General features: G+C 35.8%; 58 protein-coding genes and 4 pseudogenes. 36 read left to right on the top strand and 26 right to left on the bottom strand.

All coding sequences use genetic code 11. The features are described from left to right. Window positions 1-205: 205 nt before the first annotated feature. Window positions 206-784, top strand: coding sequence for a M48 family metalloprotease (locus tag B5X53_RS12740; RefSeq protein WP_079713694.1), 579 nt, complete (start codon window positions 206-208; stop codon window positions 782-784). Here B5X53_RS12740 and B5X53_RS12735 read toward each other — a convergent pair. Both B5X53_RS12735 and B5X53_RS12730 read right to left on the bottom strand, forming a co-directional pair. Continuing rightward, window positions 781-2,307 (bottom strand): GH3 family acyl-acid amido synthetase, encoded by a 1,527-nt coding sequence (locus tag B5X53_RS12735; RefSeq protein WP_079713604.1) that lies wholly within the window; start codon window positions 2,305-2,307, stop codon window positions 781-783. The genes B5X53_RS12740 and B5X53_RS12735 overlap by 4 nt on opposite strands. Window positions 2,308-2,414: 107 nt before the next feature. After that, window positions 2,415-3,974: an NAD(P)/FAD-dependent oxidoreductase gene (locus B5X53_RS12730; protein ID WP_079713603.1), complete on the bottom strand. Its 1,560-nt coding sequence runs from the start codon at window positions 3,972-3,974 to the stop codon at window positions 2,415-2,417. Between the two features lie 170 nt (window positions 3,975-4,144). Here B5X53_RS12730 and B5X53_RS12725 point away from each other — a divergent pair, with 170 nt between their 5' ends. The 6 genes from B5X53_RS12725 (at window position 4,145) to yidC (ending at window position 9,967) form a co-directional block, all read left to right on the top strand. Beyond that, window positions 4,145-4,717 carry a carboxymuconolactone decarboxylase family protein gene (locus B5X53_RS12725; protein WP_079713602.1) on the top strand — a complete coding sequence of 191 codons (573 nt, stop codon included), beginning with the start codon at window positions 4,145-4,147 and terminating at the stop codon, window positions 4,715-4,717. Window positions 4,718-4,729: 12 nt separating this feature from the next. Further along, window positions 4,730-5,596, top strand: a complete 867-nt coding sequence (locus B5X53_RS12720) for a histidine kinase (protein ID WP_079713601.1) — start codon at window positions 4,730-4,732, stop codon at window positions 5,594-5,596. Next, the gene (locus B5X53_RS12715; protein ID WP_079713600.1) at window positions 5,593-5,961 is read left to right on the top strand and encodes a response regulator; all 369 of its coding nucleotides are present in this window, start codon (window positions 5,593-5,595) and stop codon (window positions 5,959-5,961) included. The genes B5X53_RS12720 and B5X53_RS12715 overlap by 4 nt, the downstream gene beginning before the upstream one ends. A 94-nt stretch (window positions 5,962-6,055) precedes the next feature. Beyond that, window positions 6,056-6,292, top strand: a complete 237-nt coding sequence (locus B5X53_RS12710) for a DUF3820 family protein (RefSeq protein WP_079713599.1) — start codon at window positions 6,056-6,058, stop codon at window positions 6,290-6,292. A gap of 122 nt (window positions 6,293-6,414) precedes the next feature. Beyond that, window positions 6,415-8,055, top strand: coding sequence for a CTP synthase (locus B5X53_RS12705; RefSeq protein ID WP_079713598.1), 1,641 nt, complete (start codon window positions 6,415-6,417; stop codon window positions 8,053-8,055). Window positions 8,056-8,101: 46 nt separating this feature from the next. Next, window positions 8,102-9,967 (top strand): membrane protein insertase YidC, encoded by a 1,866-nt coding sequence (gene yidC / locus B5X53_RS12700; protein WP_079713597.1) that lies wholly within the window; start codon window positions 8,102-8,104, stop codon window positions 9,965-9,967. Window positions 9,968-10,093: 126 nt separating this feature from the next. On the opposite strand, the gene B5X53_RS12695 is transcribed toward yidC, so the two are convergent. Then, window positions 10,094-10,735 (bottom strand): protein-L-isoaspartate(D-aspartate) O-methyltransferase, encoded by a 642-nt coding sequence (locus B5X53_RS12695; protein WP_079713693.1) that lies wholly within the window; start codon window positions 10,733-10,735, stop codon window positions 10,094-10,096. Between the two features lie 135 nt (window positions 10,736-10,870). Between B5X53_RS12695 and B5X53_RS12690 the strand changes: the two genes are divergently transcribed. The 7 genes from B5X53_RS12690 (at window position 10,871) to miaA (ending at window position 17,913) form a co-directional block, all read left to right on the top strand. Further along, a complete protein-coding gene (locus B5X53_RS12690) occupies window positions 10,871-11,836 on the top strand; it encodes a Gfo/Idh/MocA family protein (RefSeq protein WP_079713692.1) in 966 nt (321 codons plus the stop codon). Window positions 11,837-11,901: 65 nt separating this feature from the next. Further along, window positions 11,902-12,789, top strand: a complete 888-nt coding sequence (locus B5X53_RS12685; protein ID WP_079713596.1) for a 3-hydroxyacyl-CoA dehydrogenase family protein — start codon at window positions 11,902-11,904, stop codon at window positions 12,787-12,789. A gap of 18 nt (window positions 12,790-12,807) precedes the next feature. Beyond that, a complete protein-coding gene (locus B5X53_RS12680; RefSeq protein WP_079713595.1) occupies window positions 12,808-14,052 on the top strand; it encodes a DUF1015 domain-containing protein in 1,245 nt (414 codons plus the stop codon). Between the two features lie 11 nt (window positions 14,053-14,063). Then, the gene (locus tag B5X53_RS12675; RefSeq protein ID WP_079713594.1) at window positions 14,064-14,720 is read left to right on the top strand and encodes a YggS family pyridoxal phosphate-dependent enzyme; all 657 of its coding nucleotides are present in this window, start codon (window positions 14,064-14,066) and stop codon (window positions 14,718-14,720) included. 19 nt (window positions 14,721-14,739) lie between these two features. Next, on the top strand, window positions 14,740-16,110 hold the full coding sequence (locus B5X53_RS12670; protein WP_079713593.1) for an exonuclease domain-containing protein: 1,371 nt from the start codon (window positions 14,740-14,742) through the stop codon (window positions 16,108-16,110). 68 nt (window positions 16,111-16,178) lie between these two features. Next, window positions 16,179-17,012, top strand: coding sequence for an ion transporter (locus B5X53_RS12665; protein WP_079713592.1), 834 nt, complete (start codon window positions 16,179-16,181; stop codon window positions 17,010-17,012). Next, complete coding sequence (miaA, locus tag B5X53_RS12660) at window positions 17,002-17,913, top strand: tRNA (adenosine(37)-N6)-dimethylallyltransferase MiaA (RefSeq protein WP_079713591.1); 912 nt, start codon at window positions 17,002-17,004, stop codon at window positions 17,911-17,913. Before B5X53_RS12665 ends, miaA begins: the two co-directional genes overlap by 11 nt. Before the next feature lie 185 nt (window positions 17,914-18,098). Here the strand turns inward: miaA and B5X53_RS12655 are convergent, their stop codons facing one another. Beyond that, window positions 18,099-18,674 carry a DJ-1/PfpI family protein gene (locus B5X53_RS12655; protein ID WP_232764044.1) on the bottom strand — a complete coding sequence of 192 codons (576 nt, stop codon included), beginning with the start codon at window positions 18,672-18,674 and terminating at the stop codon, window positions 18,099-18,101. 147 nt (window positions 18,675-18,821) lie between these two features. On the opposite strand from B5X53_RS12655, the gene B5X53_RS12650 reads away from it, so the two are divergent. Together B5X53_RS12650 and B5X53_RS12645 are read left to right on the top strand one after the other, a co-directional pair. After that, on the top strand, window positions 18,822-19,904 hold the full coding sequence (locus tag B5X53_RS12650) for a Gfo/Idh/MocA family protein (protein WP_079713690.1): 1,083 nt from the start codon (window positions 18,822-18,824) through the stop codon (window positions 19,902-19,904). Between the two features lie 152 nt (window positions 19,905-20,056). Beyond that, window positions 20,057-21,262, top strand: coding sequence for a GAF domain-containing sensor histidine kinase (locus B5X53_RS12645; RefSeq protein ID WP_394341605.1), 1,206 nt, complete (start codon window positions 20,057-20,059; stop codon window positions 21,260-21,262). 612 nt (window positions 21,263-21,874) lie between these two features. Here the strand turns inward: B5X53_RS12645 and B5X53_RS12640 are convergent. Both B5X53_RS12640 and B5X53_RS12635 read right to left on the bottom strand, forming a co-directional pair. After that, on the bottom strand, window positions 21,875-22,078 hold the full coding sequence (locus B5X53_RS12640) for a dodecin family protein (RefSeq protein WP_079713589.1): 204 nt from the start codon (window positions 22,076-22,078) through the stop codon (window positions 21,875-21,877). A gap of 284 nt (window positions 22,079-22,362) precedes the next feature. Continuing rightward, window positions 22,363-22,803 carry a universal stress protein gene (locus B5X53_RS12635; protein ID WP_079713588.1) on the bottom strand — a complete coding sequence of 147 codons (441 nt, stop codon included), beginning with the start codon at window positions 22,801-22,803 and terminating at the stop codon, window positions 22,363-22,365. Between the two features lie 513 nt (window positions 22,804-23,316). Between B5X53_RS12635 and B5X53_RS12625 the strand changes: the two genes are divergently transcribed. Beyond that, window positions 23,317-25,380 (top strand): amino acid carrier protein, encoded by a 2,064-nt coding sequence (locus tag B5X53_RS12625; protein ID WP_079713586.1) that lies wholly within the window; start codon window positions 23,317-23,319, stop codon window positions 25,378-25,380. 109 nt (window positions 25,381-25,489) lie between these two features. Here B5X53_RS12625 and B5X53_RS19535 read toward each other — a convergent pair. From B5X53_RS19535 to B5X53_RS12600, 5 genes and pseudogenes are all read right to left on the bottom strand, one after another. Next, a pseudogene (locus B5X53_RS19535) lies at window positions 25,490-27,168 on the bottom strand (formate--tetrahydrofolate ligase). A 195-nt stretch (window positions 27,169-27,363) separates the two neighbouring features. After that, window positions 27,364-28,197 (bottom strand): 4,5-DOPA-extradiol-dioxygenase, encoded by an 834-nt coding sequence (gene ygiD / locus B5X53_RS12615; protein WP_079713585.1) that lies wholly within the window; start codon window positions 28,195-28,197, stop codon window positions 27,364-27,366. 66 nt (window positions 28,198-28,263) lie between these two features. Beyond that, window positions 28,264-28,836, bottom strand: a complete 573-nt coding sequence (locus tag B5X53_RS12610) for a YceI family protein (RefSeq protein WP_079713584.1) — start codon at window positions 28,834-28,836, stop codon at window positions 28,264-28,266. Between the two features lie 150 nt (window positions 28,837-28,986). Next, the gene (locus B5X53_RS12605; RefSeq protein ID WP_079713583.1) at window positions 28,987-29,688 is read right to left on the bottom strand and encodes a DsbA family oxidoreductase; all 702 of its coding nucleotides are present in this window, start codon (window positions 29,686-29,688) and stop codon (window positions 28,987-28,989) included. A gap of 142 nt (window positions 29,689-29,830) precedes the next feature. Continuing rightward, window positions 29,831-30,409, bottom strand: coding sequence for a Crp/Fnr family transcriptional regulator (locus B5X53_RS12600; RefSeq protein ID WP_079713582.1), 579 nt, complete (start codon window positions 30,407-30,409; stop codon window positions 29,831-29,833). Window positions 30,410-30,872: 463 nt separating this feature from the next. Here B5X53_RS12600 and B5X53_RS19470 point away from each other — a divergent pair, with 463 nt between their 5' ends. Further along, entirely contained in the window at window positions 30,873-30,995 is a 123-nt protein-coding gene (locus B5X53_RS19470) for a hypothetical protein (RefSeq protein WP_262507290.1), read from the top strand. A gap of 126 nt (window positions 30,996-31,121) precedes the next feature. Continuing rightward, window positions 31,122-31,610: a PAS domain-containing protein gene (locus B5X53_RS12595; RefSeq protein ID WP_157822072.1), complete on the top strand. Its 489-nt coding sequence runs from the start codon at window positions 31,122-31,124 to the stop codon at window positions 31,608-31,610. 20 nt (window positions 31,611-31,630) lie between these two features. Here B5X53_RS12595 and B5X53_RS12590 read toward each other — a convergent pair whose 3' ends face one another. The 3 genes from B5X53_RS12590 to B5X53_RS12580 all read right to left on the bottom strand — a co-directional run bounded on the left by B5X53_RS12590 (window position 31,631) and on the right by B5X53_RS12580 (window position 33,242). Beyond that, window positions 31,631-32,254, bottom strand: a complete 624-nt coding sequence (locus B5X53_RS12590) for a universal stress protein (RefSeq protein ID WP_079713580.1) — start codon at window positions 32,252-32,254, stop codon at window positions 31,631-31,633. Beyond that, window positions 32,223-32,435, bottom strand: coding sequence for a hypothetical protein (locus B5X53_RS12585; RefSeq protein WP_079713579.1), 213 nt, complete (start codon window positions 32,433-32,435; stop codon window positions 32,223-32,225). Before B5X53_RS12585 ends, B5X53_RS12590 begins: the two co-directional genes overlap by 32 nt. A gap of 201 nt (window positions 32,436-32,636) precedes the next feature. After that, window positions 32,637-33,242, bottom strand: a complete 606-nt coding sequence (locus B5X53_RS12580; protein WP_079713578.1) for a phosphatase PAP2 family protein — start codon at window positions 33,240-33,242, stop codon at window positions 32,637-32,639. Between the two features lie 700 nt (window positions 33,243-33,942). Here B5X53_RS12580 and B5X53_RS12575 point away from each other — a divergent pair. Next, window positions 33,943-35,397, top strand: a complete 1,455-nt coding sequence (locus B5X53_RS12575; protein WP_157822071.1) for a peroxidase family protein — start codon at window positions 33,943-33,945, stop codon at window positions 35,395-35,397. A gap of 238 nt (window positions 35,398-35,635) precedes the next feature. Here B5X53_RS12575 and B5X53_RS12570 read toward each other — a convergent pair whose 3' ends face one another. Then, window positions 35,636-37,726, bottom strand: a complete 2,091-nt coding sequence (locus B5X53_RS12570; protein ID WP_079713576.1) for a tetratricopeptide repeat protein — start codon at window positions 37,724-37,726, stop codon at window positions 35,636-35,638. 14 nt (window positions 37,727-37,740) lie between these two features. Further along, window positions 37,741-38,505, bottom strand: a complete 765-nt coding sequence (locus B5X53_RS12565) for a LytR/AlgR family response regulator transcription factor (protein ID WP_079713575.1) — start codon at window positions 38,503-38,505, stop codon at window positions 37,741-37,743. Between the two features lie 324 nt (window positions 38,506-38,829). On the opposite strand from B5X53_RS12565, the gene B5X53_RS12560 reads away from it, so the two are divergent. From B5X53_RS12560 to B5X53_RS12550, 3 genes are read left to right on the top strand one after another with little or no spacing between them, the layout of a single operon-like run. Then, a complete protein-coding gene (locus tag B5X53_RS12560; protein WP_079713574.1) occupies window positions 38,830-39,330 on the top strand; it encodes an outer membrane protein in 501 nt (166 codons plus the stop codon). Window positions 39,331-39,352: 22 nt separating this feature from the next. Next, window positions 39,353-39,703, top strand: a complete 351-nt coding sequence (locus tag B5X53_RS12555; protein ID WP_079713573.1) for a DUF4870 domain-containing protein — start codon at window positions 39,353-39,355, stop codon at window positions 39,701-39,703. A 31-nt stretch (window positions 39,704-39,734) separates the two neighbouring features. After that, window positions 39,735-40,064 (top strand): hypothetical protein, encoded by a 330-nt coding sequence (locus tag B5X53_RS12550; RefSeq protein WP_079713572.1) that lies wholly within the window; start codon window positions 39,735-39,737, stop codon window positions 40,062-40,064. Window positions 40,065-40,610: 546 nt separating this feature from the next. Here B5X53_RS12550 and B5X53_RS19650 read toward each other — a convergent pair. After that, window positions 40,611-40,852 (bottom strand): annotated as a pseudogene (locus tag B5X53_RS19650) (type II toxin-antitoxin system PemK/MazF family toxin). A 523-nt stretch (window positions 40,853-41,375) separates the two neighbouring features. Between B5X53_RS19650 and B5X53_RS12540 the strand changes: the two are divergent. Then, window positions 41,376-41,936, top strand: coding sequence for a TetR/AcrR family transcriptional regulator (locus B5X53_RS12540; protein ID WP_079713571.1), 561 nt, complete (start codon window positions 41,376-41,378; stop codon window positions 41,934-41,936). Between the two features lie 75 nt (window positions 41,937-42,011). Continuing rightward, complete coding sequence (locus B5X53_RS19530) at window positions 42,012-43,760, top strand: oxidoreductase (protein ID WP_079713570.1); 1,749 nt, start codon at window positions 42,012-42,014, stop codon at window positions 43,758-43,760. Between the two features lie 323 nt (window positions 43,761-44,083). Here B5X53_RS19530 and B5X53_RS12530 read toward each other — a convergent pair. After that, a pseudogene (locus B5X53_RS12530) lies at window positions 44,084-44,469 on the bottom strand (transposase); the annotation flags it as partial. A 67-nt stretch (window positions 44,470-44,536) separates the two neighbouring features. Next, window positions 44,537-44,824, bottom strand: a complete 288-nt coding sequence (locus B5X53_RS12525; RefSeq protein WP_101023019.1) for a hypothetical protein — start codon at window positions 44,822-44,824, stop codon at window positions 44,537-44,539. Between the two features lie 220 nt (window positions 44,825-45,044). On the opposite strand from B5X53_RS12525, the gene B5X53_RS19050 reads away from it, so the two are divergent. From B5X53_RS19050 to B5X53_RS12485, 9 genes are all read left to right on the top strand, one after another. Beyond that, on the top strand, window positions 45,045-45,197 hold the full coding sequence (locus tag B5X53_RS19050; RefSeq protein WP_157822070.1) for a hypothetical protein: 153 nt from the start codon (window positions 45,045-45,047) through the stop codon (window positions 45,195-45,197). 15 nt (window positions 45,198-45,212) lie between these two features. Beyond that, a complete protein-coding gene (locus B5X53_RS12520; protein WP_079713568.1) occupies window positions 45,213-46,082 on the top strand; it encodes an NmrA family NAD(P)-binding protein in 870 nt (289 codons plus the stop codon). Window positions 46,083-46,498: 416 nt separating this feature from the next. Next, window positions 46,499-46,822, top strand: a complete 324-nt coding sequence (locus B5X53_RS12515) for an ArsR/SmtB family transcription factor (RefSeq protein ID WP_079713567.1) — start codon at window positions 46,499-46,501, stop codon at window positions 46,820-46,822. 6 nt (window positions 46,823-46,828) lie between these two features. Then, the gene (locus tag B5X53_RS12510; RefSeq protein WP_079713566.1) at window positions 46,829-47,296 is read left to right on the top strand and encodes an SRPBCC domain-containing protein; all 468 of its coding nucleotides are present in this window, start codon (window positions 46,829-46,831) and stop codon (window positions 47,294-47,296) included. A 2-nt stretch (window positions 47,297-47,298) separates the two neighbouring features. Next, a complete protein-coding gene (locus B5X53_RS12505; protein WP_079713565.1) occupies window positions 47,299-47,688 on the top strand; it encodes a DoxX family protein in 390 nt (129 codons plus the stop codon). Next, on the top strand, window positions 47,685-48,041 hold the full coding sequence (locus tag B5X53_RS12500) for an iron chaperone (RefSeq protein ID WP_079713564.1): 357 nt from the start codon (window positions 47,685-47,687) through the stop codon (window positions 48,039-48,041). The genes B5X53_RS12505 and B5X53_RS12500 overlap by 4 nt, the downstream gene beginning before the upstream one ends. Before the next feature lie 46 nt (window positions 48,042-48,087). Next, complete coding sequence (locus tag B5X53_RS12495; RefSeq protein WP_079713563.1) at window positions 48,088-48,444, top strand: DUF4180 domain-containing protein; 357 nt, start codon at window positions 48,088-48,090, stop codon at window positions 48,442-48,444. Window positions 48,445-48,517: 73 nt separating this feature from the next. Next, window positions 48,518-48,946: an SRPBCC family protein gene (locus tag B5X53_RS12490; RefSeq protein WP_079713562.1), complete on the top strand. Its 429-nt coding sequence runs from the start codon at window positions 48,518-48,520 to the stop codon at window positions 48,944-48,946. Between the two features lie 62 nt (window positions 48,947-49,008). Beyond that, window positions 49,009-49,362 (top strand): VOC family protein, encoded by a 354-nt coding sequence (locus tag B5X53_RS12485; RefSeq protein WP_079713561.1) that lies wholly within the window; start codon window positions 49,009-49,011, stop codon window positions 49,360-49,362. Between the two features lie 94 nt (window positions 49,363-49,456). On the opposite strand, the gene B5X53_RS12480 is transcribed toward B5X53_RS12485, so the two are convergent. The 4 genes from B5X53_RS12480 to B5X53_RS12465 all read right to left on the bottom strand — a co-directional run bounded on the left by B5X53_RS12480 (window position 49,457) and on the right by B5X53_RS12465 (window position 51,591). Then, window positions 49,457-49,918, bottom strand: coding sequence for an SRPBCC domain-containing protein (locus B5X53_RS12480; RefSeq protein ID WP_079713560.1), 462 nt, complete (start codon window positions 49,916-49,918; stop codon window positions 49,457-49,459). A gap of 251 nt (window positions 49,919-50,169) precedes the next feature. Further along, the gene (locus B5X53_RS12475) at window positions 50,170-50,382 is read right to left on the bottom strand and encodes a hypothetical protein (RefSeq protein ID WP_079713559.1); all 213 of its coding nucleotides are present in this window, start codon (window positions 50,380-50,382) and stop codon (window positions 50,170-50,172) included. 70 nt (window positions 50,383-50,452) lie between these two features. After that, window positions 50,453-50,986: an SDR family NAD(P)-dependent oxidoreductase gene (locus B5X53_RS12470; RefSeq protein ID WP_079713558.1), complete on the bottom strand. Its 534-nt coding sequence runs from the start codon at window positions 50,984-50,986 to the stop codon at window positions 50,453-50,455. Window positions 50,987-51,240: 254 nt separating this feature from the next. Then, window positions 51,241-51,591 (bottom strand): winged helix-turn-helix transcriptional regulator, encoded by a 351-nt coding sequence (locus B5X53_RS12465; RefSeq protein WP_079713557.1) that lies wholly within the window; start codon window positions 51,589-51,591, stop codon window positions 51,241-51,243. Window positions 51,592-51,680: 89 nt separating this feature from the next. On the opposite strand from B5X53_RS12465, the gene B5X53_RS12460 reads away from it, so the two are divergent. Continuing rightward, complete coding sequence (locus B5X53_RS12460) at window positions 51,681-52,052, top strand: DoxX family protein (protein ID WP_079713556.1); 372 nt, start codon at window positions 51,681-51,683, stop codon at window positions 52,050-52,052. A gap of 1,100 nt (window positions 52,053-53,152) precedes the next feature. Here B5X53_RS12460 and B5X53_RS12455 read toward each other — a convergent pair. After that, window positions 53,153-54,376 (bottom strand): site-specific integrase, encoded by a 1,224-nt coding sequence (locus B5X53_RS12455; protein ID WP_079713555.1) that lies wholly within the window; start codon window positions 54,374-54,376, stop codon window positions 53,153-53,155. A 239-nt stretch (window positions 54,377-54,615) separates the two neighbouring features. Here B5X53_RS12455 and B5X53_RS19645 point away from each other — a divergent pair, with 239 nt between their 5' ends. Continuing rightward, entirely contained in the window at window positions 54,616-54,774 is a 159-nt protein-coding gene (locus tag B5X53_RS19645) for a hypothetical protein (RefSeq protein WP_394341602.1), read from the top strand. 55 nt (window positions 54,775-54,829) lie between these two features. Here the strand turns inward: B5X53_RS19645 and B5X53_RS12445 are convergent, their stop codons facing one another. Continuing rightward, entirely contained in the window at window positions 54,830-55,288 is a 459-nt protein-coding gene (locus B5X53_RS12445; RefSeq protein WP_143533265.1) for a hypothetical protein, read from the bottom strand. Beyond that, window positions 55,275-57,054: pseudogene (locus B5X53_RS19045) on the bottom strand (hypothetical protein); the annotation flags it as partial. The pseudogene B5X53_RS19045 and the gene B5X53_RS12445, both read right to left, overlap by 14 nt.

The following is a 57,054-nucleotide window of genomic DNA, read 5'->3' as shown; positions in this document are numbered from 1 at the left end:
TAATAAAAAAGGCCACCCCTATAGGTGGCCTTTTTTTATGTTTATTTTATAACTACTTTCTTGGCGAAACCAGCAGGTTTACTATATTTTTAGCTCTATACAGAAACAGTCCAAATTGAAATCTATACTTAAAACATATTTTTTATTAATTACAGCAATTCTATTTTGCCAATGGAATTGGAGTGCGCTTTATGCCCAGGAAAAAATGAAACAAAAAGATACTTTAAAATTTGAAAATAAAATTGTGCCCGATGAAATTTGGAGGGAAACCTATGTAGCCCTTTCCCATTACCCGGAGTTAAAAGACACTCCTATTGAATTCAAATTTAAAAAGAAGATTCAGAAATCTTTTATGCAGGCACAGCCAAAAGTTTCAGGATTGCTAAAGAATAAAAAAAATCGTTCATATTTTGTGATGATAAGTGAGCATATTAAAATTGAAGATGAAGTCTTTGATGTGAAAAATGTTCCTTCAGATGTGCTTATTGGCTGGATTGGGCACGAACTAGGCCACATTATGGATTATCGCGAACGCAGTGCAATAAATATGGTATGGTTTGGGGCTAAATATCTTACTTCCAAAAGATATATCCAGGAAGCGGAAAGAGCCGCAGATACATACGCAGTAAACCATGGACTTGGAAAATATATTATTGCTACTAAAGATTTTATTTTAAACCACACTCACCTCGCTGATGCCTATAAAGCCCGAATTAAAAAACTCTACCTGTCACAAGAGGAGATTATGGCTTTAATTGATGAAATTGACGAAGACGACGATTAGGCTTTTTGTTCTTTTACAAACTTTTCCCATTTCGCAAATTTCTCCTCATCCATCACTTTTTCCATTTTTACCTGTCCTCCTTTTTTCTTATTAGCGGCGTTCCATTCAGGGAACATCTCTGGATGCACTTTCGTTACTTTTACGCCTTTTAAAGCTTTAGAACGAGCTACCTTATAATTTTTATTCGCATTTTTTAAAGATTCATCTAAAGCTGTAGTTAATTCTTCTTCAGAAGTAGAACCCTTGGTTCCTAAATACCAGTGATGATGAAACTCTCCATCAATTCTTACCGCAGCCAGCGTAAATTCAGGAATTTTAATATCGAATTTTTCTTCGAGCTCCTGCACTGCATCATTCATTTTATTAACTGAAAGTTGAGAACCAACCACGTTTAAAAAGAATTTTGTTCTTCCGGTGATGCGAATTTCCTTTCGTTCAACATCAGTAAATTTAATGGTATCTCCTATTAAATATCTCCACGCGCCAGAAACGGTACTAATCAGCAGCACATAATCTTTTTCTTCTTCAACTTCACCTAAAGAAATAACCGGTGCATCTTCAACAATAGAACCATCCTGATTAATGTATTCAGCTTTAAAAGGAACAAATTCAAAATAAATTCCGTTATCCAGAATCAACTTCATGGCATTAGTATCAGGTCGCGCCTGGACTGCCAAAAATCCTTCTGAAGCCAGGTAAGTATCAATAACTGTAATTGGGTGGCCCAATAAATCATTAAAACTCTTTTCGTAAGGTTCAAATGCAACTCCGCCTGAAGCGTAAACTCTGAGGTTTGGCCAGATATCGTGAATATTATCAAGATTATTATGTTCAATAACCTTTTTCATCATAAGTTCAAGCCAGGACGGGATTCCGCTTAGGGCTCCAATATCCCAGTTTTTAGCATTTTCGGCAATACGTTGAACGCGCTCATCCCATTTTTCAATTTTTGAAATTTCTTCCCCGGGTTTATAATACCCGCGAAACCAAAAAGGAATATTACTTGCACTAATCCCGCTAATTTCACCTTCTTCGTGGTCGCCTTCTTTCTCAAGATCGGTAGAGCTTCCTAGCATCATAATTTCCTTTTCAAAGAAATCTGGCGGAAGATCAAAATTGCTTAATGCACTCACCTGTTTAATACCTGCCTTTCTAATAGATTCCAGCATTTCATCGGTAACTGGGATACGTTTACTGCTTGTTCCGGTAGTTCCAGAACTTACGGCAAAATAAGGAGGCCTTCCCGGCCAGGTAACGTCTTTTTCACCATCGTGTAATTTATACCACCATTCATTATTAAGCTTATTGTAATCAAAATAAGGCACCTTATCAGCAAATGTCTTTTGAACATCACCTGACTTTAAAATAGATTCAAAATCGTAATGTTTTCCAAATTGGGTGTCTTGTGCCTTTTTAAGCAATTTAGTAAGTACCTCTTTTTGGGCTTCTTCTGCTTCCGGTTCAGAAACAATGGTATCGCGAAGATCTATAAGACTTTTAATTAAGGAACCTACTATGGGCATAATCTTGATTTTTATTGGTGGTTATATTCAAAATTGAAGATAAAAAAAACCAAAATCAACATTATTAATGTCTTGACAATTATCAATAATTTAACCTTTATAAACGGCTAAGATTGCTGGAGACTTTCCACACATTTTTCGGCACACCTTTCCCCGTCTATTGCTGCAGAAATAATTCCGCCGGCATAACCTGCACCTTCCCCGCAGGGATAAAGCCCTTTTATTTGCACGTGTTCAAAAGTGTAAGGATCTCGCGGGATTCTTACCGGGGAGGAAGTCCTGGATTCCGGGGCGTGAACCACAGCTTCGTTGGTTAAAAAACCACGCATACTTTTGTTAAACTCTTTAAACCCGCCTTGTAAAGTCTTATGAATAAAATCGGGAAAAACTTCACCCAAATCAGTTGAAGTTACACCGGGTTTATAAGACGTAACCGGCAAATTAGCAGAAACTTTTCCCCGGATAAAATCCACTAAACGTTGCGCAGGAACTTTCTGGGTGCTTCCGCCTTCCAACCAGGCTTTTTGTTCTATTTGCTTCTGAAATTCCATTGCAGCCAACGGATTCCCTTCAGCATTTTTGAAATCTGAAAGCCTTAACTCTACCACAATTCCCGAATTCGCGGTTGGTTGATCGCGTTTACTGGGAGACCAGCCGTTGGTAACTACTTCACCCGGAGCGGTAGCGCAGGGAGCGATAATTCCGCCGGGGCACATACAAAAAGAGTACATACCCCTACCCCCTATTTGCTTCACAATACTATAAGGCGAAGGTGGAAGAAATTCTCCCCTGGAATCACATTTATACTGAATTTGATCTATAAGTTCTTGTGGGTGCTCTACCCTAACCCCTAGCGCAAAAGCTTTGGCTTCAATTTTTACATTTTTCCTATGTAAAAGTTCAAAAATATCCCTGGCCGAGTGTCCCGTAGCCAGGATAATTTTTTTCGAATTAATTGTTTCGCCTTTTAGGGTTTTAATTCCGGTAACTTCATTATTTAAAACAAGGATATCGGTCATCCGGGTGTCAAAAAGAACTTCTCCACCACAATTTAAAATGAGCTCTCTGATATCCGCAATAATCGCCGGGAGTTTGTTTGTACCAATATGCGGGTGCGACTCTACCATAATTTCTGAAGTAGCCCCAAAACCAACTAATAATTTCAGAATTCTATCTACATCCCCGCGTTTCTTAGAGCGGGTGTAGAGTTTTCCATCACTGTAAGTTCCGGCGCCACCTTCTCCAAAACAGTAATTGGAATCCTCATTTACAATATGTTCAATATTGAGTGCTTTCAGGTCTCGCCGCCGGGTTCTGACGTCCTTTCCCCTTTCAATAATAATGGGTTTAAATCCTAATTCAATACAACGTAGTGCAGCAAAAAGACCGGCAGGGCCGGCTCCAATAATTATAATTTCTTCTTTATTTTCTATATTCTGGTAATCTGGGAGATAAATTTTTTCTTCAGTAAATGCTTCTTTTACGTATACATCAACCTTTAAATTGATTTTTATATCCTTTTGCCTGGCATCAATAGATCGTTTTAAAACATTTACATAAGTAATATCCTTTTTAGCTATACCCCCGTGCCGGGAAACTGCCTGCTTAAGTTTATGCTGATTTGCAGCCTCTTCCGGGCTTACTCGAATTTGATATTGATACTTCATTTTATAAAATCTGTCACAAAAATATACTTTTCAAATTTGTCTGTTAAAACTAATAGAATTAGACAATTGTTAAAAGGCTAATGCCACTAAATTAATTTAGGAGGTTTTAAAATATTGACTTATTTTGGACAAGCTTTAAAAACCCAAATCTATTTTATACAACTACCCGAATGAATTCTACAGCCCGCTACCCTATGGTTTCTTATGAAGAGGCCTCTCCCGAAGTTCAGGAAATTTATGATGATACCAAAAAAACCCTCCAACTTCCATTTGTTTTAAATTGGTTTAAATGCCAGGGCACCAACGCTACTTTATTAAAAGGAAACTGGAGTAAATTGAAGAATACCTTGATGGAAGGAGAAGTACCTAATGTGCTTAAACAACTTATAATATACAATGTGTCTAAGGAACGTGGCTGTAATTATTGTTCTCACGCTCACGGGATTTTTGCCGATAGTATGAGTGCTATGATTTCTGAAGATGAAGGTTTTAAAGCTACAGAAAACATCAATTCCCCTTCAATGCCGGCTAGTTTTAGAACTGCGGTAAAAATTGTCACCCATGCCGCGTTAAACCATAGCGAAGTTTCAGATGAAGATTTTGAGGAACTGGAAAAAGCAGGTTTTTCTCAACGAGAAGTTCAGGAATTAATGGCCCAGGCCGATTTAGTGAATATGCTGAATACCATAGCCGATGTTTCAGGAATTAAAATAGACAACGAATTACTGGAAACTCCGGAATAAGTTCATTTTTATATGGAATCCTTACAGGACAGAACCTCCCGGGTTTATAGAATTACTTATGAAACTTTTTCTAAATTCAGCAATAATCTAAATCGTTGCAAAAATTTAGAAGAAGTTTCTCAGGTTTCTGTGCGTTTTTTAAAATATCTGCTTAATTTTCATCTTTTTAGAATTTGTATAAACCAGGCCGGCTCATATTTAGTCTATTGCCAGTGCAATTCCAGTGGTGAATTTGATCTTATTTCAAAAGAAAATTTACTTGCTCATGAATTGCGGATTTTAGAGAATAATATTCCGGTTAAGACGGAAGAAATTCCGTTTCAATTAAGTGAGAAAATTGTTTCTACCACCTTAGAATCCCCATCTTTATGGTGCTGGACTTTTAAAAAAATGGATGTAGATTTTACTGTTTCCCTAATCTCAGATAAAAATAAAGCTTTTGATGTTGGAGATATTGAAATGCTAAAATTAATAAGCGATAGTTTCCAGGCGAAGTTTCAGGAAATTTATTTAAAAGAAGAGCTTTACCATAAAAATCAATCCTTGCTACAAGCATTAGACGTAATTAAAAATCAGAATAAAAAAATCAATCAAATCGTAGAAAACCAAAAGCAAACCATCGCTGACCGTACTAAAGAAGTGGTAGAAAAGAATGAGAAATTATTACATATTTCAGCTTTAAATGCCCATAATGTTAGAGAACCTTTATCCCGAATTCAGGGTATAGTTCAGCTTTTTGAAGTTTTTGACGATAAAACCTGCAGGGAAGAATTAGTACCAAAACTTAAACAATCATCAGAAGAAATGGATAAGGTATTAAGGGAAGTTATTGAAATGGCTTCTTTAGAATTAACCCAGCTAAAAGCAAAAGAATTATGAGGACCATTATCCTTGTAGACGACCAGCCCATAGCCAATTTTATTACCCGAAAACTTTTGGAAATAGAAGGTTATGATAAAGATGTAGTAGACTTCACTAATCCAGAAGAAGCCCTGGCCTATTTGGAAGAGCGGCAAAACACGCTTATATTTTTAGATCTAAATATGCCTGAAATGAATGGTTGGGAATTTCTTGATTGCCTGAAAGCTAAAGGGCATCAGCATAGGATAATTATCCTTACCTCCAGTACCAGTGCCGTAGACCGTAATAAAGCAAAAGAATATCCTTCGGTAATAGAATTTATAGAAAAGCCTTTGAACAAGAATAAATTCGCCCAGCTCCAACCGCTTTTGCAACAATCGTAACCTACATCGAGGAAAACTTCCAAGCCGTTCATAAAAAAAATATTTCAAACTTAGAGATTAATCTCCTAACATTTTAATCTCGATTATCGAGTAAATGAGCTTAAAACCAAATCATAGAGCACTTTTAGAACTTGCCCACGCTAAAATGCATTTTGGAAAATATAAAGGCTATTATTTAAGCGACATTCCGGAATATTATTTGGTTTGGTATCGCCAAAAAGGATTCCCAGAAGGTAAACTTGGCCAACAAATGAGCGAGGTGTTTGAACTTAAACTCAACGGGATGGAACAATTGCTTAGAGATATAAGAAGAAAGTTTCCAAAACCCTGAGTATTCTTCAGTCTAAAACGCGGTTTTAACTTTAAAAATATTAGGTTTAAAATTAACGGCTTTTCTATTCTTCTTTGTAATTTAGCGCCCTGAATCAAACAACGCAACAAACACTTCTTAAGATGGCCGAAACCAAGTATATTTTTGTCACCGGCGGCGTTTCCTCTTCCCTTGGAAAAGGAATTATAGCAGCTTCTCTGGCAAAATTACTACAAGCGCGTGGATTTAGAACCACTATTCAGAAACTCGACCCCTACATTAACGTAGATCCCGGCACCCTAAATCCTTACGAACACGGCGAATGCTATGTTACCGAAGATGGCGCTGAAACCGATCTTGACCTTGGCCATTACGAACGTTTTTTGAACGTAAATACTTCTCAGGCAAACAATGTAACTACAGGCCGTATTTACCAAAGTGTTATTGAAAAAGAACGCCGAGGGGAATTTCTTGGAAAGACCGTTCAGGTTGTTCCGCATATTACTAACGAAATTAAAGATCGTATCCAGATCCTTGGCCAAAACGGTGATTACGATATTGTAATTACCGAAATTGGCGGAACTGTAGGCGATATTGAATCTTTACCATATATTGAAGCGGTTAGACAGTTGAAGTGGGAATTAGGCGATGAAAACGCTCTAATTATTCATCTTACACTTGTGCCCTATCTTGCCGCTGCCGGTGAATTAAAAACCAAACCAACCCAGCACAGCGTAAAAACTTTGATGGAAAGCGGACTGAAAGCCGATATCCTGGTTTGTAGAACCGAGCACGAACTTTCAGATGATATTCGGCGTAAATTGGCGATTTTCTGTAACGTGAGACAGGAAGCGGTTATCCAGAGCATTGATGCTGCTACTATTTACGATGTCCCAAATTTAATGCTGAAAGAAGGCCTGGACACAGTAACCTTAAAGAAATTACACCTACCTGACGAAACCACGCCAAATTTAGATAGATGGAACCAGTTTTTAGATCGGCATAAAAATCCTAAAGCTGAAATTACTATTGGCTTAATTGGGAAGTATGTGGAGCTGCAGGATTCCTATAAGTCTATCCTGGAAGCTTTTATTCACGCGGGTGCAGAAAATGAAGTTAAGGTAAATGTAGAAAGTATTCATTCTGAATTTATTAATGAAAATACCATTGACCATAAATTCGCCAATTTAGACGGAATTTTAGTTGCACCTGGATTTGGAGAACGTGGAGTTGAAGGAAAAATTGATGCGGTTAAATATGCACGCCAACATAATTTGCCGTTTTTGGGCATTTGTTTAGGAATGCAAATGGCAGTTATTGAATTTGCCAGGAACGTATTAAAGTTAAAAACTGCCAATTCTACCGAAATGGATCCTAAAACCAAACACCCGGTTATAGATCTAATGGAAGAACAAAAAGAGGTTACTCATAAGGGCGGAACTATGCGACTGGGTGCCTGGGATTGTGAACTTACAGAAGGTTCAAAAATTCACGAAGCATACGGTAAAACCGAAATTAAAGAGAGACATCGTCACCGTTACGAATACAACAACAAATACAAGGAAGAACTGGAAAAATCAGGAATGCTAAGTACGGGTATAAATCCCGAAACCGGCCTGGTAGAAGTTATAGAGTTAAAAGAACACCCCTGGTTTGTGGGAGTTCAATATCACCCGGAATATAAAAGTACAGTTGCGACTCCGCACCCGGTTTTTATCGCCTTTATTAAGGCTGCCTACGATTTCTCCAAAAAAAGAAAAAATGCCAGTCTGGCACAAAAATAAAAGTGGCCGACTTATTGACCAAAAGCAAGTTATAGTTTAGAAAAGCATGGAAGAAAAAAAATTTGATGTTCAGTCCTTAATTGGATTCATACTTATTGGTGGAATTTTACTTTGGATGTTGTACACCAACAGCCCTTCGGAAGCAGAAGTAGAACCACAACAGGAAACCGAACAGGTTGAAGTTCCCGGAAATACAGATTCCAATCAACCCCCACAGCAACAGGAAACACAAACTCCGGGCGCAGATTCTACTGCCCTTTCCCAGGCTCGTGAGCGTTTGGGTGCCTTTGGGTATTCAGCCAGTCTTCCATCGGCTACAGAAAATACTACTACAATTTCTAATGATGTTTTAGAACTTAAAATTGATAATAAGGGTGGGTATATTTCAGAAGCAAGATTAACGAATTTTAAAACCTTTGATTCTATTCCGGTTTATTTAATTAAAGACGGAAATGCTTCTTTCAACATTAATTTTACCACTACAGACGGTAGAACATTAGATACTGAAAACCTTTATTTCGAACCTGAAGTTACTCAAAGCGGAGATAACCAGATTATCTCTATGAAACTGAAGGTTGCAGAAAACGAATTCCTTGAATATCGCTATGTATTGAAACCGGGAGAATATATGCTGGATTTCAGCATTAGATCTCAGGGTCTAAGTAACGTATTTAGCAGTTCCAGGGATATTAATATGGATTGGCAGTTAAAAGGTTACCGTCACGCCAAAAGTATTTCATACGAAAATCAATATACTGAACTCATTTATGAATATGATGATGGTGACGATGACTATCTAGGTGGCGGTGACTCTGAAGAGCAGGAAGATGAGAATGTTACATACGTAGCCTTTAAACAACATTTCTTTACCTCTATTTTACTAACTGACACTCCATTTACTCGTGGAAAATTCAATTCGCAAAACCTGGTACAGGATGAGGAAGTAGATACGGTTTATACCAAAAATTTTGCTGCTCAAATGCCACTAGAGTTAAATGGCGGAGAGCTTAATTATAATATGAACTGGTATTACGGCCCAACAGATTATACAATCCTTAATAATTATGATCGTAATCTGGATGAAATTGTACCATTAGGTTGGGGAATCTTTGGATGGATCAACAAATATGTTTTCATACCGTTTTTCTCATTTCTTAGCGGAGTTCTACCTAGTTACGGTATTGCCATTATTGTAATGACCATTGTGGTGAGAATTGTGCTTTCTCCTGTTACCTATAAATCTTATCTCTCTCAAGCTAAAATGAAGGTTTTAAGACCTGAAATTAACGAGCTTAACGAGAAGTACAAAGATAACGCGATGAAGAAGCAGCAGGAAACCATGAAGCTTTACAGCAAAGCGGGAGCCAGCCCAATGAGTGGTTGTTTACCGGCTCTGATGCAAATTCCGGTTTTCTATGCACTTTTCCAGTTTTTCCCAAGTGCATTCCAGCTAAGACAAAAAGGATTTTTATGGGCAGATGATTTATCGAGTTATGATACCATCGCCGAATTACCGTTTCATATCCCCTTTTATGGAGATCACGTAAGTTTATTCCCAATTTTAGCATCTATAGCTATCTTTGTTTATATGATGATGACCACCGGCCAAAGTATGCAGCAGGCCCAACAACCGGGAATGCCAAATATGAAATTTATTATGTACCTGTCGCCGTTATTTATGCTTGTGTTCTTTAACAACTTTGCCAGTGGACTTTCACTTTACTATTTCACCTCTAACCTTATTACTATCGGAATTATGTTGGTGATTAAATATGTGATTATTGATGAAGATAAAATTCACGCAAAAATCCAGGAGAACAAGAAGAAGCCTAAAAAGCAAAACAAGTTCACCAGGAAAATGCAGGAAATGATGGAGCAGGCAGAGCAACAACAAAAGCAGAAAAAGAAATAAGTTGATTCCTTAAATAGTAAAGCCGGTTTAAAAATGTTTTAAACCGGCTTTACTATTTAATAACAAGTTAGATCCTGAAATAAATTCAGGATGACGAAAGGATTGAAACTATTTAAACAGTCTTTTTTAATTCTTATCCCCCAGCAAAGGTACAAACCGGAATTGTCCAAACTCGGTTTTATCAAATTCCTTCGGCGATTTTCTTATAAAAAGGGTCATTATTTGTATATCGTCGCCCACAGGAATTACCATTTTACCGCCAACCTTTAATTGTCCTAAAAGATCATTTGGCACGAAAGGCGCACCGGCAGTCACAATTATTTTATCAAAAGGAGCATAATCTGGCATTCCTTTGTAACCATCACCGAAACTTAGATGTTTAGGGCGGTAGCCTATTTTATTTAAAAAGGCTTTTGTTTTCTTATAAAGTTCCCGTTGGCGTTCAATACTATAGACTTTTGCGCCAAGTTCGCAAAGAACGGCAGTTTGGTACCCGCTTCCGGTTCCTATTTCCAAAACTTTATCACCTTTTTCAATTTCCAGTTTTTCGGTTTGAAAAGCAACCGTATATGGTTGGGAAATCGTTTGGTCTGCCGCTATAGGGAAAGCCTTATCCTGGTAGGAGTGATCTTCAAAACTACTATCCATAAATAAATGCCTAGGAATTTTCCCAATTGCATCTAAAACTGCTTTATCGGTAATTCCCTTTTTCTTTACGGTTTTTACCAATTGCTGTCTTTTTCCCTTATGTCTATAGTTATCTTCAATCACTTTCTTCCCGTTTAAAATGCAAAAATACTCATTAGAAGTCAAAGATGCCAAGCGAAAACGGGGGAGATTCTCCTCTATATTGCTAAACTATTTGCAATCAAAATGCTATTTTTGTGAAAAATGCTAATTAATATGTTGAAAGCTGGCGTGCTTGGTGCAGGACACTTAGGAAAGATTCATCTCAAATTACTTAATCAGTCTGAAAAATATGAACTTGTCGGTTTTTACGATGCCGATTCAGAAAATGCCGAAAAGGTTTCTAAAGAATTCGGTTATAAAAAATTTGATTCCATAGGTGAGCTTATCGCCGCCGTAGATGTGGTCGACGTGGTAACTCCTACCCTTTCTCACTTTGAAGTCGCCAAAAAAACTATTACTGAGGGAAAACATCTTTTTATAGAAAAACCCATAACTAACACTTTTGCTGAAGCCGAAGAACTTATCGGTTTAGCGAAAAAACACGGTGTAAAAGGCCAGGTAGGCCACGTAGAGCGTTTTAACCCCGCATTTAGGGCTGTGGCTTCCAGGATTGAAAATCCTATGTTTATAGAAGCGCATCGCCTTGCAGAGTTCAATCCGCGCGGAACTGATGTTCCTGTGGTCCTGGATCTAATGATTCACGATATTGATGCGGTACTAAGTGTAGTAAAATCTAAGGTGAAAAATATTAACGCCAGCGGAGTTTCAGTAATTAGTGATACTCCCGATATTGCCAACGCCCGGATTGAATTTGAAAACGGATGCGTAGCCAATTTAACCGCCAGCCGAATTTCAATGAAAAATATGCGTAAATCAAGGTTTTTTCAGCGGGACGCGTATATCTCGGTAGACTTCCTGGAGAAAAAATGCGAGGTCGTAAAAATGAAAGACGCTCCGGAAACTCCGGATGATTACGCGATGGTTTTACAAAATGCGGAAGGCGTTAAAAAGCAAATCTATTTTGATAACCCTGATGTTTCTCCAAACAACGCCATTTTAGATGAGTTAGAAACATTTGCCGATGCCATAAATAATAATACCACGCCAATTGTAACGCTGGAACAGGGCGCTGAAGCCTTGCGCGTCGCAAATAGAGTTATTGCAAATTTTAGTAAATAAAAAATATTAATTACAATCAAGTTTCAGAATTATTTTGAACTTGATTCTATATAAAACCACATAAAATGAAGAATGTAGCAGTTATAGGAGCAGGAACCATGGGCAACGGAATCGCCCATACTTTTGCCCAGTTTGGATACCAGGTTAAATTAATAGATATTTCAGAAGAAAGCCTCGATAAAGGGATGAAAACTATTTCGGGAAATTTAGACCGAATGGTTTCTAAAGAAAAAATTAGCGAAGCAGATAAAGAAGCGACCTTAAACAACATTACAACCTTTACCGATATTCCTACCGGAATAAAAGAAGTAGACCTGGTAGTTGAAGCCGCTACAGAAAATGAAGGTTTAAAACTAAAAATCTTCAAGCAACTGGACGAGAATTGTTCAGCTTCAACGATTTTAGCGAGTAATACTTCTTCTATTTCTATTACAAAAATCGCTTCGGTAGTTTCTAATCCCGAACGTGTAATTGGAATGCATTTTATGAATCCGGTGCCAATTATGAAACTGGTAGAGATTATTCGCGGTTACAGCACAAGTGATAAAGTTACCTCAAGCATTATGGAACTTTCAGAAAAACTAAATAAAGTTCCGGTTGAAGCTAATGATTACCCCGGTTTCGTAGCCAACCGAATCTTAATGCCAATGATTAACGAAGCGATTGAAACTTATTATAACGGCGTGGCCGGTGTAAAAGAAATCGATACTGTTATGAAACTCGGGATGGCGCATCCAATGGGCCCACTTCAACTGGCCGATTTTATAGGTCTTGATGTTTGCCATTCTATTCTAGAAGTGATGTATGATGGTTTTAAAAATCCGAAATACGCACCTTGCCCATTATTGAGGAATATGGTGATGGCCGGGAAACTGGGAATAAAATCTGGAGAAGGTTTTTACGACTATTCTGAAAGTAAAAAAGCCGAAAAGGTTTCAGCACAATTCAGCTAAATAAATGTATAATTAGATTTGACAAAAATACTTCCATTTAGAGCTGTAAGGCCGCAACGGGCCAAAGCCGGACTTGTAGCTACAAAATCTTTTGAAGATTATACTGAAGCTGAAATAAGATCAATTTTACAATATAACCCTTATTCATTTTTACATATTTTGAATCCGGGTTATAAATTCCAGCATGAAATAACCGGCGGGCAACGCTTCCAGATGGTAAAAAATCGCTACCTGGAATTCAGGGAAGAAAATTCATTTATAAAAGATGAAAAACCGGCCTATTATCTGTATAAAATAGTAAGCAGGGAAACTACCTGTTGCGGTATTATTGCTGCTGCCAGTGCCGAAGATTATGAGAATAATCTTATAAAAAAGCACGAAGATACTATTGCGCGCCGTGAAACTTTGTTTAAGGATTATCTTAAAGTTGTAGGTTTTAATACCGAACCTGTACTTCTAACCTACCCCGATAATTCCAAAATAAATGAAGTTATTGACCAGGTAATGCAAACCCGTGCCGAATATGAATTTGCCACTGTAAACCGGGAAATTCATTATCTCTGGAAAATAGATCAGGTTGATTTATTAAAGCAAATTCAGGAAGAATTCGAGCAAATGCCGCATTTGTATATCGCAGACGGTCACCATCGAAGTGCTTCCTCCTATTTGTTGGCGCAGGAATCCAGGAAGGCTAACCCAAATCATACCGGGAAAGAACCTTATAACTTTTTTATGAGTTACCTTATTTCAGAAAGTAACCTTAATATTCACGAATACAGCAGACTCATTACCGATTTAAACGGGAATACCAAAGAAGAATTTCTTATCCAGCTGGATGAATATTTCAGAATTGAAAACCACGGGATGGAAGTTTATAAACCCCAGCAAAAGCATCATTTTAATATGTATTTAGACGGGGAATTTTATTCGCTTTATTTGCGAAAAACAAACTATGAATTTGGAGATTCTTTGACTAAATTAGATCCCTATATTCTGTATAAAAAAGTGCTTCAACCAATTTTGGGAATTGAAGACCTTAGAAATGATAAGCGTATTTCTTATATTCACGGTAAAAATGATTTAATTGAGCTCAAAACTCGTATAGATAAAGGTGAATTTGCAGTCGGTTTTGGAATGCTTCCCTTAAGTATTGATGAAATAAAAGAAACTGCCGACGAAGGATTAACGATGCCTCCCAAAAGTACCTATATTGAACCCAAACTTTTAAACGGCCTCACTATCTACGAGTTTGAAACCAACTAAAAATTGATTGCATGAGTATTGCTGAAAATATAAAAAAATATAGAACTGAACTTCCTGAAGATGTCACTTTAGTGGCTATTTCAAAAACCAAACCTACAGAAGATCTTTTAGAAGCTTATGAAGCCGGCCAGAGACATTTTGGAGAGAATAAAATTCAGGAAATGACTGAGAAATGGGAAGAACTTCCCAAAGATATTAAATGGCATATGGTTGGGCACGTGCAGCGAAACAAGGTGAAATACATGGCGCCTTACGTTTCTCTGATTCACGCGGTAGATAGTTTAAAATTATTGAAAGAAATTAATAAAGAAGCCGACAAAAATGAACGTTCTATAGATTGTCTTCTGCAAATTAAGATTGCTGAAGAAGAGAGTAAATATGGAATTTCGACTGAAGAAGCCAGGGAAATATTAGATTCAGACAAGTTTAAAAGCTTAAATCACATCAAGGTAAAAGGACTCATGGGAATGGCTACTTTTACAGATGATGAATCTCAGGTAAAAAAAGAATTTGAACACCTTAAATCGGTTTTTGACGATTTTAAAGAGACATATTCAGATATGAATATCCTTTCTATGGGAATGAGCGGAGATTACAAAATCGCTTTAGATAGCGGTAGTAATATGGTACGCATAGGAAGTGATATTTTTGGTGAAAGGAATTATTAAGAGATAGAGAAAATATTTTTTGTACGCAGTAGTAGACATAGAAACCACCGGTGGTAAATATAACGAAGAAGGAATTACGGAAATTGCAATTTATAAATTTGATGGTTTAAAAGTAGTAGACCAGTTTATAAGTCTTGTAAACCCCGAAAAACCAATTCAGCCCTTTGTGGTTAACCTCACGGGAATTAATAACGAAATGCTTCGTAATGCACCAAAATTTTACGAAGTAGCTAAACGCATTGTAGAAATTACTGAAGATTGTGTTCTGGTAGCCCACAATGCGAAATTTGATTATAGAATTCTTCGCACCGAATTTAAAAGGCTTGGTTTCGATTTTGAAAGGAGATCTCTTTGTACGGTAGAACTTTCCAAAAAACTTATTCCCGGGCAGGACTCATATAGTTTGGGAAAACTGGTTAGAGCGCTGGGAATTCCGTTAAGCGACAGGCACCGTGCCAGTGGCGATGCGCAGGCGACGGTAAAGCTTTTTAAAATGTTACTCGCAAAAGATATTGAAAAGAATATTCTAAAAGATGCGGTAAAATTAGAACCAAAACGCCAGATAGATACCCGTCTTGTTTATATCCTTGAAGATTTACCGGTAATTACGGGTGTATATTATTTTCATAACGAAGAAGGCGAAATTATCTACATAGGAAAAAGCCAGAATATTAAAAAACGGGTAACCCAGCATTTCACAAATGAACAGCGAAAAGCCCGGGAAATGCAGAAAGAAGTTAGCTCGGTTAGTTTTGAAGCCACAGGAAACGAACTGGCAGCCCTTTTAAAAGAAAATCAGGAGATAAAACATAACAAACCTAAATTCAATAAGGTTTTAAAAAAGAATATATTCAGCCACGCCCTTTACTACTCTACCGATGAAGACGGCTATATTAATTTAAAAATTGGTCGTGCCGGCAGAAAAAATAGTATTACCACTTTTTCTTCTTTAAAACGAGCTCAAAACGTTTTAGAGATGTGGACAAAAACCTATGAGCTCTGCTCCAGGTTATGTAATCTGGAAAAAGGTGATGGAAATTGCTTTAATTATACCATAGAAAAATGTAATGGGGCCTGCATAAAATCAGAATCGGCTGAAGTTTACAACGAAAGGGTGAGAGCCTTAATCAATCAGCATTCTTATAAAAACCAACATATGCTGGTTATAGATCGTGGCCGTGATATAGACGAAAAAAGCGCATTGCTCGTTGAGGATGGCGAATTTAAAGGTATTGGGTATTTTAACTTAAATCACCAGATCAACAATATAGATATTATCAGGTCTATAATTACTCCTATGAAAAACGACCGGGACGCCCAGCACATAATACAAAGCTATTTACGCCGAAATTCCCGCTTAAAAATTGTACCATTAGCCCCGGCAGACTAAATAAGTTTTAAATTACTCAGAACATAGAGGAATTTATTTAAATTTGAATAATTCCAAAAAATTCATTTTTGAACAGAACGCAACCTAAACCAGGCTGGAAATCCAAAATCCACGAAATAATTTATGAGGCCGATACCCCGGCAGGTAAATTTTTTGATGTTGCCTTACTTATTGTTATTGCTATAAGTATTATTCTGGTAATGCTGGAAAGTGTTAGCACACTTAATCTCAAATTTTATTGGCATTTTTATATTGCCGAATGGATTATTACCATAATTTTTACCATAGAATATATCTTAAGGGTAATAGCAATTAAAAGACCTAAAAATTATATTTTTAGTTTTTATGGGATTGTAGATCTACTTTCCACCCTCCCAACCTATCTCTCCCTTATTCTTGGGGGCCATAATTTACTCTTTGCGGTAAGGGCGTTAAGGTTACTCAGAGTATTTAGAATTTTAAAGATTACGCGCTATATCGGGGAATCTAACCGACTTTTATTAGCATTACGTAATAGTAGGCCTAAAATTATTGTTTTTCTCTTTGCCGTGCTTATTATTTGTGTGATTATGGGAACGGTGATGCATTTGGTAGAAGGAGAAAAAGGAGGTTTTGATAATATTCCCCTTAGTATTTATTGGGCTATTGTAACCCTTACTACAGTTGGTTTTGGTGATATACATCCGGTCACTCCCCTTGGTAGGTTTATCGCATCTTTTATTATGATTGTAGGTTATGGAATTATTGCGGTCCCAACCGGAATCGTTACTTCTGAAATTACCCGGGCTCAAAAAAAACCAATTCCTACCAATACCCAGGTTTGCCCTCATTGTAACGAAGCCAAACATATGGATGATGCTGAATTTTGCCATAACTGCGGAAAAAAGCTCAATGAAGAATAATTATCTACTTAATGTAGTTGGCCCTACCGCTATCGGTAAAACTTCCCTGGCCATCAATCTCGCTAAAAAATTTAATACTGAAATACTTTCAGCTGATTCGCGGCAGTTTTATAAAGAAATGCGCATCGGCACCGCCGTTCCTTCAACTGAAGAACTACGGGTTGCTAAACACCATTTTATTCAACATATTTCTATTGAAGATAATTATAATGTTGGCGATTTTGAATCTGAAGCCATTCAGAAATTAAAAGAGATTTTTCAAGATCACGATTTGGCAATAATGGTTGGCGGCAGTGGTTTGTACACGAAAAGTGTTCTGCAAGGCCTGGATTATTTTCCTGACGTTCCTTCGGAAATCAGGCATAATCTGAATTTAAAATTTGAAGAAGAAGGTTTGTTACCACTTCAACAAGAATTACAAAAACACGACCCCGAATATTATAAAATAGCCGATGTTGAAAATCCGCAGCGTGTTATAAGATCCCTAGAAGTTTGCATAGCATCAGGAAAACCATATTCTTCTTATTTAAATCAGCCTAATAAACAGCGCAATTTTATCCCGATAAGTATTGGACTTACCGCCGATCGGGAAATAATCTATAACCGTATTAACCGACGTGTAGATTTAATGATGAAAGAAGGCTTACTAGAGGAAGCCGAAAAGCTTTTCCCTCAAAGGGATCTCAATGCTTTAAATACGGTAGGCTATAAAGAGCTTTTTAGTTTTTTGGAAGGAGAAATTTCCCTTGAAACCGCAATAGCTGAAATCAAAAAAAATACCCGCAGATTCGCAAAAAGACAACTTACCTGGTTTAGAAAAGATCAAGATATTCACTGGTTCGATTTTAAAACTCCACCGGAAGAAATTCAAGAATTTATTGAGGTAAAAATCGCTGAATAAATCCAATTCTTAAACAAATCTCAACAGTAACCCCTCCGGCCTTCGGTCACCTCCCCATGAAAATAAGGGGAGGAGCTTGAATAATTCTACTTACATGAATTAAGAAACCATAAACAGCTCCCCTCCTTTTCTAGGAGGGGAATAAATTCAGCGCAGCTATAGAAAGGGGTGGTTAAACCCCGCTCTTAAATCTCAATCTTTGCGCCAAGTAATTTTACAAATTCCCTTATAAAAGCTGCGTGGCCAGGCCAGGCTGGTGAGGTTACCAGGTTACCGTCTACCACCGCTTCAGTAGGTTCAACTTCTTTATAGGTCCCACCAACCAGTTCTATTTCAGGACCTATGGTTGGATAAGCGGTGAGCGTTCTTCCTTTTAAAACTCTTGCTACAGTAAGAATTTGAATAGCATGACAAATTGAAGCCACCGGCTTATCTTTTTCAAAGAAATGTTTCGTAATTTCTATTACTTTTTGGTTCAATCTAAGATATTCCGGGGCGCGGCCACCAGCCATTACAAATCCGTCATAATCGTCTGCAAAAACCTCATCAAAAGAATAGTTGAGCTCAAACAAATGACCGGATTTTTCAGTGTAGGTCTGGTCTCCATCAAAATCGTGAATTGCAGTCTTTATCTTGTCGCCTTTTTTCTTTCCCGGACAAACCGTATGCACAGTATACCCCAGCATTTCTAACATCTGGAAGGGAACCATAGTTTCATAATCTTCAGCAAAATCTCCGGTTAAAAAAAGTATTTTTTTCATAATAATATTGGTTTTAGTCAATTTTTAAGTTAAGAAAATTAAGTCTAAGCACTGGTAATCAGTTTTTAAAAAATAGTTAAATATAATTTTTGATTGCCATTTTAAAAAAAGCTTGAGTAACTTTTGGGTTCAGCCAAAAACATAATTATGCAAGATCGCAGAACATTTATCAAGAAGTCGGGGCTATTTGTCGCCGCCACTACGCTTCCAATTCCTAATTTTTTACTTCAGAAGAATAAAGAAAAACTAGGAGTAGCCCTGGTAGGCCTTGGAAATTACAGCACCGGACAACTTGCTCCTGCACTTCAGGAAACCGATTATTGCGAATTAAGAGGAATAGTAACGGGAAGCCCTGAGAAAATCCCTGTATGGCAAAAGAAATATGGGATTAAAGATCAAAACGTGTATAATTATGATAACATGGATGAGATTGCCAATAATGATGACATAGATGTAATCTATATAGTGTTACCCACGGGACTCCACGCCGAGTTCGCTATTAAAGCGGCCAACGCAGGTAAACACGTTTGGTGCGAAAAGCCTATGGCTAAAACTTCAGAAGAATGTCGACAAATAATTGAAGCCTGTAATGATAACGGGGTGAAACTTTCTATTGGTTATAGAATGCAACACGAGAAAAATACGCAAACCTTAATGAAATGGGCTGAAACCAAACCTTTTGGTAAAATGAAAAACGTAAAAGCCGAAGCCGGTTATTATGGTGATCCTATGAATCCCTGGAAACTAGAAAAAGAAATGGGTGGCGGTGCTATGTACGATATGGGCGTTTACCCGCTAAATGCAGCGCGCTATACCACCGGCTTAGAACCAATTTCGGTTAGCGCAAAACATATTATAAATAGACCTGAAATTTTTGATGAAGTTGATGAAACCACGGTTTTTGATCTTGAATTTCCTAACGGAATTGTTGCTAATTGCAAAACCAGTTTTGGGGAAAGTATGAATAACCTGGAAATAGATTGTGAAGATGGCTGGTACTATTTACGACCTTTCCAATCTTACTCTGGAGTTAAAGGAAAAGCCAGCGACGGTACCGTATTACCTCCTTTTGGGAAAAATCAACAGGCAGTGCAAATGGATGATGATGCCCTGGCCATTATCAATGATAAAAAAGTGATGGTTCCCGGGGAAGATGGATTAAAGGATATTGTAATTCTTGAAAAAATCTATGAATCTGCAGCTAATGGTGGGGAAAGATTAAAATTATAATCTTTGGTTATTCTGTTATTTCTGAAAAATGAGCTTAATAAATTTCCGAATTATATGTTCAATAGCCATTTTAAACTAACATCCTTAAAAATTTGCGGGTAATATATTTACTCATAAATTTTAATTAATTTTACCAACTTTTATTTTAAAAAATTATTTCTATTAAGAATCCAACTCACCATCCGAATTTCAAAGCAGATATTGCGAATATTAATAAAATTCCAATTGTCACCCAGTTACTGGATATTATTTGTCTTACAACAGGAATGGGGTTTACGGCTATTGCCAAGGTCACAGAAGATAGATGGATTACCTGCGCTGTAAACGATAAAATTAAATTCGGATTAAGACCGGGAGACGAGCTTAAAGTAGAGACCACTATTTGTAACGAGGTACGCCAGCATGAACAGGCGGTTTTTATAGATAATGTAGCTACCAGTGAAACCTATGCCAAGCATCCAACTCCTGCTATGTATGGTTTTTCAAGTTATATTTCGGTTCCTCTTTATAAAAAAGATGGGAGTTTTTTTGGTACTATTTGCGCTATAGATAAAGAAAAAGCCAAAATAGATACCGAAGAAATTAGGGGGATGTTTGAGCTTTATGCCGAGTTAATAAGTTTTCACCTGGAAGCTATTGAGGAAAAAGAAAATGCCGTAGCCGAACTTAACGAAGAGCAGCATATAGCTGAACTTCGGGAACAATTTATTGCAATTTTAGGTCACGACTTAAAAAACCCGATTGCCACTACCCGAATGAGTGCTGAAATTTTAATGAAATTTAGTAAAGAAGAGATTGTAAAACGCAATGCTTCCCTTATTAAATCTACCAGCATCAGGATGGAAGGTTTAATTGATAATTTGTTAGATTTTGCCCGTGGACGCTTGGGAGAAGGGATAAAACTTAATAAGACTACCGAGTCTAAAAAGTTGAAAGAGGTATTAAAACAGGTAATAAACGAATTAAAAATCACTTCTCCTGAACAGAAAATTTCTTCTAAAATTCAAATAAAAAATCCGGTGAATTGTGATCCAGATAGAATTGCACAATTATGCTCTAACCTTCTTGGAAATGCAGTAACCCACGGTGCAGCAGATAAATCTATAGAACTTGAAGCGGTATGCTTAAATGGAGAATTTAAATTAGAAATAACTAATAAAGGCGTGAAAATTCCTAAGGAAACAAGGGAAAAATTATTTGAACCATTTTATCGTATTGAAGGAAAAGAACCCAAAAAAGGTTTAGGCCTGGGTCTTTATATTGCTTCAGAAATCGCTTCAGCTCATAACGGACAAATAAACGTAAGTTCTTCAGACAAAGAAACTGTTTTCAGTTTTGTAATGCCGGCGCAAAGCTAACCAGGGACAGCCAGAAAACTATCTTATCACCTTATATAAAACACAAGCCTAAAATATAAGGTTAAGAGTTCCCCATACCGCGAAAATAGCCGCAATAAATATCCAGGCCAAAATTAATAAAATAAAGAGTTTGGCCAAAAAGTGAAAACCGGAAGTGGCTGTTTTGTAATTTTCGAGAAAAATATAAAAAGGATTCATAGCACAAATATTAAGGTTAGACATAGAACCTTAATAGAAATTCGCTATAAAAAAGTAGTGGCATAAACTTTTTATACTGAAAAGATAACTTTGAAGTTTTACACTTTCAAGATAAACTGATCAGAATTTTTAAAGGTAATTTCCCACCATATTCTTATGTTATTGTCCAAAAAAGTTCACCTTTAATTTAAGACTATAAGTACATTTTTGGAAAGGGGGAAATCCCTTATTAATTAACTTCAAGAATTAAATAGAAAATATTTTCGTGAAAATCCTTATCATTTTCCCCTAATAAGTAATGGCAAGAAGTAAGGAAATTTGAGGCTATTCAGGGTTTTTATGAAGAAAATTCAAATAAAAATGGGAAGTATTTAAATAATAAATTACTTCCCCAAAAAATCAAAAGAACCAAATTTAGCTCTCTTTTTTAAATGATATTTTTGCGTTCACTGCGTACGACGCAATTTTATTATTAATTACATTCGCGTGCATTTCTTTCACGTAAACCGATTCTATATTCTTTACACTTTTAGAAGCCTCTGCAAGGGCATTTCTGGTTGCATCATCAAAACTCTCTGTTGAAGTTGCAATTACTTCAATAACTTTTACAATACTCATAATTTTTTTCGTTTTTATGGTTATATCTTAAAGTTAATGAATGAGTTAGCCTATATAAAAGGTTTAACAAACTATAACACGCACTTAAATCTTTATTCCTAAAAAAATTAAAAAACTGTTTTTAAGAAAAAATGTGCAGGAAAAACATAGCTTGTTTAAGACAGAGAAAATGCCGTGCAAAAGCCTACTTTGGTGATTTAATACAACCCAGTTTGACACTTAACTTAAATTTAAGAGCTAAATATTTAAATTAAGACAATCGCCTTGTTTTACCGTTTATAGATTTACCCCAATGGTACTGCCAGTAAAGGAATTTGGAGTTCGTCTATAAGATCTTTTTTCTTGTTAGATGTAAAAAGTCCGTACACCAGATTTCTTTTCTTATGCCCGGCAACTACCAAATCAATATTACACTCCTCTACCAACTTTTTGATAGATTTTATTACAGAGCCTTCAATTAGACGTCCTTCCACATCTACATTATGTTCTTTCGTAAGATTTTCAGCCCATTTTTCTATGATAGCCTTTTCTTCTTTTCGCTCCTCGGCCCTTTTCTCATATACATATTGGGGCCCGGCTTCCCTTGCAAGAAAATCATCGGGATCGGCTTCGGTAACGTGAATTATCCAAATTTTGGCGCTTGTTAATTTAGAAATATTAACCGCGTGTGAAATAAGCGTTTCGGCATCTTTTTTATGGTCTACGGCTACTAAGATATTCTTCATGTTATGGCAGGTTTAAGAAACTAAAAATAGGAAAAAATTATACGCTTCTAAAATATTTAGGAAGTAAACTACCCCGAAGCACGCTCACAAGGTATCCATTGAGAACCATTGTTTAATTTTCAATCTTAGGTTCGGAGCATTTAAACCTAGATTATCGAGTAAGCCTCATTATTTTGAGTTTAAATGTTTGTTTTTCAATTTTTCTAACTAATGATTATACTTTATCTTTACAGCTAATTTTTCAAATTCATATAAGAATAAAACAGGAGTAAAAACCGTTTTATTTTTCTTCTCGGTGGTCACGGGAGCTTATGCTTTTCTTATTTTCTATTTTATCTACCTGATGAAAACACGGTGACCTAAGATTTTTTTCTAATTTGAATAATTTTCCCTTTTTTATCGCTTCATTTTCAAGAGAGATTAAATTGAAATACATAAAAGCTAACCCGATGATTTCTAAGGGAAAAAACACTGTTTTTGCCGGTGTGGAATTTCAAATTTAGAAATTAAACTATGAAAAAATATTTTCTTTTAATCCTTTTACTTCCGCTCTCAATTTTAAATGCCCAGGAACTTAAGGTAGATGTTAAAGCCGGAAATATATCAAATTTAATCAATGACGGATTTATTGATTTAGAGGTCTCGGGTGGTGAACCTCCTTATACTTATAAATGGTCTGATCAAAATACCGGTTTAGAATCAAAATCGGCTTACGGACTTACAGAAGGAATTTCTTATAAAGTAAAGATTACCGATAGTGAAGGTACCAGTCTTACCAGTGAGTTTAAAATAAAGCCCAAAGCAATTACCGAACATTTTAATGGTGCCGCTGTTCCCCTGGTAGAAAGCCTTGGGAGTTTCCTGTTTTGGGATCCGTTTACCGCATTTGGGATTTATGATCCAGTAGTTTATGCCGAAGTTGCTAAAGTACCTATCCCAAATTGGAGCCCTTCTATAGAAGATCGTTATTTACTTAAGGAATGGAAAGTTAATGAGGGTGAAAAGGTAAATGAAGGAGATCTTATAGCGATAGTAAATTCAAAAAACCAGGGTGATTTAAATATTTATGCGAATACCAACGGGAGCCTGAAACACCTAACCAAGACCGGAGATGTAATTTACGATTCCAACAACAGCGATGACCTTATTAAAGCCGGCGCTCATAATTTAGCCGAAATTAAATACCCCACTCCCCTGCCGGTTGCTCATCCTAATGGAGATCCTCAAACCCATAATATACCTCTGATAGTGATTTGGTTGATATTTGGTGCTGCTTTTTTTACGGTAAAAATGGGTTTTATAAATTTTAAAGGGGTAAGACATTCTATAGACCTGGCGCGGGGAAAATATGATGATCCTACTGCACCCGGAAAAATTACTCATTTTCAAACCATGGCTACCGCAGTTTCTGCTACGGTGGGGCTGGGAAATATTGCCGGTGTAGCCATTGCTATATCTTTGGGAGGAGCTGGAGCAACCTTTTGGATGATTATTGCCGGACTTTTAGGTATGGCTTCAAAATTTGTTGAATGTACTTTGGGGATTAAATATAGGGTTATTAATAAGGAAGGAAAGATCTTTGGTGGCCCTATGAATTATTTACAACACGGGCTTGAACGAAGAAACATGAAAGGCTTCGGAAAGGTTCTGGCGGTTCTTTTTGCTGTTCTTTGTATTGGAGCAACCCTGGGTGGCGGGAATATGTTTCAGGCAAACCAGTCTTTCGAGATTCTTGCAAGTCAGTTTAAATTTATGGAAGGAAATGGTTTTTATTTTGGTTTGGCCCTTGCAGGATTGGTTGGCCTGGTAATCCTTGGAGGTATTGAGAGTATAGGTAAAGTTACCGGAAGAATTGTACCTTTAATGGCCTTAATTTATGTCGTATCTGCACTTGTAGTTATTGGCGTAAATTTCGAAAATATTGGTTCAGCATTTTCTGCAATTTATAATGGAGCATTTAATGCTACAGCCTTGAAAGGCGGAGTAATAGGCGTTCTTATTGTTGGTTTTCAAAGAGCTGCATTCTCCAGCGAATCTGGAGTGGGTTCGGCGGCCATTGCCCACAGTGCGGGAAAAACAAGACATCCTGCTTCTGAAGGTTATGTGGCTTTAATTGAACCTTTTATTGATACTGTAATCATCTGTACTTTGACCGCCCTTGTTCTAATTTTTACAGGGATGCACGAGGTAGAAGGCATTGGCGGGGTGCAACTTACCTCGGGAGCTTTTGCTACCGTAATGCCGTGGTTCCCCTATGTGTTGAGTGTGGTTGTATTTCTCTTCGCATTTTCTACTATGATTTCCTGGTCTTATTACGGGCTTCGCGCGTGGACTTATATATTCGGAAAAACCAACAGGAGCGAATTGGTTTTTAAATCTATGTTCCTTCTATTTGTGGTAGTTGGGGCTTCAGTAGGGCTTGGAGCTGTGCTTGATTTCTCTGATATGATGATTTTAACCATGTCTTTCCCCAATATTATAGGTTTATACATTATGTCTGGCGAGGTAAGAAATGACCTAAAGGAATATAACCGAAAGTTGAAAGCAGGAGAATTATCTACTAAAACTTCAGAGTAAAATACCTCAGAGCAATCCTGATTATCGAATAAATAATTTTAGATAATTAAAAACCTTCCGGCAAACACCGGAAGGTTCTTTTGAATTTGAAAAAAAATAAATCTTGCCCTTAAACCAGCCCCGAAATATTTCCTTCCAAATTTACTGTTATATTTTCTGAAGCAGGATGCGCCGGTACGCCGGGCATTCGCATCATATCTCCGGTTATGGGAATAAGAAATCCTGCACCGGTAGCTATTTCAATCTCTCTCACAGTTAATGTAAATCCTGTAGGTCTTCCTAATAGTGCCGGATTATCCGATAAAGATTTTTGGTTTTTTGCGATACAAACCGCTAATTCTTCCAGTCCCAGATCTATAATGGTTTTAAGGTTTCTCCTCGCTTTGGGAGAAAATTCTACCCTTTCAGCTCCTTGTACTTTTTTTAGCAATGGTTTCTATTTTGGTCACCACATCCTGCTCCCAGTTGTAAAGCGGTTTAAAATCTGAATTATTCTCTTCAATAGCTTCTATTACTTTGGCAGCTAAATCACGCGCTCCTGCTCCTCCTTTAGCCCAACCATCAGAAAGGGCAACTTTAATATTTAGTTTTCGGGCCAGGTCAAAAATAACCTGAATCTCTTCATCGCTATCGGTGTAACATTTGTTGATGGCAATAACCGTGGTTATATTATATAATTGTGCGTTTTCCAGGTGTTTTTCCAGATTGGGAAGTCCTTTAATTAAGGCCTCTACATTAGGAATTGTAAGCGTCTTTAAATCTGCACCGCCGGGATACTTTAGCGCTCTAATAGTTGTTGTCATTACCACAACCTTAGGCGCCAGGCCTGCACTTTGACATTTTATATCAAGGAATTTTTCTCCACCAAGATCAAAACCAAAACCAGCCTCAGTCACCGTATAATCTGAAAGACTCACCTCATTCGAGTGGCGATAACAGAGCTGGTTCCTGGGCGATATTTGCAAAAGGACCTAAATAAATAATTGCAGGATTTCCTTCAATAGTTGTACAAGGTTTGGTTTAAACACATCTTTAAGTAAGGTAGCCATAGCACTTTCGGCATTAAGATGACGGGCAAAAACTTGTTTTTTTTCCAAAGGTATACCCAATAAAAATATTCCCTAAACGTCCTTTTAAATCGTCCAGATTTTCGGCAAGGCACATAATGGACATAATCTCTGAAGCCGCAGTAACGTCAAATCCGCTCTCCCTTGGAATTCCTGAAACGGTTCCTCCAAGCCCAATAACGATATTCCGAAGGGAACGATCGTTTACATCCATCACTCTTTTAAGAGAAATAGTGTGGGGATCAAAATCAAGATTATTTATTTTTGACTGAATATTGTTATCTACCAGGGTAGCAAGCAAATTATGATATTTATCTATTGCTAAAAAATCTCCAGTAAAATGAAGGTTTATATCTTCCATAGGGAGAACCTGCGAACAGCCTCCTCCTTTGGCGCCACCTTTAATCCCAATACCCGTCCCAAAGAAGGTTCACGTAAAACAACCGTGGTTTTCTTTCCTAGTCGGTTTAAGGCTTCTGAAAGTCCAATGGAAACGGTTGTCTTCCCTTCCCCGGCCGGAGTTGGGGGAAATAGCCGAAACCAGGATTAGGTTGCTGTTTTATACCTTTTCCTTCAATTCTATTAGTGGAAGTTTGGCTTTGGACTTACCATACATTTCAATTTCTTGAGCATCAAGTCCAAATTTTAGGGCAATTTCAGCAATAGGTTTTAACCCGATCTTTTGAGCAATTTCAAGGTCGGTAAGTGGCGTAGTAGTCATCATCTTAACTGCTTTTAGAGACACAAAATTATATGCTTAGTCAGCTTTTAAAAATGACGGGAATCAGGTTATTAAATTATTCAAACGTTCCGAAAGTTTAAATCTTCAGAATTTCCTTTTTAGAGTTTTTTCAAAAAGAAATAGGTAACTTTTATTTCAAACTTTCAGTCTTAATTTCAGCCATTAAGCTGATTTTTATCCAATTTTTACTGAAGTCATTGTTAAAGAGCCCGCGACGGCTTTATCATTGAAAAAGGATATTTCTTCATTTTTATCTTTTAACCCAAGGGTATAAAGCAAGGGGAGATAATGCTCTGGAGTTGGAATGGCCAGTTTCGCCTCTGCTCCCAGATGTTTATAATTAATAAGCCGATTAAAATCGCCTTCAGAAATATACTTTTTAAATTTATCATTCATCTCCAAAGCCCAATCATAACCATAACCCGGTTCTTCTATTTTATCCCAGGCCAGCATTTTTAGATTGTGAACCATATTACCGCTACCAATAATTAAAACACCCTTATACCTGAGTTCCATTAATTCCTTGGCAAGTTCAAAATGATATTTTTCGTCTTTACTATGGTCTAGACTGAGTTGTAAAACCGGAATATCTGCTGCCGGATACATATGCCTCACTAAGGTCCAGGCACCATGGTCTAAACCCCAATCGTGATCTTCTACAATGGCTGTAGATTTCACCAAATCTCTGGTCTCTTTAGCTATTAAAGGACTTCCCGGTGCAGGATATTGAACCTGAAATAATTCCTGAGGGAAAGCACCAAAATCGTGGATGGTTTTAGGAAATTCCATACTTGTAATTCTGGTTCTGTAAGTGAGCCAATGCGCCGAAACCACCAAAACAGCTTTTGGCGTAGGCATTTCTTCTGCCATTTTCTTCCAGCCGCTACTAAATTCGTTATCCTGAATGCCATTCATAGGTGAACCGTGACCAATAAACAAAACAGGCATGGGTTGTTCCTTTCTGGGTAGGTTAGCTGTAAACTTATTAAAATCTGATAGGGCTGACATTTTATGTATTTTAAAAAGAGGAGGCTTATAAATTCAGTTCATGAACTTACAGTCTCCTCTCAATATTTATTGCTTAATGAATTCTCCGTCTACTTCAATATTCACCTCATCACTAAGCATTGGCTCAGGGAAATCGGCTCCTAAATTAAAGTCAGATCGTTTTATGGTTCCTGTAATAGCAAATCCGGAAGTCATATCTTTACTCTGCGGATTTTCTATCGTACCACGGTGCCAAACCTCTAAAGTAACCGGTTTTGTAACTCCGTGAAAAGTAAGGTCTCCGGTAACCTTATATTTGCTATCTCCAATTTTTTCTGAAGAATTACTTTTAAAAATCAGCTTAGGATGGTTTTCAACATCAAAAAAATCGGCACTTTTAAGGTGGCCGTCCCTTCTTTCTACGCCAGTGTTAATAGAGGCTACATCTATTTCCATTTCGTATTCTGCCTTACTAAAATCGTCATTAGATGCTGTTATACTACCTTGAAATTCTCCAAATTGCCCTTCTATTTCAGCAATTCCAAGGTGTACAATGTCAAAAGAAACCTGCGTATGGGCCGGATCGGCCTTCCAGGTTGTTTGTGCGAAAATGTTTGTGCTTAAAAAAGCGATAAACAAAAAAGAAAATACTTGTTTCATAATATTTAGTTTAGATTAATTAATAAAGTTTCATTGTTTAATATATGCCGGATTTTCGGACTCATCAATCAGCACCAGTTACTTGGGAGCCTCTATCTAATACTTCTAACCACAGAAATCCGGTGGCGCCTATTAGAGCAATTTTCATATTTAATCACAATTTCCATAAGTTGCACAGGAATCTCCTTCAGAAACTTCCAAATGATTTTTCTTCGGTTTAAATTCTTTCCAGGCTTTTTCCAGGGTTTGCAAAAAGGCATCTGTAGGCTGCGCTCCCGAAATTGCATATTTATCATCTATCACAAAAAATGGAACTCCTCTTACTCCAATATTGCGCGCTTCCATTTCATCCTGCTTCACTTCATAAGCAAAAGCATCAGATTCCAGGGTGTTTTTTACTTCTCCCGTTTCTAACCCTCTTGAGATACCAATGCCCTGTAAAACTTCAGCATTATCTATATTTTTTGCTTCCTCAAAATGAGCTATAAATAGTGCTTCTTCAATTTCATTTCCCAGGCCTTTTGATTTACCCATTTGAATAAGCCTGTGGGCCATAAATGAATTGGCGGTCACCGAAGTTTCCAGATTAAACTTCAACCCAACTTCAGCAGCCATATTGGTTGCGCCGCTAAACATTTCTTTTGCCCGAGTTTCGCTTACACCTTTTGCTTTAACGAAATACTCCAGGGTACTGAGATTAGGATCGGTCTTTAAATTTGGATCTAGCTGATAACTTTTCCATTCAACCTCTATTTCTTTTTCCTGTGGAAACTTTGCCAGCGCAGCTTCAAATTTTTTCTTTCCGATGTAGCAAAAAGGACATCTTACGTCTGACCATATTTTAACTTTCATATTTCTTTTTTTATAATGCTGAATATAAATTTAACTCGATAATCAAGATTTAAATGCTCCGAGGTAGTTTACTCAATAATTGTTATACAAAGATGGGGAACAATCTTATTAAAATAATTCACCTATGTTAATTAAGTGGGGTTTAGTAAAGGTTCTTACGAATCCTGCTTAAAGATTGGGGTTTAATCCCCAGGTAGGATGCGATAAGGTACTGCGGAATGCGTTTTATAAAATGCGGGTTACGTTTTGAAAAACTTTTATACCTATGATCGGCATCTTCACTAATAGTCTTGGCAATTCTCGTATGTAAGGAAGCTAATGAATTCTGGAGTAGAATTCTAAAAAACCTATCGAATAAGGGATGCATGCGACAGAGTTTTTCGAAATTTTCTTTATTGATAAGTAATGCTCTGGTGGGCTCCAGCGTTTCTATAGTGGAAACGGCTTCAGTATCCCTAAAATAACTGGAAGCATCTGTGATCCAGTATTCTTCAATAGCCAGTTGAATTACATTTTTATCTCCTTTTTCACTAAGGTAGTAAGAAAAACACCCCCCTTCAAGAATAAAAAACTGGTAATTGCAGGCACTTCCGGCTTCAACTAAGTATTCCTTTTTGTCGTAGGTTTTTTCAAAAGAAAGCTCTTTTAAATGGGTAAGCATTTCCGACGAAATTTCTTCGCCCAGAGTTCTTTCTATATTTTTCCTAATAAAACTCTCCATAACTGAAACGCTATTTTTTCACTGCCGATTAAAAATTGAAACTACCAATCCTAAAGGTACAAAAAGATGGTTTTCATTTTAAAATATGGCTCAAAATGGATTTAAAGTTAACCCTATCACACTCCTAAATATTTTTCCTGCTTTTAATTTTTTTTTTGGTTTATATGCAAGAAGGTGGTAAATTGCAGGTTAATATTTTAATTATTAGCAATTTAGCTATGAACAAGGTTTTTTCTAAACTTAAGATCATCTTCCCGACTTATTAAGCACCCGCGAGTGTGCTTTCTTAACCTGCATCCTTTATTTTAAATTTTATTTACTCGAAAATCGAGGTTAAAAACGCTGAGGCTTGCCTCTACGAAATTACTATTTCCCCGAAACGGGAAACCTAACTCGCTATATAAAGGTTTTACTACAGGTAGGTATTTAATTAAATTTTTGTTCAATTAAAATATTCTATAAAATGGCAAAGCGAGGTACAAATTTAAAACCTTCAAAAGTCGATTTAAAAGCACGTAAACAAGAAAAAGCTGCACGTAAACTTGAAGAAAAGAAAATGAAGGGCAGAAGAAAAGTGGGAGGTTAATTTTAAAGCAAAACTAAACAAATTTTAGTGCGGCAAAATTAACCCGGAATTTTCATAATGAGAATTCGGTTTGCCTACGTTTGGCACACCGAATTCTCTAATTTTTATTCAATAATCATAACAAAAATGATCACTAATAATAGCATTCAGGAAGGAGTTACTATGTACAATAGTTTATCACCGGAGAATAATTTCCTAAAACAATATTTTGAAAATTCTATTGTTCCCCAGCTTCTTATTGATTCTGAATTATTCTTAAAAGATTTTACCCCGGCGGCGGGAAGACTTTTTAAGCTGAATAAGGAACATTTGGATAGAAATATATGCGGAATTAAAGAAAAAATGAAACACAAGTCTTTTATTGAGAACGTTAGGGGTGTTTTAATTACCGAAACAGTCCTGGAAAAGGAAATTAAATTGAGTGATGAACGCAGGTTCTTAATGTGTATTCAACCTTATTTTTCTGAAAATGAAGAAGCCATTACCGGCCTTATAGTGACTTTTACTCAACTTGAAACGCCGGCTGCCTTAATAGAAGAAAATAAAAGACTAAAATCAGAAAACCAGGAGCTTAAAGAATTCCTTTACCGGGAGCTTACAAAATCACGTAAATAAGCTCTTAATTAGGAAATGAATTATTTTTCACTTCCGTGTAGTACGAGAATAGGAATTGAATTTGATACTTTAGAATAAATACCGCGTTTGGTATGAAGAAAACTGTCGCATAATCCCAGGTTTTTTCCCATCATAACAATCATATCAAAACGATCCTGAATTTTTTGCAGGTTAGAATCAGAAAAAATGTTTTTGTCTTTAAAAGGTATCACCTTCACTTTCCTGTTCTTAATTTGGGAGAAAATCTTTCTTCCTTTTTCCACATCTACTCCTTTCGTGGGATCCCCAATCTCTATAACTGTTAAATCTGCCCCTTCAGAAATTTTTGGTTTATTGAAGATGGTAAAAATATCTTTATTCAGGGAAGTTGAATAATCTATTGGAAAAATCATTTTCTTTAAGGGTTTAAACTCGCAATGCTCTGCAACCGCCAAAATATTATACCTTATTTTTTTAATCACTTCATAAGTATGATTACCAATAATTGTAAACGGGGAATGGCCTTTATGGGCTGCTCCCATTACAATTAGGTCTACATTTTTTTCATCGGCATATTTACGGGTAGCAGTTAGCAAGTCACTTTCTGAATATAAAGCGAAAAATTTGTGATCGTTATTTGTACTTATTTCCTGGAGTTCCTCCATTCTCTGGTGCAGTTTTTTTAGAGCAAGTTCCTTCTTTTTCCTGTTCCAGGCTGGCTTCAGGATTAAATCCTCTTATATTAAGCATATAAAAATTCACAGGAATATCGCCAAGAAACTGTACCGCATAACTTCCGGCATTTCTAGCTACATCAGAGAGATCTGTCAAAATAAGTACATTCATACTACTGTATATTAGTTCAGTAAGTATGCAAAACTATAGCAAGATTAATTTTATAAAAATGATGAAAATCACTTTATTTTAATTTTTTGAAGGATTTAAAAAAGCTAATACATTCATTTTCAACCTGAAGAATAACGATTAAGTACGTATTACGTGCGTTGATCCCAAACTTCCTTTAAAAGAAAAATGAAAAAAAACTGCTTAAAAGGTATACCGAAAGCCAAGCAGGTAGGCATCGTCCCCGCTTGAAAAAGTCACTTCCATTTGTTGATCTTCATAAGGAGTGGTGAAAAAGAAAGTACTTCCTATTCCTATTGCTGCTCCGGCCAGCACATCCCAACCATCGTGCCGTTTAGCATTTAACCTACTATAACCGGTAAAACCTGCAAGAATATAGGCTGGAATACTATATTTAAAACCATATCTACGATGAAAAAATGAAGCACCCTGAAATGCCACCGAGGTATGTCCCGATGGAAAAGCATAACCTCCTCCCTGAAGGGGGCGTTCTTTATTTATTAAATACTTTCCCGCGCCGGTTACCGCCAAATTAAGCAGAAAACTCTTTGTAAACTGCCAGCACCCCTTGTGGTCTTTTAGAATTAATGAAGTAGTAAGGGCCGAAACCGGAAGTAAAATAACCGAAGCATCTCCGGATTTCTCAATAAATGAATCTTCCTTTTCAAAAAACTGACTGTAGGTGTTATCGGTTGATAATAAAAAAATACTACAGAAAATGACTAAAAATATTTTCTTGATTACATAAGCAGGTTCATTTTGTTGATAGGTAGAAGTTTGAAAAATCATTAGTTAGGTTTAAAAAATTATTTTTATAGCGTGAATCCATAAAAATAAGTTCAGGTATTAACTATAGAAAATAAGGATTTTTAAATTTTTCCTAAACCTCGGGTGAAATAGTTAAACTATTATTAATCAGATGTCTTTTAATAGTTTAAGTGATAAAATTTAGCTTTGAAAATTAGTATCTACTCAATAAGAGATTAAATACTCCGAGGTGGTTTGCCTGAAATAGAACATTATTACTTACATCAAATTAAGTTATAGTTCGGTTGTCCTTTATATTTTTAAGGAAAATATTTTTCCTTTTAGATCGATAATTAAAAAATTTTATTAAATTGCCACAAAGTTAAATTAAGATGTTAATTTTCAGTAGCTTGCAATATAGATTTATCAATTAAGCTACACCTTACATTTATAATTTCAACTTTTACTATAATCATAGAAATGAACCATTTTTGAAAAAGGTTTATTTTCAGATTATATCCCTCTCAACATTTCCCCTACATACATTTAGTTCCGGGATTAATATCCCGATTTAACCCCTATACACCCTATTAGATCAATTATTTTTTGATCGAATTGGTTGTATATGGTCAACTAATTTTTCGGACTTAAAGCACCCCAAATTGTGCTTAAATGTTTCATGCCTCAATTATCAGGATATACCGTAATAAAAATTTTATTAACAACTAAAAACCAGTTAATTATGTCAGATTCAAATCACCATGGAATGCACAGTTTTGAGGGTAAAAACGTGCTTTGCTCGCATCATTCTTTTGAAGAAGAAAGCTTTGGCCGTTTTGGTAGAATGTTCAGAGAGTTGTCACCGCTTTATAATCCTCCATCCACACTTTCCGGATTAGGAAAAAAAGATGGACCAATGAATGGAGGTAATTCTCCTAAATTTACTAATTCAGTTCCATTAGGGATGGTATTTTTTGGTCAGTTTATTGACCATGATATAACTTTTGATACCTCTACCAGCTTTAGTAGTATTAATAATCCCAATGAAATTGAAAACTCACGTTCTGCTAATTTAGACCTGGATAGCGTATTTGGGGGTGGCCCCGAAGATGATCCCTTTCTTTACAAACCAAGAGAAGAAGGTTACTACCTGTTAACCGCATTGAGTAATAATAATATAGGTCAAAACCAGGCTACAGAAAAAAATGACCTGCAGCGCAACGGAAAGGAAACCGCCATAATTGGAGATCCCAGGAACGATGAAAACCGGGTGATTTCCCAAATGCAGTTAGCTTTCGTTAGATTTTATAATGCCAATTATAAAATAATGAAGGACGCTAACCCGGGATATAGTCCTGAACATTTATATGAAGAAGCAAGAAAAACAACAACATGGCATTATCAATGGATTGTTGTAAATGAATTTCTACCAATGATGTGCGGAAAATATTTAGTGGCCGATATTTTAGGAAATGGTCGTAAATTTTATAAGCCTGTTTATAGTGCATTCATTCCGGTAGAATTTTCTGTAGCAGCTTTTAGATTCGGACATACTATGATTGCGCAGAAATTAAAACTGCAACAAGATGGTGAAATGAAGAGTATCTTTTCAAAAGAATTTGGGAAAGGTTTTTCAAGATTAACCAGTAGCGACCAGGCAATTGAGTGGAACGCTTTTTTTGATTATGGTACCGATTTCCAAAAGGCAGAAAAACTGGACACAACCTTAGCTCCTATTTTACTGGAATTACCTTTTGTGCCTTCTGATGATCCAAATGATAAATCTTTAGCAACAAGGAATTTTAGAAGAGGACAAAGCTTTCTTCTACCTTCTGGAGAAAATGTTGCGAGACATATGCAAAGAGAAGACAGTGAAATTGAGCAGGTGGTAGACTTTGTGAACAATAAGGAAAAAATGGTGGATGTTGATTTGTCTGCGGGCATACCGCTGTGGTATTACGTTTTGGCAGAAGCAGAAGTAATAGGAAGGCAGGACTCTGACACTCAATTCTCTTCGGGAGAAGGCCTGGGCCCTGTGGGCGGCAGAATCGTGGCAGAGGTACTTCTAGGTCTTTTGGAACTTGATAGAGAGTCCTTTTTAGGCAACAATCGGGATTGGGTACCAACGCACGGTAAAAAAAGAGTTTTTACAATGAAAGATCTATTAGAAGAGGCAGATAAAGCTTACGATCTGTAAGAAATAAAATAATGTTGAGTTCCTCGTAATCTAATTTCTGAAGCTTGCTTGGAAATAATTTCGAACTTATATATACAAATCAAACCTGTAAAAACTTGATTAATTGGAAATTCAAAAAGCCCCAAATTTACTGTTTGGGGCTTTTTTATCAATTTTATAGTACGAATGCTGAAAGAACCCTCCCTTGCCAATTAGGTTTTACTTCATCTTGAGTATGTATTAGGTTTACCTAAGAAATTTACGTTTCTGAAATCTCAGTGTCAATTTTATAGAAATTATCTTCCTGGTGTTCACCTTTTATTCTTTGAAGTTTTAAAACTACTCTTGTACCTTTTGGTTCACAATTTTCATCTTTTTTATCGATGATTTCATAGGTTATTTTTCCTGAATAGCTCTTATTATAAAGGCTTATACGCTCCTGAATAATTTGCATTCCCATACTTTTATGCTTTTTACCTGAGGTTGTTTTCTTCCCTGCATTTTTTCGGCCTACCCCATTGTCATCTATGATAATAGTAATTTCATCTTCGGCAGGAATTATATTAATAAGCAATTGTTTTTTGTCGCATTTGCTCGGCAGCAGTCCGTGCCATATCGCATTTTCAATAAAAGGCTGCAGTAAAAGTGGTGGGATATTAATACCTTCTACAGCCGATTCTTCTAACTTAATTTCATAAGTGAAATCTTTTTCAAAGCGGTTTTCCTCCAGAGTTAAATAATAGCGAGTCAATTTTATCTCTTCGCTAAGCGGAATTATATGTTTCTGCGAAGTTTCCAATACCATACGCGTGTAGCGGCTAAAAACCACGAGGTATTTCATAGCCTTTTCATTCTCTTTAGTTTGGATGAGATAAGTTATTGCGTTCAAACTATTGAACAAAAAATGCGGATTGATTTGCAGACGGGTTACCAATATCTCAGCCCTGGCAAGGTTACGCTCATAAATGGCCTTCATTTTTTCCTTTTCTTCCTTTAAAACACGGGCATTGGTTTTCTTCTTGGTTTGCGCGTTGCGGTATTGCAAAAAAATGATGATTAAAATGAGTAATAACCCAATTCCCATCAACAGCATTAAAATCCGGCGTTCTTCCAATAACTGTTCCTGGGTTTTCAGCCGGGTTTCCTGTAATGCCCTGTCTTTTTGAAGCAATTCAATTCGGTTTTCCTTCTTCTCAAGATCGTATTTTCTTACTAGGGCTGCGATTTCCACATTCTGTTGGCTGAGTTTTATACTGTCTTCATAAGCTTTCCCCTGCTTATAATAGCTTAAAGCTTCAGCGGGTTCACCGGTCTCTTCTTTTAAATCGGCCATTCGCAGGTAGTTTTCCATTAGTAGGCCGTGTAGGTTTAAGGCTGAAGCCAGGTCAAGCGAATTCTGATAATATTTTTCTGCATTTACCGGCTGGCCCTGTTTTTTCTCGATATCGCCAAGGCTGGAAAGAATTTCAGCTTGTTTTTGTCTATCTCCCATTTGTTGAAAACCTACAAGAGATATATTAAAGAACTCTTTGGCGCGTTCTAAATTTTTGCCTTCCACCAAATATGCCTTACCTAAAAATTCGTTGGTTATCGCCAAACCGTATTGGTCTTCTCGCTCGCGGTTAATTTCCAAAAGTTCGTTTAAATATTCCCGGGCTTTCGTAAACTCACCTTTATCGATGTAATAATCGCCTATGGAAAGGTAATTCATCGCCACACCCAGACTGTTATTTCGTTGTTTTTCGGCCTCCAGGGAACGCTCAAAATAATCTAAAGCCTGGTCGGCGCGACCGGGAATGGAAGTTAAGGCATTCCCGATACCATTGCTGGCAATAGCAATATTTTTAAGATCGTTTTCCTTTTCGGCGATTTTAAGCGCTTCCATATAATAAGAAATAGCTGTATCATAATTTTGATTATAACGCCCGGCCACCCCGGCATTATTAGCAAAGATCATCTTGTTCAGCGGATTGATATCTTTGTCTTTTACCAGGTTATAGGCCTTTGTATGTAGCGGTAAAGATTCGTCGTAATTTTGGTGGTAGCGCATCAAAAGCCCCAGGTTATCTAAAGCGTGGGCATACAACAAGGTGTCATTTAACTGAAGTGCTTTTTGCACCGCTTCCTGTGCGTGTAATAATTCTTCCTCTTCATCATGTGCCTCACGATGAATTTGCCGGCTTAACTGAATTTGAGTGACCACTTTGAGTGAATCCTTTTCGGCCTGCTGAAATTCAGTGTTTAGGCTGTCTATTTTTGACTGGGATAATAACCCGGCGGGTAGAAATAAAATTGCGAGGCAAATTAAAGAAAATAATCCGCTGAAATTTCTAAACTGAGGCAGTGGCATAGGGTTTATAAGGTTTAGGAAGTTTTGGTAATGGCATCAAAAAGACTGGTAATTAAATCTTTTTTGGTTTTACTAACGGGAATGGTTTTCCCATCCTGCATTACCAGATAGCCGCCGTCATTTTTGTAATATTTTTTCATATAGTTGGGATTGATGAGGTAAGACTTATGTATGCGAATAAAGAAATACTTGTCGAGTAATTTTTCAAATTCCTTCAGGGTTTTACTAAGTACCAGATTTCGTTTATCAGAGAGAAAAAGCTGCGTGTAGTTATTCTGGCTTTGTGCATAGAGGATTTCGTTGGTTTCAATAAACTCATAACCATCGGCTACGGGAAGGGCGATTTTATTTTTTAAAATACCTTCGCGTCGCATATAGGTAAGCAAGTCACTTATTTTTTCAGAAGAGAAATTATTTTTCTTTTTACGTTCTTCCTGCCAGTCTAAAATCGCTTCCCTGAATTCGATTTCATCTATGGGTTTTAGCAAATAGTTTACAGCCTTGGCTTTAAAGGCCTGTGCAGCATATTGGCTGTATGCGGTGGTAAAAATAACATCAAATTTGGTTTCCTGAAGTTGATCCAGGAGTTCAAAACCATTCATTCCTGGCATTTCTACATCAAGAAAGAGTAAATCTATTTTAGCGTTCGGTAATACCTCCAGTGCAGCCTCGGGACGTGTGCCTTTATAGATGATTTCGGCATCAGGAAAATTTTTGCGCAGGTGAAGCACCAGGCCCTCTACGCAATGTACTTCATCGTCTAAAATAGCTACTTTCATTTGTGTGAAAATTTATTCTTCTAATGATTGGGACTAAAAGTTTAGGAGTGATTATTCCGGTTATTGAAATTAATGTCTTCCTAATTTAATTGTTATTAACCAATTAAGAAAAAATTAAGGATAAAATACGCTTTTATATTAGGGAAATGAAGTTTTGGTTTAGGGAAAGTGATTTTTTAGCTAAAAATCAAAATTTCCTGTAATTCGTCGATTAACTAATCCATAAGGGCCTTTTACTCATTAAGTCTTGAAAACAGAAGATAAAGCTTGCACCTTCACCCTCAGAAATCAAAAAATGCAAACTAATTAATCAAACTATTAATTATGAAAACTAACTTACTAGTAGCTGTTTTATTCTTTTTTGCAGGAATTTATATGAGTTCAGCTCAACAAGATAACCGAATTGGGGTTATGCTTAATTACGGAACCGAAGTAGAAGCCATTGGCGCAGGTGCCAACGCTGAATTTCCCATTCTAGAAAACCTAAGCATTTCACCGGCCTTTATCTACTATTTCCCCGGAGATCAATATGGAGGAAGCTTAAACTGGTGGGAAATTAACGGAAACGCTAACTATTATTTTGTGAATAATGAAAATCTCGGTTTCTATGGACTTGGCGGACTTAATTATACCCATGTAAGTTTTGACTGGGGAGATGAAAGTTTTGGAGGTATTGAATCTAGCGATGGCCGATTTGGGTTAAACCTGGGGGCAGGTGCCAACTTTAATATAGGTAGTAATATTACTCCTTTTGCTGAATTGAAATATGTAATTATAGACGGCGGACAATTAGTATTAGGTGCTGGTGTGAAATTCAGTATATAAAATACCTTTTATAAATTCAACTATGAAATCACAAGTAAGTATTGCCGGAAATAACGAAAAAACCGAAGACAAATCTATAGGCATTATAGCTTATTTAACCCTAATAGGCCTAGTAGCTGCTTTTATAATGAATAAAGATAAAAATAACGAGTTTGCTACTTATCATATAAAACAATCTCTGGGATTGTGCCTTGTTGGGTTCGCCATATTTATCGTGGGACTTATTCCAATTTTAGGATGGATTATAAGCTTTTTGGGCTCTCTCTTTCTTCTTGTTTTTTGGATTATGGGCCTCTTAAATGCCATAAACGGAAAAGAGAAACCGGTGCCGGCCCTTGGGAATAAATTTGAAAGCTGGTTTAAGAATATGTAATAAGTAATTTATTAACCATTAAAATAATATTATGAATCTAAAATTAAATTTTTTATCACTGTTAATGGTCTTTTCTTTTGGATTTCTCACTTCATGTTCTGAAGACGATGATAGTATTGACGAGACCGATGATATAAGCGCAGGCTGTGCCGATTTTGAGAACTCTTATGAAGATGTGATGTCAGTAGCCAATACTTACATTAATGATCCAACCGAAGAAAATTGTGAGGATTATAGACAGGCAGTCATTAACTTCTATGAAAGCTACAAAGATTGTAGTATGTGGACAGAAGAATACGAAGAAGAAGATTGGGATGATATGGAAAACTGGAGCTGTTCTGATTCAGATGAAGCGACTTAATTAAGAACATAGTTGTTGGGGACACTTTATGGGCAAGAGGGGCCATTTTTCAAATTTTGAAAGATGGTTGTCCTAAAGTGACTGAAAAAGCCGAATTTATTTTCGGCTTTTTTGGTTTTAAACTATAGGACTATTCTAAATTACTTCATCAACAGAAGTATATATGCTTTCACCGAATCTTCCAGTGTAAAAATAAGAGGGTTTAGGGAAGTGAAATTAAAGAATCCATATATACAGATTAACTACAACAATTAGGCTTGATCCATTAAGAATGATTCCTTTTTCCGATACCAATTACGGACAAATACAAAATAAAAAACCGCAACTCCTATTTTATCAGTGTGTTACGGTTTTAAGTGGCGGAGGAAGAGGAACTATCCAAAAATGGCTTACCCCTACTATTACTGGCCTTTCAGAGAGAGCAAAATTCTAGTGTAACCGAATTTGACACCTTTAATATAACTTTAACTTTATAACTTATATTTATGTTCTTTTAAACGCTGCTGTCTATTGGCGATTAACCGTCTGTGTTTTTATTAGTACATTTTAGTCTACAAATGTTTCTCTCAGTACTCCTTTACATTTTCGAATCTCGGATTTGGTTAGAGAATCAAAGACTTTTACAATCTTTTGCTTATCAATTGTCCGAATCTGGTCAATTGCTATTATTCCCTTTTTGTCATTTGTTTTAATCGAAATCCGAGTGGGTATTTTTTGAGGTTTGTAGTCATTGGAGCTACAACAATAGTTCTCAAATATTTATTCATTTCATTTGGTGAAATAATCACAAAAGTAGTTGTTTAATTCTATGCCCTGAAAATCCTGAACCCAAATATTACCTATTTATTGCTTGGTTTCTAAAATTATACTTTTTCTGGTTTACCCGTTATTTAAGATGACCGCTGTTATGTGCAGTGTTGGTACTTCCCTTTTAAAATTTTTAAAATTTCTTCTTTAATTTCTTTTTCCAAATTAGGATCTTGTAAAAGACCAAAAAATTTTTCGTTTTCTCTCTGTGTAGCAATCTCTCTATTTGTCCAAACATCACAAGCCACAAAAATTATGGAAATAATTGCTGCGGTAATAATTGTTAGGGTTGGAATACTACCGTTGTCATAAGTGAATTTTAAATTCCTTAGGTCAAGAGTGAATTTTTGAATAAGGAAAACGCTAGAGCATATTAGAGAAAATAATATTGTCTTAAACCTAATTAATGTCCATTTTCGCCACCAACTACTAATTAAATTAATATAGTGTGAAACTTGATTTTATTTCAAAATAATTATTTAGATTTGTAGTGTTATTAAAATTATGGCTAGAAAAAAAGCATATAATAAAGAAGAAGTCATTGATAAAGCAATGTATTTGTTTTGGCAAAAAGGGTATTCCAACACTTCCATTCAAGAATTAGAAAAGGGTATGGGTATCAATATGTTTTCCATTTATTCTAGTTTTGGCAATAAAGAGGGTGTTTTTAAAGAATGTTTAAAAGCTTATAAAGCAAAAACAAATTACATATTTTCAAATTTTGAAAACAGTGAGGATGGTGTTGAAGATATTAAGAAACTATTTAGAAGTCTTTTTTCTGTTTGGTACTCAAATGGAAAACAAAATGGTTGCTTAATAACAAATACTATAAATGAATTTCCAAATAGTGATGATGATTTTATATTAAAGGAAGTCAAAAACCGTAAAAATTTTAAACAACACATTATTAAAAAATTAGAAACTGACCATACTAAAAGTAAAGCTACTATTTTAAGTGAAGCCAACTTTTTAGTTCTCTCATTACACGCTTTGGCAACGATCTCTAGAATTAATACAAAGCAAGAAATCGAAGACTTTATTAATATGGTATTTAAAACGATATAACATTTTTTTTTAACCAATAACTAAATAATTATTTAGTTATTTAAAACCTTTTAACCCAAAAAATTAAATATAAAAATGAAGAAAAAGCAAACATTACAAGGACAATTAGATGAAGTCAAAAATGACTTTGAATCGCAAGCTGATGCCTCACTTATAAGAGTTTTTAATGAAGGTGTGGATTCAGTAAGAAAAGGTGATATAGTAGCAAATGCAAAAAAGGTTGGTGATAGGGCACCTAACTTTATTTTAAATAATGCTTTAGGAAATAGTGTTGAGTTACAAGACTTCCTTAAAAAAGGTAAAGTCGTTTTAACATGGTATAGAGGGGGTTGGTGCCCTTTTTGCAATTTAACTTTGAGACAGTTGAATAAAGAATTGCCGAATTTTAAAGCCCATAATGCTACATTAATTGCTTTAACGCCAGAGGTACCTGATCAATCTTTAAGTACTTCTGAAAAACATAATTTAGAATTCGAGGTTTTAAGTGATTTAAGAAACAATATTGCAAAAGAATACGGTATCGTTTTTAAATTAACAGATGAGGTGGCAAAAACTTACAACAGTGCGTTTGGTTTAAAAAATTACAATGGAGATGACTTTAATGAGCTTCCATTAGCTGCAACCTATATAATAAATGAAGATGGGACAATAGCTTACGCCTTTTTAGACCCAGAATACAGAAATCGAGCTGAACCAACCGAAATTACAACTATCCTTAAATCTTTAAACAAAAAATCGCCTATGAAAAATTCAAAATTACTTTCGGCTTTTAATTCACAAAATTTAAATTTAAAAAACCATGTGGTTATGGCACCTATGACAAGGTCCAGGGCTATTAATAATCTTCCAAACAATATCATGGCAACCTATTACTCACAACGAGCAACTGCAGGTTTAATAATTACCGAAGCAACCTCGCCTTCAAAAAACGGGCTAGGTTATATTAATATTCCTGCTATATACTCTAAAGAACAAATTACTGGTTGGAAAAAAACAACTCAAGCTGTACATAATAACAATGGAAAAATATTCCTTCAAATTATGCATACAGGTCGTATAGGGCACCAATTAAATTTACCAAAAGGTGGTGAAGTTATGGCTCCGTCTGCTATACAAGCAGCTGGTGAAGTGCTCACAAGCGAAGGACTAAAACCGTTCCCTATACCTCTAGAAATGACTACTACAGATATTAAACAAACTCAAAAAGAATTTGTAGAAGCTGCTAAAAATGCAATTGAAGCTGGTTTTGATGGTATCGAAATTCACGCTGCGAATGGTTATTTAGCCGATCAATTTTTAAATAAAGGCACCAACCAAAGAACTGATAATTATGGTGGCTCTGTAGAAAACAGAACTCGATTTTTAATTGAATTAACTAAAGAAATTGCAAAAGAAATCGGAAATAATAAAACAGCAATTCGTATTTCTCCCTATGGCGTATTTAATGATATGGCTTTATATAAAGAGATTTCAGAAACATACTATTATTTAATAGAAAAACTAAACACTTTAGATTTGGCATATTTACATATGGTCTCTCTTTCGGAAGATATTCCTGAAGGTTTTTTAGAAGATTTAGGTAAAGAATTTAGCGGGAACGTTATTTTTAATGGCGGATTTGGCTTTGATCTAGAGCGTGCTGAAAAAGTAGTTTTTGAAAATGATAAAAATTTAGTTTCTATAGGGTTTCCGTTTATTGCAAATCCAGATTTAGTTGAACGCATTGAGCGCGGGGCAGACTATAACGAACCTAATCAAGACACACTGTATACCTTTGGTAAAGAAGGTTATATAGATTACCCAATTTTAGAAACCACCAAATAGATGTTTGGTGGTACTAAAAGTTAAAATCTTAAAACCAACCTGTAAGTACAAGGTGGTTTTAATTGATTTCTGTGCGTTTTTTTAATTATACAACAGGCGATAAAGAGTAAGTGCAGTAGCAGACTACAAGCACTAATCTTTGAATTGTAAGGTACATAATTAAAAGAAAATAGGGATTCAAGTTTCTACTTAACCGCTATAGTGTTTAGCATCATTGTTACCTGCTGTTTTGGCTTTTTGCTTATCTGAAATAGTATTTTGATAAGATTTATGGACACTAGGCCGCAAAGCATGTAAAGTTAAAATAACAGGGGTTGGACTTTTTAAAGTCTGACCCTTTTTTCATAGATAGTAAGGAACTGATTTAAGATAATGCCCAGTTCCTGAGAGGCATTGACCACTTCTTAGTGGCTTCTCTTGTAGCCAAATATACCGATTTCATCACTGCCTCATCTGTCGGGAAAGACAATTTATTTTTGGTGTACTTCCTGATTTTCCCATTGAGGTTCTCAATAAGGTTCGTGGTATAAATGATCTTTCTTATTTCCAGGGGGAACTCAAAGAATACCGTAAGGTCTTCCCAGTTGTCCCTTCAGCTCTTCACGGCATAGGAATACTTACCTTCCCATAGCCCTGCAAAATCATCCAGGGCAGCTTTGGCAGCTTGCTGGTTAGGTGCGTTGTAGATATGCTTCATATCTGCTGTAAAGTAGTCAGTCGGCTAAGTACCCCCGTGGTAAATTGGGTATAATTTTGTAAGCAGTTTTTTCGCCTATTTATTCAGATGTAATTTTATGTAATTCAAAGGATAGAGATTCGTTGCTTCTCTGATCGAGTTCTGTATTTCCTCCACTGGACACAAAAACTGTGTCATGATATTTTTCATCAAATATGGAATTTAATACTTTAGCATCAAATCCTTTTTCTTCCCCATTTCTCCCGGGTTTATCTTTTCCCTCACAATAAATTATTTGTCTTGGACTTATTAAACCTGTAAGGTCTTCAAGAACAGTATTAAATATTCGTTGCCAATTCTTCCTAGTAGGTCTTATTGGATTAATCATATGAGTTCCAGTGAAATAATTTTTATCCGAAAAATCTAAGACTTGAGACTTTTCTCTCAAATCTTCTTGAAGACCTCTTAAAAATCCAGATACCCTGTGTTAACAAGAATCAGGCATCAATGTTTACTGACCTTATTTTTACATTGAACTATAATTAAATACTCTCTATACCGATCGAAAGCCGAAATCTACTATCAAAATCAGATTCCAAAATACAGAGATGGGCAACAGTATACCAAGTCTGGCAAGATTAACAGCAATTTTTAATCAATTAAAATCCAAACGCTTAACAACTGTAAAAGATGTTGCTGAAAAACAATATAATACCCCTGACATACAGCTGTCACCACAACTATTTATCTTTGCTATATAACAAAAAACGAAGGTTATGAATATTATTTTAGGAGCAACGGGACAGGTCGGATCGGCTATTACAGATTTTCTGTTAGAAAATAAATTACCAGTGAAAGCGGTAATCAGGGATCAGGAAAAAGCAGAAATATTAAAAGAAAAAGGAGCAGAAGTTGCCATTGCCGATTATTTTGATTTAAAGGCCTTGAAAAATGCTGTCAAAGAAGGGGAAGTAATTTTCGTAATCACCCCGGAAACAATTAAAACCGATGACATACTTGGTGACACTAAAAGAATTCTGGAGAATTATCGAAAAGCTATTAAAGGTTCTGAAATTAAATCTATAATCGGACTTTCTTCGGGAGGGGCCCACTACGAAAAATATGAAAGACATACTGGCAGCTTACTCATGTCAAATATGCTTGAACATGAATTTGTAAGTTTACCATTAAATCAAGTATTCGTTCGTCCCTCCTATTATTATAGTAATTGGCTTATGTCTATTGATATGGTAAAAGAAAAAGACGTTTTACCCTCCTTCTTTCCCTCTGATCTGAAAATTGATATGAATTCACCAATAGAGGTAGCTGAATTTATTTCAGATATCATCATTAAAGGTATTGATAAATCAGAAGTGATAGAACTGGTGGGGCCTGAAAAATATTCTTCAAGAGATGTAGCAAACAATATGGCAAAAGTTCTCGGTCGAGAAGTAAAGGTTCAGGAAATTCCACAAGAGGAATGGTTCCCAACTATGGAAAGCATTGGTTTTTCCAAAAATGCTGCGGAAAACTTTATTAAAATGACGGAATTAGTAACCGAAGGAAATGCAAAACTTGAAAGAAAAGGAAAAAATCCAATTAGGTTGAGTACCACCTTTGAAAAGTATCTGAAACAAACATTATAAATAGCCATTATTTAAGTAATAATAATTTAGAATAAAATGGTTGAGGTTTTTCGAACAAATATTAATTCGCTAGAGAAAGCGGCTCAATACTGGTAAAACTTAAAACAACATTTTCCCGATTATAAAATCAACTTTGATTTAGAAGATTGTGATAAAATTCTGCGTATTGAGGTGGCAGAGGGCGAGATTGATGCTTCAACTGTAGCTATGTTTGTTAGAAACAGTGGCTTCCAAATTGATGTATTACCGGAATAGTTTTTCCTGACCGCCCCCTCCTATACTTCTATTTATGAATTTCCTTTTAGTTTCTCAAGTAGATTTTTAATAACCCAAAAAGCTAGTATTAAAACATTTATTCTTTAAAAATTTGCGCAGTTATATGATTGCATATATATTTGAAGTTAAATGACTGCAAAATGAAACTAAGAAGAGATGTATTTCAAGCCATAGCTGACCCCACGCGAAGAACAATAATTTCTTTAGTAGCGCTTCAGGCAATGACACCGACTGCCCTTGCTGAGAACTTCGATTATTCGAGACAGACTATTTCAAAACATATTCAAATCCTTACTGAATGCGAACTATTAAAACAAGAGCAGAATGGCAGGGAAATCTATTATCATTTAAATTCGGAAGGAATGAAAGAAATCGCCAATTTTATCGAGCCTTTCAGAAAAATGTGGGATGATCGTTTCGATAAATTGGAAAATTTAATGAAAGACCATCAATCAGAATCCTAATAACTCATGGAACAAAAAACAAAAATAAAAGCCGAAGAAGGAAAGCAGGAGCTACTAATTACCAGGGAATTCAATTTGCCTGTCGAATCCCTCTATAAAGCATATAAAGATAAAGAGTTGTTCGCAAAATGGATGGGGACGAATTTATTAGACTTTGAATTTAAGGAATATGGAAAATATCATTTTGAAACACGCAGTCCCACAGGAGATTTAATGTTTAGCGGGAAAGGTGCATTTCACAGCTTAATACCGAATAAAATGATTGTTAGAACTTTTGAAATGGATGTGTTTTCACTTCCCCCGCAACTGGAGTTTTTAAATTTTAAGGCCATTACAGGTGAGAAAAGTATTTTAACGATGCACATCATTTTTAAATCGGCTGAAATAAGAAATGAACTACTAAAAAAACCCTTCACTATAGGTTTTGATCTGGCACACCATCGATTGGAAGCAATTATGAATACAAATAAATAGTTATGGCCACAATAAAACAGAAAAAAATTATTTACTGGATTGCCACCATCTGGCTGGCTTTGGGAATGCTTTCGACAGGTATTGTCCAATTAATTAAAATGGAAGAAGAAGTAGCAAGTATGAATTCCTTAGGTTACCCACCTTACTTACTATACATACTTGGCGTATGGAAAATCTTAGGGACTATCGTTATTCTTATCCCTAAAGCACCACTAGTAAAGGAATGGGCTTATGCCGGATTCTTTTTTGTAATGACGGGGGCTGCGATTTCCCATTTAATGGTTAGAGATGAAATCATCACCCTTTTTGGTCCCCTACTGTTATTGGTGCTTACGATTATATCCTGGTATTTTAGACCACCCGATAGAAAATTAATTCCAGAAATAAAATGAAAGATTTTAACCCAACAACTGTTGACGAGTTTATTAATGCTGCCCCTCAGGAATCACAAGGGATTATGCTAAGGCTTAAAAAACTCATAGAAGTTACTGTTCCGAATGCAGAAGAGGGAATAAGCTGGAATGTCCCTATCTATAAATATTATGGTATTCTTGCCGGATTTTCATTGGCTAAAAAGCACGTTAGCTTTGGTATTGATTCCTTAACAACCGAAATGCGTGAAATACTAAAAGAAAAAGGATATAAAACGGGTAAAAAAACAATTCAGATTAAGTTTGACCAAGAAGTACCAACAACAGAAATAAAAGAGCTGATTAAAGAACAGGCACGGCAGAATAAATTATAAAATATACCTGTCAACCGGTAGTACACTATGATAAACCCTAACTAAAATGGAAATCAAAGAATATATTGTAGAGGAAATAAAAGTCGCAGAAGTAATTTCCAATGAAATACTCATTCAGCACACTGATGATGCGTTGGATTTAATGGGTAATTTGTATTACCAGGGCTATGATAAGATTATCATTCACCAGAAAAATATTACCCCAGATTTTTTTGATTTAAAAAATAAAATGGCGGGAGACATTCTACAAAAATTCTCAAATTATCGTTTTAGATTAGTAATAGTTGGTGAATTTTCACACATTACCAGCAAAAGTTTAAAAGCTTTTATCTATGAAAGTAATAAGGGAAAACAAGTTAATTTTTTGTCATCATTAAATGAAGTATTGAAATTAAAAAAATAAAATCATATTTTACAATAGCCCTGATAATCAAAAATAACCAAATTAATCATCAGGCTTATTAAAATATTCAGTAATGGAAAGTATAGAACAAATCAACTACCTTAAAGCCCCTATCACCACTGTTTACGATGCATTAACTTCAGAGGAAGGTTTAGGACATGTGTGGACAAAAAATCTAAAAGTACAACCTGAAATTGGTTTTATAAATGAGTTTGATTTTGAGGAAGATTATATTACCAAATTTAAAATAATTGAACTGAAAGAAAACAGCAAGATTGTTTGGGAATGTTTGGCATCAGATGAAGAATGGGTAGGAACGAGGGTGTCCTTTGAACTATCGGAAAAAGATGGCATCACAGCGGTTATTCTTAAACACTATGACTGGAGAGAACGAACTGATTTTTATCGTTGGTGTAGTTATAATTGGGGAATGTTTTTATTTAGCTTAAAGACGTATTGTGAAAATCAAAAAGGACTACCCTATCAAGAACGTGATTTTTAGAAAGTAATAAAACCATTAAGCAAACTTAAAAAATGAACTCATACCACTAAAAAAGATTAAATATGCGAAGAATTGTTCCCAATATTTATTCAAATAACTTAGAAAAAAGTAAAAAGTTCTATACCGAATTTTTAGGAATGGACTTAGTTATGGATATGGGCTGGATACTCACTTTCGCATCAAAGGAAAACAAAACTGCACAGATATCAATTTTCAAAAATAAAAATAATAAGCCTTTAGATAATTCGGCAATATTTTTATCAATTGAACTTTGTGATATTGATCAGTGTTACGAAGATGCTAAAAATCGAGCAATTGAAATTGTTTATCCTATCACCAACGAAAGTTGGGGTGTTAGGCGTTTTTTTGTAAAGGATCCTAACGGGGTTACCATAAATTTAGTAACCCATTTGTAATACTTTTTTTCCCCTGGGAGTATGTATTCGTTTTGTCTTAATCAAATAATCAAACATTTATTAAAAGTTCAATTTGTTATATGTATTTTCCTAATTAACTTTCACAATACTTTTTATAATTATCCAGGATAAACTCCCAGCCTTGTTCAGAGTCCATCATCTTAAAGTAATCTTCTCCCATTTCTCCATGTTTTTCAAAGAGGCGATGTTCAAGCTCCACCAAGGTGGTAGAATTTCCATTTTCTATGAATGCAATTTCAAGCTCACTCGCTTTTTCCGGATCGGGAATGGGCTCCCGGTTCGGACCTATTTGCCATTTCAGTTCAATTTTCTCGTTTACGTTAATTTGCGTTACACGGCCCCAATCACAACGAAATCCAAACGGACCAATTTCGGTACATAGGCCATCTTTACTGGCATCAATCTTTATTTCTTTCAATTCATCCCCGGACCAAGAATAATCTTTTGGCCACCATTGATTAATCTCATTGACAAATTTATTAAATGCCTCTCCTTTTACAATTCTAACAAATAGTTTCTTCCTTATCTTTTCCATACTAATAAATTTGATAATAAAACGCCCTTATCGCCCTTCTCAGTTTAACTAAAAATAGTTAACCATACAGGGATAAAAACTGCTATAAGCAGTGCCATCCGGTTTCGATTTCGCCACGGCTGGAAGAACCGGCATACTCTATATTAATTTTCTCAGAATTAAAAATTCTCCATTTTGTATTCCATATATTCTCATATTTCCAATTAAACATCTTATTATTCACTGTAATTGTAGCTTTAAAGTACCAATTATTATACAATTCTCTCATCTTTTTCTTTATCAATAATAACGGTTGGGGGAGCCAGAAATCCTTTTGAAATAAATATGTATTTCTTACCCCTAAATTCTCCAATAACAGTTTGAGAAAAGCTTTTATCATTTAACCCTCCAATGGATTCATTATTGGAATAAAGCGTGTATTTACTGGAGAAGAAATCTTTTTTCAACGTTAGTTTAGTTTCCATAACCTGTCATTTTAAAATTTTATTCTGGAGATCCTTCATTGTGGCAAGCTGTAAAATTATATCCACGGTTCTATCGGCCTATTATACTTTCAGAATCATTTTCTTGCACTGCCTTTATTATTCCTTCTGAAATTTCTGAATTAGTCAACCACCGGACAGATCCATTCTTTCTTTTATACCCCAGAAATATTTCTTTATATCTATTAGGATACTTCTCCTTCCAGTTTTTCTGGGTGAAACTCTTGGGGTTAACAGAAGCACTTCCCCATACCTGGAAAATTGTGGTTTTTGGAGAATGAGAAAATAAAAATGTTTTTATCAAATTAGAAAACTCTTCACCAGAGGTATGAATCCAGAGTATGGCTATATCCACCGGTCCAAAAGTATCAATAGACATTTTTATACCGTTTAAAGCTTTTTCAGGCTCAGTGTAATCTTGTGAGATGGTAAAAATGTTTTTTTCTTTATCTGGATACTCTGCTTTGATGGCATCCATCCGATAATTGGTACGGGCAAGTAAAGTAACAAAGTGACCTTTTTTAATAAAATATTCACTTGTATCCCGCAACATTCCTGTCCCCCCTATTATTAACACATGTCTCATACTTGGCTATAAAGAGCTTTCCGGTTTTAATCAATTCTCATAATAACTAAAGTTATTTATAGTAATACAAAAAGACAAATTTCGGTTACTTTTTAAGGCTATAGCAAATTGATTTTACAATACCTTTGTAAGCCTACAGCGGTTATAATTTGAAATATTTTACACCTAAGTAAACCGCTTGAGCAGCAATTATAAGTGCCTAACAATATGGTGATTTTTGAATAAGGTTTAAAAAGAGTGAAAAAGTGGAGCTCTTAATTTTGATTATTCTTTGTACCCCATTCTGCCATTTGGATTAATATTTTTTCTAAAGATTTACCTTTTGGTGTAAGTGAATATTCCACTCTGGGAGGAACTTCAGGATAGGAATTACGATGTACCAAACCATCAGCTTGTAATTCTTTAAGCTGCGCTATGAGCATTCTTTCGGAAATACCTATAAGTCGGGTTTTTAATTCACTATATCTCAACTTCTCTTCATCTAAAAGAAATGCGAGAATATTAAGCTTCCATCGTCCATTTAAAACAGAATTTGTATAGGCAATTCCACAGTTTGATTCTATATGTTCTTTGTTTATTGTATTGGTAGAGCTTTGTTTTCTCATTTCTTACTTTTTTGTTAGTACCATACAATTTTGTAAGTACTTTCATTTTTTGAATATATGAATTAGTTTTGAAAAAAATAAAATAAACAATGAATGTACTAAGACAGCTTATTCACTGGATTGCTTACGGTTATTTAGTCTATGCTTTTGGTTATGCTAGTCTATTTAAAGTTTTTCAAAAGCCAAGTATGATGGAAAATATGGAGGCTTTTGGATTTGGAAAAATTTGGACACTTATAATAGGCTATGGGGAATTACTAGGAGTTCTTGGTCTTATTCTTGGCATTTGGATGCATCATGTTAAAAACCTTTCCACCATATGGCTTTTTGCATTTGCTATAGGAGCATTAATGGTCCATTTTTCCCACGGTGATTATAAATATTTTTATACAGCCTTATTTTGTTGTATTTCCTGTTTTATAGTATTATTAACCGATGAAAATTTTAAACTTATTTTGTAAAGGCATACTTTACAAATAATAATCATTCCGAAATCAAGAGATAGTTTGTCAATTAGAACCTACAAGAGTTACAGAACAGGATGACGAAACATTAATTTCTTATGAAGATCTTATAGAAATAGATGGTCATATTCTGGTATATTTAGAGACAGATGATTCGGAACAAGTTGCAGGTAATAACAAAAACGTGCAATTCTAGAGGATTTTATTATGTCACAAAATCACGCCTTTTTTGAGACAAAAAAACTTTAAAGATTTTCTTCAATATAAAAGGTGCCAAAAATAATTAACACACCCCCTAATCTTTGTTTACAAAACATTTAGGATCTTAATGATATTTATAGGTAAATGAAATCGATTAGAGTCAGATTATGATCATGGAATAAAAAAACCAAAATTCTGTACCCATTACAAAAAAGAAAGGCTTCACATTTCTGTGAAGCCTTGTCTTTGCTAGAAGCGGGAACTGGACTCGAACCAATGACCTTCGGGTTATTAGTGAGATGGCAATGTTTAAAAATTCTAATACTCATTAAATTAAAGAAAGCTTGAGTTCTAAGTATACCAATTATTTGTTTGATCACCTGAATTAGATTTTAAAAAATCGTATCAAAAAGCCTCGAATAAAAATTGATTAAACCTGTAAAAGTTAAAATTTGTTGAAGCGAGACCAATTCGGTGACCAAAAATTTAAGGCTCTATGAGATGCTTTGTTAACACTGGTAAATTGAAATACAGGGCGTTCTCTACGTTTTATTTTTTATCCAGTAAAGGGATACTATTTCCCCTTTTTTTGTTTTTAAAAAGTGGTGAAATTGAAAACATAAAGTAAAGATTTATAGGGCATAGCAAAATAAAAAAACTTTTTAACAAAATTTGATAAGTTTTAAACTCAATAGCGCATCTCTGTAATCTTCGAGACCAATCGCATCCGATCTTCTTCAGAAGGGATTCATAGTTTGCTCCCTACTGGTCTATTACTAGTTCAATTACCGGACTAGTAAGATTATTTGGTGATCTTTAATTAAGTGGACAGCTAGATCCTCAATGCAAGGTTAGCAATGCTAGCGTTGTGGTTTGACCTCACTTCTAAGTATTCTCTAAAAATTTTTAGCGACCAATCGTTCTCTTAAAATTGCCATATCATCACTTATTTTTCGATCTAGAATTTTAGCATAGTGCTGGGTAGTTTGAAGATTCTTGTGCCCCAGCATCTTACTAACACTCTCGATTGGAACTCCATTTGAGAGCGTAACTGTAGTAGCAAAAGTATGTCTGGCCAAATGAAAAGTGAGGTTTTTATTTATGCCACAGATATCTGCAATTTCTTTGATATAAGCATTCATTTTTTGATTGCTTAAAATCGGAATTAAATGCTTTTCACTAACTTCGGGATGCGCGGAATATTTCTCTAAAATGGCTTCTGCCGTATGAAGAATTGGAATACTGCTTTTAGTTTTAGTTCTGTTAGTTTTAATCCAACGTTTTCCATCAAAACCGACCACCACATCTTTTTCTGATAGTTTCTTTACATCGGCGTAACAAAGCCCCGTGAAGCAGTTAAACGTAAAAATATCTTTAACCAAACTTAAGCGTTCGTTTTTAATTTCCTTAGATATCAAGACCTGAAGTTCCCCTTCAGTTAAAAACTCCCGGTCCACCACCTTTAGTTTAGCCTTCCAGTTCTGAAATGGGTCCCTACTGATCCATTCATTGGTAAAAGCAATGCGGATTATTTTTTTAAAATTTGTTATGTATTTAATCGCTGAATTATGCGCGCAGTTTCTTTCTGTTTTTAAATAATATTCAAAACCAGTAATAAATTTGTGATTAACATCCATTACGGGAATATCGGAAGTTTTGTATTCTTTCTTTATATATTCCTCAACGTGCTTTTTAGCCGTTCTATACCTTTCGGCCGTACCCTTTGCAAAATCCTTACCTACAAGTCTATTAACACGATCATTGTGTTCCTGAAAGATCTCTAGAAGTATCTTTTCCTCATCCTCTTTTTTCTTGTCTTTTCCAAGGTAGATATCTATAATATCCTTAGAGGAGAAAAAATCTCCTTTGTCCACAAGTCTCTGATGAGCATTATAAATATCATTCTCAACTTTACTGAGAAATCTATTAACAGCTTTAGCTTGAGCCGAATTTCCAGTTGCTTTACCGGAAGCCGGGTTCCATAGTGAGACTGGGACTTCTCGTCCAGTTGTGGTAACTGCCCGCTTGCCATTCACTGTTATTCTGAAGTATATTATTCCAGAATCCGTTTTAGTCTTACTTTTTCTCAAGTAAAAAAGATGGGAAAATATTGTATTCATAACTATATAAATTTTATTAGACAGTTTTAAGATACAACATAATCCCTTTATATTTAGGGTGTTAAGTTTTATTTTGTAGGAATTATATTACTTTGGTTACACCTAATTTAAGGGTGACAGGTGTAACCGAATGTGTAACCGAATAGATTGATATTAACTGTTATTTTTTGATATGTTGAAAAACAAAAAAGCCCCAAATCCGTAGGTTTTGGGGCTTTTTGTTTCAATTTGTAGTGTAATTGGCGGAGGAAGCGATCTTCAACAATATTCAGAACTACTACGAAGGATCTACCATTAATGCTGGGCCTACGGTTAATCATCACTGTACCTTTAACCCGCTTGATAAACTGGTGGAAGCTTACGAAGAAAATAAAAAACTCTATGAGCGACTGGTGTAGGCCGAGAAGGACAAGGTTTCTTATCTGGAGAAGCTCATAGATAAATAAATTTAGTCTATTGCTTCAATAAATCTGGGTTATGTAATATAGCCTCATAGTTTTTTCCATATTCACTATTCGTAGAAATTAGACCTTTAAATTCATTACCACTTTTTTCCAAAATAGTTTTAAAATGAAATATTCCTTTTTGGGGATATATAGAATCAATTGAGTTATTATTAATTGAATCATAATTTTTAAAGTAGCTATCATTATTATAGCCTATAAAATAGACTTCTAGGTTATATTCATTCCCTGGGCTAATAACATTCTCACTACTTGGTTTAGTAACTATACGTACATTATCAAAAACGTACTTTTGATTAATATTATTTAAAATCGTCTTTAGGGAGTCTCTTTCTCTTTCTATTTTCGAAAAATCTTTGTCATTCCTTACATTACATGAAAAAAATATTTGAGAAACTAGTACAAAAAGTAGCATGAAATTTTTCGTTGTATTATTATTGATTTTCATAAGTTTTTTCAATTAATTTTTTCTTTTCAGTCTGTGCTTGTTTTTTAAAATTATCTGCTTCAATCTGAGTTTCAAATGTCGCCATAGAATCTTTTACAGGATATATTTTAAAATTACCTTCCCCCTCAATAACTTCTCCTGTTGGAAATTTAGCAGTAGCTTCAATTAAATTTTCTGTTTCCTCTACAATTTCACCTCCAGTTTCCATCCCATCTAAAGTATTAGCCGCTATTGTAAATACGTTCTTTGCAACTTCGCCGTAATCTTTTGGGTTTTTTTTAGGTCCCATAGTTCCTCCAGTTTTTGCAAAACCTGCAGCTTGTAGTAATCCATCGGCATCCACCATCTCTACGTTTCTTCCACCATCTCTTCCTGGATCTCCGTTACCGCCATTTTTACTTCTAAAATTAAAACCACCTCCTTCTGATTTTAAATAAGTATCTATTCTCTTAGTTGTTTCTACAGTTTTAGCAATCGCTTTTCGAGAATAATATGAAACTGTACGAGCAACTCCGAAAGGATCTAATTCTTTACCTTCTAGTTCAGTTCCTAATCCCATCTTATTTTCTTGGAAAGCATAAGTAGAGTTATAGGTATAATCTTCAGCTAACGGATCGATCTGCCAGAACCTTCCAATGGCAGGATCGCTCATGCGGTATTTCCATTCATGGGTATTAAGCCCTAAGTCTTCGGTAAATTCCTGTCCCTGGTAGGTTTTTAGATTATTCTTGGCTCCGTAAGAATAATTGTTATAACCCTTGTGTTCCAATCCAAATGGGTAGTAGTTTTGCTCCCTTCGTATTTCAGCACTAGTTACACTACCGCTGTTATCATCATCAGCGTAGGTGATCCGGGTATTGCCCCAGATATCCCTGTACTGGTAGACGTATTGCCAGTCACTACCATCTGGTTCTACATAACCTTCCGGCTGGTAAAACTGTTTCAACGTATTGTTTTCGTAAACAAAGTCCCCTGCATAATCGGTGGTGGTCGCTACTTCTCCCTGTGTCTTTTTCTTTTGGAGTTTTATACCGTCGGCAGTGTAAACATAATCGATAACCCCATTGTTGCTACCCGCATTACTTACCGTAATCTTTGTAGGCATGTTCAGGTGGTTGTACTCAATACCACCTGCGGCTATTCCCTTATTGGCATTGGATGTTAAGTTGCCATTGACATCATACTCATAATCATTGCCGGTTGAAGTTGTAGGTTCTTTAAAACCCCAGGTTTTCTCCCCACTATCACTAACTTTCATGAGCCTATTGCCATCATAATCATAGCCAAGGTCATCCATAGTTCCAAAGAACGTAGCACCGGCATCGGTCTGCCCCTGCCTTTGTAAAGATAAAATATTTCCCATTTTATCATAGGCAATCCCGCTTAAATTATAATTCCCCGTATTGTCCGTGGCTCCGGTGATCCTATTCAATGCATCATAGCTATACCCATAATAATTGCTTACCGGGTTACCACTTATATTCTCACTTTGGGTATTCCAATGCGTCTCCGAGATGTTCCCGTTATATAGCGGGGGTGCCCCACCGGTAGGGTCATTATAATTGATCCCAAAACCAAAGAGATCGTCACCCAGATTCTCCGGGTCGTTGATTTGCTTAAGCCAACCCCTTATATTATACGCATAATCGATCTCCTGTAAGAAGTCCTTGTTGTTTCCTGTAGAAAATTTTAATCCGCTTACAGAAGAACCAACCCTGTAGATCGATATATCCCCCAAAAGACTGGAGGTAGCAGGAACTGCAGAG

The organism is Salegentibacter salinarum (assembly GCF_900168115.1).
GTDB lineage: Bacteria > Bacteroidota > Bacteroidia > Flavobacteriales > Flavobacteriaceae > Salegentibacter > Salegentibacter salinarum.
The sequence above is the reverse complement of the archived record's forward strand: the minus strand, read 5'-3'. Positions and strand labels throughout refer to the sequence as shown.

Bases quoted from the DNA above. Each gene is read 5' to 3' on its own strand.
- B5X53_RS12575 (WP_157822071.1), top strand. From the start codon at position 33,943: ATGTCAGATTCAAATCACCATGGAATGCACAGTTTTGAGGGTAAAAAC.
- B5X53_RS12505 (WP_079713565.1), top strand. From the start codon at position 47,299: ATGGCCACAATAAAACAGAAAAAAATTATTTACTGGATTGCCACCATC.
- B5X53_RS12580 (WP_079713578.1), bottom strand. From the start codon at position 33,242: ATGATTTTTCAAACTTCTACCTATCAACAAAATGAACCTGCTTATGTA.
- B5X53_RS12460 (WP_079713556.1), top strand. From the start codon at position 51,681: ATGAATGTACTAAGACAGCTTATTCACTGGATTGCTTACGGTTATTTA.
- B5X53_RS19470 (WP_262507290.1), top strand. From the start codon at position 30,873: ATGGCAAAGCGAGGTACAAATTTAAAACCTTCAAAAGTCGATTTAAAA.
- B5X53_RS12585 (WP_079713579.1), bottom strand. From the start codon at position 32,435: ATGAATGTACTTATTTTGACAGATCTCTCTGATGTAGCTAGAAATGCC.
- B5X53_RS12720 (WP_079713601.1), top strand. From the start codon at position 4,730: ATGGAATCCTTACAGGACAGAACCTCCCGGGTTTATAGAATTACTTAT.
- B5X53_RS19530 (WP_079713570.1), top strand. From the start codon at position 42,012: ATGAAGAAAAAGCAAACATTACAAGGACAATTAGATGAAGTCAAAAAT.
- B5X53_RS12485 (WP_079713561.1), top strand. From the start codon at position 49,009: ATGCGAAGAATTGTTCCCAATATTTATTCAAATAACTTAGAAAAAAGT.
- B5X53_RS12515 (WP_079713567.1), top strand. From the start codon at position 46,499: ATGAAACTAAGAAGAGATGTATTTCAAGCCATAGCTGACCCCACGCGA.
- B5X53_RS12550 (WP_079713572.1), top strand. From the start codon at position 39,735: ATGAATCTAAAATTAAATTTTTTATCACTGTTAATGGTCTTTTCTTTT.
- B5X53_RS12675 (WP_079713594.1), top strand. From the start codon at position 14,064: ATGAGTATTGCTGAAAATATAAAAAAATATAGAACTGAACTTCCTGAA.
- B5X53_RS12610 (WP_079713584.1), bottom strand. From the start codon at position 28,836: ATGAAACAAGTATTTTCTTTTTTGTTTATCGCTTTTTTAAGCACAAAC.
- B5X53_RS12625 (WP_079713586.1), top strand. From the start codon at position 23,317: ATGAAAAAATATTTTCTTTTAATCCTTTTACTTCCGCTCTCAATTTTA.
- B5X53_RS12445 (WP_143533265.1), bottom strand. From the start codon at position 55,288: ATGAAAATCAATAATAATACAACGAAAAATTTCATGCTACTTTTTGTA.
- B5X53_RS12590 (WP_079713580.1), bottom strand. From the start codon at position 32,254: ATGGAGGAACTCCAGGAAATAAGTACAAATAACGATCACAAATTTTTC.
- B5X53_RS12565 (WP_079713575.1), bottom strand. From the start codon at position 38,505: ATGAAAGTAGCTATTTTAGACGATGAAGTACATTGCGTAGAGGGCCTG.
- miaA (WP_079713591.1), top strand. From the start codon at position 17,002: ATGAAGAATAATTATCTACTTAATGTAGTTGGCCCTACCGCTATCGGT.
- B5X53_RS12705 (WP_079713598.1), top strand. From the start codon at position 6,415: ATGGCCGAAACCAAGTATATTTTTGTCACCGGCGGCGTTTCCTCTTCC.
- B5X53_RS12690 (WP_079713692.1), top strand. From the start codon at position 10,871: ATGTTGAAAGCTGGCGTGCTTGGTGCAGGACACTTAGGAAAGATTCAT.
- B5X53_RS12715 (WP_079713600.1), top strand. From the start codon at position 5,593: ATGAGGACCATTATCCTTGTAGACGACCAGCCCATAGCCAATTTTATT.
- B5X53_RS12520 (WP_079713568.1), top strand. From the start codon at position 45,213: ATGAATATTATTTTAGGAGCAACGGGACAGGTCGGATCGGCTATTACA.
- B5X53_RS12605 (WP_079713583.1), bottom strand. From the start codon at position 29,688: ATGAAAGTTAAAATATGGTCAGACGTAAGATGTCCTTTTTGCTACATC.
- B5X53_RS12555 (WP_079713573.1), top strand. From the start codon at position 39,353: ATGAAATCACAAGTAAGTATTGCCGGAAATAACGAAAAAACCGAAGAC.
- B5X53_RS12475 (WP_079713559.1), bottom strand. From the start codon at position 50,382: ATGGAAACTAAACTAACGTTGAAAAAAGATTTCTTCTCCAGTAAATAC.
- B5X53_RS12500 (WP_079713564.1), top strand. From the start codon at position 47,685: ATGAAAGATTTTAACCCAACAACTGTTGACGAGTTTATTAATGCTGCC.
- B5X53_RS12595 (WP_157822072.1), top strand. From the start codon at position 31,122: ATGATCACTAATAATAGCATTCAGGAAGGAGTTACTATGTACAATAGT.
- B5X53_RS12640 (WP_079713589.1), bottom strand. From the start codon at position 22,078: ATGAGTATTGTAAAAGTTATTGAAGTAATTGCAACTTCAACAGAGAGT.
- B5X53_RS12540 (WP_079713571.1), top strand. From the start codon at position 41,376: ATGGCTAGAAAAAAAGCATATAATAAAGAAGAAGTCATTGATAAAGCA.
- B5X53_RS12685 (WP_079713596.1), top strand. From the start codon at position 11,902: ATGAAGAATGTAGCAGTTATAGGAGCAGGAACCATGGGCAACGGAATC.
- B5X53_RS12600 (WP_079713582.1), bottom strand. From the start codon at position 30,409: ATGGAGAGTTTTATTAGGAAAAATATAGAAAGAACTCTGGGCGAAGAA.
- B5X53_RS12560 (WP_079713574.1), top strand. From the start codon at position 38,830: ATGAAAACTAACTTACTAGTAGCTGTTTTATTCTTTTTTGCAGGAATT.
- B5X53_RS12650 (WP_079713690.1), top strand. From the start codon at position 18,822: ATGCAAGATCGCAGAACATTTATCAAGAAGTCGGGGCTATTTGTCGCC.
- B5X53_RS12735 (WP_079713604.1), bottom strand. From the start codon at position 2,307: ATGCCCATAGTAGGTTCCTTAATTAAAAGTCTTATAGATCTTCGCGAT.
- B5X53_RS12740 (WP_079713694.1), top strand. From the start codon at position 206: ATGAAACAAAAAGATACTTTAAAATTTGAAAATAAAATTGTGCCCGAT.
- B5X53_RS12465 (WP_079713557.1), bottom strand. From the start codon at position 51,591: ATGAGAAAACAAAGCTCTACCAATACAATAAACAAAGAACATATAGAA.
- B5X53_RS12510 (WP_079713566.1), top strand. From the start codon at position 46,829: ATGGAACAAAAAACAAAAATAAAAGCCGAAGAAGGAAAGCAGGAGCTA.
- yidC (WP_079713597.1), top strand. From the start codon at position 8,102: ATGGAAGAAAAAAAATTTGATGTTCAGTCCTTAATTGGATTCATACTT.
- B5X53_RS12525 (WP_101023019.1), bottom strand. From the start codon at position 44,824: ATGATTAATCCAATAAGACCTACTAGGAAGAATTGGCAACGAATATTT.
- B5X53_RS12495 (WP_079713563.1), top strand. From the start codon at position 48,088: ATGGAAATCAAAGAATATATTGTAGAGGAAATAAAAGTCGCAGAAGTA.
- B5X53_RS19050 (WP_157822070.1), top strand. From the start codon at position 45,045: ATGGGCAACAGTATACCAAGTCTGGCAAGATTAACAGCAATTTTTAAT.
- B5X53_RS12570 (WP_079713576.1), bottom strand. From the start codon at position 37,726: ATGCCACTGCCTCAGTTTAGAAATTTCAGCGGATTATTTTCTTTAATT.
- ygiD (WP_079713585.1), bottom strand. From the start codon at position 28,197: ATGTCAGCCCTATCAGATTTTAATAAGTTTACAGCTAACCTACCCAGA.
- B5X53_RS12635 (WP_079713588.1), bottom strand. From the start codon at position 22,803: ATGAAGAATATCTTAGTAGCCGTAGACCATAAAAAAGATGCCGAAACG.
- B5X53_RS12710 (WP_079713599.1), top strand. From the start codon at position 6,056: ATGAGCTTAAAACCAAATCATAGAGCACTTTTAGAACTTGCCCACGCT.
- B5X53_RS12725 (WP_079713602.1), top strand. From the start codon at position 4,145: ATGAATTCTACAGCCCGCTACCCTATGGTTTCTTATGAAGAGGCCTCT.
- B5X53_RS12730 (WP_079713603.1), bottom strand. From the start codon at position 3,974: ATGAAGTATCAATATCAAATTCGAGTAAGCCCGGAAGAGGCTGCAAAT.
- B5X53_RS12655 (WP_232764044.1), bottom strand. From the start codon at position 18,674: ATGAAAAAAATACTTTTTTTAACCGGAGATTTTGCTGAAGATTATGAA.
- B5X53_RS12455 (WP_079713555.1), bottom strand. From the start codon at position 54,376: ATGAATACAATATTTTCCCATCTTTTTTACTTGAGAAAAAGTAAGACT.
- B5X53_RS12470 (WP_079713558.1), bottom strand. From the start codon at position 50,986: ATGAGACATGTGTTAATAATAGGGGGGACAGGAATGTTGCGGGATACA.
- B5X53_RS12480 (WP_079713560.1), bottom strand. From the start codon at position 49,918: ATGGAAAAGATAAGGAAGAAACTATTTGTTAGAATTGTAAAAGGAGAG.
- B5X53_RS12490 (WP_079713562.1), top strand. From the start codon at position 48,518: ATGGAAAGTATAGAACAAATCAACTACCTTAAAGCCCCTATCACCACT.